42 protein-coding genes, 3 tRNA genes and 1 pseudogene (1 of these 46 only partly in view) are annotated in these 57,671 nt (G+C 65.4%); 9 read left to right on the plus strand and 37 right to left on the minus strand.

Annotated elements, in window-relative coordinates; all coding sequences use genetic code 11:
- Positions 1-1,544 carry the 3' portion of a b(o/a)3-type cytochrome-c oxidase subunit 1 gene (locus tag AAFG16_RS26245; RefSeq protein ID WP_342729984.1) on the plus strand. It extends 79 nt beyond the left edge of the window, so only the last 1,544 of its 1,623 coding nucleotides appear in the window; its start codon lies beyond the left edge, outside the window; the stop codon is at positions 1,542-1,544.
- Complete coding sequence (locus AAFG16_RS26250; RefSeq protein WP_283079282.1) at positions 1,544-2,359, plus strand: c-type cytochrome; 816 nt, start codon at positions 1,544-1,546, stop codon at positions 2,357-2,359. Before AAFG16_RS26245 ends, AAFG16_RS26250 begins: the two co-directional genes overlap by 1 nt.
- Here the strand turns inward: AAFG16_RS26250 and AAFG16_RS26255 are convergent, their stop codons facing one another.
- On the minus strand, positions 2,360-2,842 hold the full coding sequence (locus AAFG16_RS26255) for an SRPBCC family protein (RefSeq protein WP_283079283.1): 483 nt from the start codon (positions 2,840-2,842) through the stop codon (positions 2,360-2,362).
- A 6-nt stretch (positions 2,843-2,848) separates the two neighbouring features.
- A complete protein-coding gene (gene lipA, locus AAFG16_RS26260) occupies positions 2,849-3,805 on the minus strand; it encodes a lipoyl synthase (RefSeq protein ID WP_342729988.1) in 957 nt (318 codons plus the stop codon).
- 130 nt (positions 3,806-3,935) lie between these two features.
- Between lipA and AAFG16_RS26265 the strand changes: the two genes are divergently transcribed.
- Positions 3,936-4,538 carry a DNA-3-methyladenine glycosylase gene (locus AAFG16_RS26265; protein ID WP_342729990.1) on the plus strand — a complete coding sequence of 201 codons (603 nt, stop codon included), beginning with the start codon at positions 3,936-3,938 and terminating at the stop codon, positions 4,536-4,538.
- Positions 4,539-4,673: 135 nt separating this feature from the next.
- Here AAFG16_RS26265 and AAFG16_RS26270 read toward each other — a convergent pair whose 3' ends face one another.
- From AAFG16_RS26270 to AAFG16_RS26345, 16 genes are all read right to left on the minus strand, one after another.
- Positions 4,674-7,550, minus strand: coding sequence for a valine--tRNA ligase (locus tag AAFG16_RS26270; RefSeq protein WP_342729992.1), 2,877 nt, complete (start codon positions 7,548-7,550; stop codon positions 4,674-4,676).
- 141 nt (positions 7,551-7,691) lie between these two features.
- Entirely contained in the window at positions 7,692-8,480 is a 789-nt protein-coding gene (locus tag AAFG16_RS26275; protein ID WP_342729994.1) for a DUF2497 domain-containing protein, read from the minus strand.
- A gap of 303 nt (positions 8,481-8,783) precedes the next feature.
- Entirely contained in the window at positions 8,784-10,169 is a 1,386-nt protein-coding gene (locus tag AAFG16_RS26280) for a TolC family outer membrane protein (RefSeq protein WP_283086974.1), read from the minus strand.
- A 205-nt stretch (positions 10,170-10,374) separates the two neighbouring features.
- Positions 10,375-11,031: a methyltransferase domain-containing protein gene (locus AAFG16_RS26285; RefSeq protein WP_342729996.1), complete on the minus strand. Its 657-nt coding sequence runs from the start codon at positions 11,029-11,031 to the stop codon at positions 10,375-10,377.
- 138 nt (positions 11,032-11,169) lie between these two features.
- A complete protein-coding gene (locus tag AAFG16_RS26290) occupies positions 11,170-11,349 on the minus strand; it encodes a hypothetical protein (RefSeq protein ID WP_342729998.1) in 180 nt (59 codons plus the stop codon).
- 210 nt (positions 11,350-11,559) lie between these two features.
- Positions 11,560-11,634 (minus strand) — tRNA-Asn (locus AAFG16_RS26295).
- A 132-nt stretch (positions 11,635-11,766) separates the two neighbouring features.
- The gene (locus tag AAFG16_RS26300) at positions 11,767-12,135 is read right to left on the minus strand and encodes a hypothetical protein (protein ID WP_283079290.1); all 369 of its coding nucleotides are present in this window, start codon (positions 12,133-12,135) and stop codon (positions 11,767-11,769) included.
- A gap of 207 nt (positions 12,136-12,342) precedes the next feature.
- The gene (locus AAFG16_RS26305; RefSeq protein WP_283079291.1) at positions 12,343-14,043 is read right to left on the minus strand and encodes a flotillin domain-containing protein; all 1,701 of its coding nucleotides are present in this window, start codon (positions 14,041-14,043) and stop codon (positions 12,343-12,345) included.
- Positions 14,044-14,070: 27 nt separating this feature from the next.
- A complete protein-coding gene (locus AAFG16_RS26310; RefSeq protein ID WP_283079292.1) occupies positions 14,071-14,730 on the minus strand; it encodes an OB-fold-containig protein in 660 nt (219 codons plus the stop codon).
- Between the two features lie 10 nt (positions 14,731-14,740).
- Positions 14,741-15,904, minus strand: a complete 1,164-nt coding sequence (locus tag AAFG16_RS26315) for a PspA/IM30 family protein (RefSeq protein WP_342730002.1) — start codon at positions 15,902-15,904, stop codon at positions 14,741-14,743.
- Between the two features lie 295 nt (positions 15,905-16,199).
- Positions 16,200-16,586, minus strand: coding sequence for a RidA family protein (locus AAFG16_RS26320; RefSeq protein ID WP_283079294.1), 387 nt, complete (start codon positions 16,584-16,586; stop codon positions 16,200-16,202).
- A gap of 14 nt (positions 16,587-16,600) precedes the next feature.
- On the minus strand, positions 16,601-18,931 hold the full coding sequence (locus AAFG16_RS26325) for an acetamidase/formamidase family protein (RefSeq protein WP_342740974.1): 2,331 nt from the start codon (positions 18,929-18,931) through the stop codon (positions 16,601-16,603).
- Between the two features lie 134 nt (positions 18,932-19,065).
- The gene (locus AAFG16_RS26330; RefSeq protein ID WP_342730004.1) at positions 19,066-20,307 is read right to left on the minus strand and encodes an acetamidase/formamidase family protein; all 1,242 of its coding nucleotides are present in this window, start codon (positions 20,305-20,307) and stop codon (positions 19,066-19,068) included.
- 43 nt (positions 20,308-20,350) lie between these two features.
- Complete coding sequence (locus tag AAFG16_RS26335) at positions 20,351-21,973, minus strand: amino acid ABC transporter permease/ATP-binding protein (RefSeq protein ID WP_342730006.1); 1,623 nt, start codon at positions 21,971-21,973, stop codon at positions 20,351-20,353.
- Positions 21,973-22,890, minus strand: a complete 918-nt coding sequence (locus AAFG16_RS26340) for an ABC transporter substrate-binding protein (RefSeq protein ID WP_342730008.1) — start codon at positions 22,888-22,890, stop codon at positions 21,973-21,975. The genes AAFG16_RS26335 and AAFG16_RS26340 overlap by 1 nt, the downstream gene beginning before the upstream one ends.
- 429 nt (positions 22,891-23,319) lie before the next feature.
- Positions 23,320-23,580 (minus strand): hypothetical protein, encoded by a 261-nt coding sequence (locus tag AAFG16_RS26345; RefSeq protein ID WP_342730010.1) that lies wholly within the window; start codon positions 23,578-23,580, stop codon positions 23,320-23,322.
- 257 nt (positions 23,581-23,837) lie between these two features.
- Between AAFG16_RS26345 and AAFG16_RS26350 the strand changes: the two genes are divergently transcribed.
- Positions 23,838-24,032, plus strand: a complete 195-nt coding sequence (locus tag AAFG16_RS26350) for a hypothetical protein (protein ID WP_283079299.1) — start codon at positions 23,838-23,840, stop codon at positions 24,030-24,032.
- Between the two features lie 83 nt (positions 24,033-24,115).
- On the opposite strand, the gene AAFG16_RS26355 is transcribed toward AAFG16_RS26350, so the two are convergent.
- From AAFG16_RS26355 to AAFG16_RS26390, 8 genes and pseudogenes are all read right to left on the minus strand, one after another.
- Positions 24,116-24,262 carry a hypothetical protein gene (locus AAFG16_RS26355; protein WP_342730012.1) on the minus strand — a complete coding sequence of 49 codons (147 nt, stop codon included), beginning with the start codon at positions 24,260-24,262 and terminating at the stop codon, positions 24,116-24,118.
- Positions 24,263-24,461: 199 nt separating this feature from the next.
- Positions 24,462-24,535, minus strand: a tRNA-Cys gene (locus AAFG16_RS26360).
- A 56-nt stretch (positions 24,536-24,591) separates the two neighbouring features.
- Positions 24,592-24,841: pseudogene (locus AAFG16_RS26365) on the minus strand (sugar ABC transporter ATP-binding protein); the annotation flags it as partial.
- A 43-nt stretch (positions 24,842-24,884) separates the two neighbouring features.
- Positions 24,885-25,619, minus strand: coding sequence for a tRNA-uridine aminocarboxypropyltransferase (locus AAFG16_RS26370; RefSeq protein ID WP_342730014.1), 735 nt, complete (start codon positions 25,617-25,619; stop codon positions 24,885-24,887).
- 37 nt (positions 25,620-25,656) lie between these two features.
- Entirely contained in the window at positions 25,657-28,761 is a 3,105-nt protein-coding gene (locus AAFG16_RS26375; RefSeq protein ID WP_283079302.1) for an efflux RND transporter permease subunit, read from the minus strand.
- Positions 28,761-31,910 carry an efflux RND transporter permease subunit gene (locus tag AAFG16_RS26380; RefSeq protein WP_342730017.1) on the minus strand — a complete coding sequence of 1,050 codons (3,150 nt, stop codon included), beginning with the start codon at positions 31,908-31,910 and terminating at the stop codon, positions 28,761-28,763. The genes AAFG16_RS26375 and AAFG16_RS26380 overlap by 1 nt, the downstream gene beginning before the upstream one ends.
- Positions 31,911-31,947: 37 nt before the next feature.
- Positions 31,948-33,375 (minus strand): efflux RND transporter periplasmic adaptor subunit, encoded by a 1,428-nt coding sequence (locus AAFG16_RS26385; protein WP_342730019.1) that lies wholly within the window; start codon positions 33,373-33,375, stop codon positions 31,948-31,950.
- On the minus strand, positions 33,365-34,786 hold the full coding sequence (locus tag AAFG16_RS26390) for an efflux transporter outer membrane subunit (RefSeq protein WP_283079305.1): 1,422 nt from the start codon (positions 34,784-34,786) through the stop codon (positions 33,365-33,367). The genes AAFG16_RS26385 and AAFG16_RS26390 overlap by 11 nt, the downstream gene beginning before the upstream one ends.
- Before the next feature lie 607 nt (positions 34,787-35,393).
- Between AAFG16_RS26390 and AAFG16_RS26395 the strand changes: the two genes are divergently transcribed.
- Positions 35,394-36,428, plus strand: a complete 1,035-nt coding sequence (locus AAFG16_RS26395; protein WP_342730021.1) for a cysteine synthase A — start codon at positions 35,394-35,396, stop codon at positions 36,426-36,428.
- 83 nt (positions 36,429-36,511) lie between these two features.
- On the opposite strand, the gene AAFG16_RS26400 is transcribed toward AAFG16_RS26395, so the two are convergent.
- The 5 genes from AAFG16_RS26400 to AAFG16_RS26420 all read right to left on the minus strand — a co-directional run bounded on the left by AAFG16_RS26400 (position 36,512) and on the right by AAFG16_RS26420 (position 41,684).
- Positions 36,512-36,937: a DUF805 domain-containing protein gene (locus AAFG16_RS26400; protein ID WP_342730023.1), complete on the minus strand. Its 426-nt coding sequence runs from the start codon at positions 36,935-36,937 to the stop codon at positions 36,512-36,514.
- Between the two features lie 239 nt (positions 36,938-37,176).
- Positions 37,177-37,914, minus strand: coding sequence for an amino acid ABC transporter ATP-binding protein (locus AAFG16_RS26405; RefSeq protein ID WP_283079308.1), 738 nt, complete (start codon positions 37,912-37,914; stop codon positions 37,177-37,179).
- A gap of 11 nt (positions 37,915-37,925) precedes the next feature.
- On the minus strand, positions 37,926-39,446 hold the full coding sequence (locus AAFG16_RS26410; RefSeq protein ID WP_342730025.1) for an amino acid ABC transporter permease: 1,521 nt from the start codon (positions 39,444-39,446) through the stop codon (positions 37,926-37,928).
- Positions 39,443-40,648, minus strand: a complete 1,206-nt coding sequence (locus AAFG16_RS26415) for an ABC transporter permease subunit (protein WP_342730027.1) — start codon at positions 40,646-40,648, stop codon at positions 39,443-39,445. Before AAFG16_RS26415 ends, AAFG16_RS26410 begins: the two co-directional genes overlap by 4 nt.
- A 19-nt stretch (positions 40,649-40,667) precedes the next feature.
- Positions 40,668-41,684 carry an amino acid ABC transporter substrate-binding protein gene (locus AAFG16_RS26420; RefSeq protein WP_283079311.1) on the minus strand — a complete coding sequence of 339 codons (1,017 nt, stop codon included), beginning with the start codon at positions 41,682-41,684 and terminating at the stop codon, positions 40,668-40,670.
- A gap of 390 nt (positions 41,685-42,074) precedes the next feature.
- Here AAFG16_RS26420 and metC point away from each other — a divergent pair, with 390 nt between their 5' ends.
- Positions 42,075-43,259, plus strand: a complete 1,185-nt coding sequence (gene metC, locus AAFG16_RS26425) for a cystathionine beta-lyase (protein ID WP_342730029.1) — start codon at positions 42,075-42,077, stop codon at positions 43,257-43,259.
- A gap of 134 nt (positions 43,260-43,393) precedes the next feature.
- Positions 43,394-45,085, plus strand: coding sequence for a Na/Pi cotransporter family protein (locus AAFG16_RS26430; RefSeq protein WP_342730031.1), 1,692 nt, complete (start codon positions 43,394-43,396; stop codon positions 45,083-45,085).
- A 19-nt stretch (positions 45,086-45,104) separates the two neighbouring features.
- Here AAFG16_RS26430 and AAFG16_RS26435 read toward each other — a convergent pair whose 3' ends face one another.
- From AAFG16_RS26435 to AAFG16_RS26460, 6 genes are all read right to left on the minus strand, one after another.
- Positions 45,105-45,443: a lipid-A-disaccharide synthase N-terminal domain-containing protein gene (locus tag AAFG16_RS26435; RefSeq protein ID WP_027557997.1), complete on the minus strand. Its 339-nt coding sequence runs from the start codon at positions 45,441-45,443 to the stop codon at positions 45,105-45,107.
- The gene (locus AAFG16_RS26440; RefSeq protein ID WP_342730034.1) at positions 45,440-46,174 is read right to left on the minus strand and encodes a glycosyltransferase family 2 protein; all 735 of its coding nucleotides are present in this window, start codon (positions 46,172-46,174) and stop codon (positions 45,440-45,442) included. The genes AAFG16_RS26435 and AAFG16_RS26440 overlap by 4 nt, the downstream gene beginning before the upstream one ends.
- A 65-nt stretch (positions 46,175-46,239) precedes the next feature.
- A complete protein-coding gene (locus tag AAFG16_RS26445) occupies positions 46,240-47,085 on the minus strand; it encodes a phosphatase PAP2 family protein (protein WP_342730036.1) in 846 nt (281 codons plus the stop codon).
- A 1-nt stretch (position 47,086) separates the two neighbouring features.
- The gene (locus AAFG16_RS26450) at positions 47,087-48,829 is read right to left on the minus strand and encodes a glycosyltransferase family 39 protein (RefSeq protein ID WP_283079316.1); all 1,743 of its coding nucleotides are present in this window, start codon (positions 48,827-48,829) and stop codon (positions 47,087-47,089) included.
- Positions 48,830-48,879: 50 nt separating this feature from the next.
- The gene (gene pbpC / locus AAFG16_RS26455; protein ID WP_342730039.1) at positions 48,880-50,988 is read right to left on the minus strand and encodes a penicillin-binding protein 1C; all 2,109 of its coding nucleotides are present in this window, start codon (positions 50,986-50,988) and stop codon (positions 48,880-48,882) included.
- A gap of 125 nt (positions 50,989-51,113) precedes the next feature.
- On the minus strand, positions 51,114-56,318 hold the full coding sequence (locus tag AAFG16_RS26460) for an alpha-2-macroglobulin (RefSeq protein ID WP_342730041.1): 5,205 nt from the start codon (positions 56,316-56,318) through the stop codon (positions 51,114-51,116).
- A gap of 401 nt (positions 56,319-56,719) precedes the next feature.
- On the opposite strand from AAFG16_RS26460, the gene AAFG16_RS26465 reads away from it, so the two are divergent.
- Together AAFG16_RS26465 and AAFG16_RS26470 are read left to right on the plus strand one after the other, a co-directional pair.
- Positions 56,720-56,796, plus strand: a tRNA-Arg gene (locus tag AAFG16_RS26465).
- A 314-nt stretch (positions 56,797-57,110) separates the two neighbouring features.
- Positions 57,111-57,437: a hypothetical protein gene (locus AAFG16_RS26470; protein WP_342730043.1), complete on the plus strand. Its 327-nt coding sequence runs from the start codon at positions 57,111-57,113 to the stop codon at positions 57,435-57,437.
- Positions 57,438-57,671: the final 234 nt, after the last annotated feature.

A 57,671-nucleotide genomic window follows, 5' to 3' on the forward strand; every position in this document is an offset into this window, starting at 1 on the left:
CCTGGCAGATGTTCATCCGCAGCCCGATCGGCACCTGGCTGTCCAACCCCGAGCTCTATTACCGCTCGCTGACCGCGCACGGCACGGTGATGGGCTATGTGTTCCCGACCCTGGTCGCGATGGGGTTTGGCTATGCCATCAGCGAATCCGCGCTGGAGCAGCGCCTCGTTGGCGTGCGCTGGGCCTGGACCGGCTTCTGGCTGATCGTCATCGGCAGCATCATGGCGGTGATCCCGATCGCGCTTGGCCGCGCCTCGGTGCTCTACACGTTCTATCCGCCGCTGATCGGCAACGTCTTCTACTATCTCGGCGTCGTGCTGGTCGTGGTCGGCTCCTGGATCTGGGTCGCGCTGATGTCGATCAACCTGCGCGTCTGGCGCAAGGCCCATCCCGGCGCGCCGGTGCCGCTGGCGATGTTCGCCAATGTCGCAGGCTCCTATTTGTGGGCCTGGACCGCGGTCGGCGCTGCGCTCGAGCTGCTGCTCCAGATCATTCCGGTCGCGGCGGGGCTGAAGAACACGATCGATGCCGGCCTCGCCCGCGTCTTCTTCTCCTGGACGCTGCACGCTATCGTCTATTTCTGGCTGGTGCCGACCTACATCGCCTATTACACCCTCGTGCCGCGCGCGATCGGCGGCCGGATCTATTCCGACACCATGGCGCGGATCTCCTTCATCCTATTCCTGGTGGTGGCGATGCCGATCGGCATGCACCACACCTTCGCCGATCCGCAGGTCGGCGCCGGCTTCAAGTTCATCCATTCGGCCTTCACGGCGCTGGTCGCGCTTCCGACGCTGCTGACCGTGTTCACGATCTGCGCCTCGATCGAGATCGCGGCGCGCCTGCGCGGCGGCCGCGGGATGTTCGGTTGGATCAGGGCCCTGCCCTGGGACAATCCGATGTTGCTGGCGCTGGCATTCTCCTTCGTCATGCTCGGCTTTGGCGGCGCCGGCGGCCTCATCAACATGAGCTATCAGCTCGACGCCTCCATCCACAACACGCAGTGGATCACGGGCCATTTCCACCTGATCTTCGGCGGCGCCATCGTGATCATGTATTTCGCGATCGCCTATGATCTGTGGCCGCACCTTACGGGCCGCGAGCTGATCGATGTCCGCCTGATCCGCACCCAACTCTGGCTGTGGTTCATCGGCATGATCGTGACGACCTTCCCGTGGCACTGGGTCGGCATCCTCGGCATGCCGCGCCGCATGGCCTATTTCGACTTCGGCGACCCCGCGATCGCGCCGCAGGCGCTGTCCGTAACCTTCTCCGCGATCGGCGGCTTCATCCTGCTCACGTCAGGCATTCTGTTCCTGGTGGTCCTGGCGCGCGGCATGCGGGCGCCGCAGGCCGATGCGGGGCCCTATCGCTTTGCGCTGGCAGTGCATCAGCCGACCATCGTGCCGGTCGCGCTCAACACCTACGCACTCTGGGTGGCACTGATGATCGGTCTCACGCTCACCAATTACGGCTATCCGATCGTGACGCTAGCGCTGACCGAGGGCACGTCGGTGCCGGCCGTCTATGTGGGAGCGCAGTGATGAGCGCGCGCGACCTCTTCACCTTCAGCAACTGGCATTTCACAAGAAGCGTCGGCATCACCGCCGTGATTCTGGTCGTGACGGCGATTGTGGGCTTCATCGTGCTGCCCTTCGCGCAGCCCTGGGTGCAGTTCGCCAACGTCTGGGATGCGATCTGCAGCGCTGCCGGCGTCCCACAGCGCTCGGCTAGTGTCGCAGCGCCCGAGCAGGCAAAGCGCCTGTCGGAGGTCGTGCTGACCTCGCACACGCTGGCGCGCCCGAGCCAGGAGGCGATCGGCCGTGGCGCCACGCTGGCGCAGCGCTGCGCCATTTGTCACGGTCCGACCGGCATCAGCCGCGCGGATTCGCCCAACCTTGCCGGCCAGTATGCGGCCGTGATCTACAAGGAGCTGCACGATTTCCGCTCGGGCGCGCGCACCAATGCCGTGATGTCGCCGTTCGCCGTCAATCTGACGGACCAGGAGATCGCCGATCTCTCGAACTATTATGCGTACCTGCCGCGGCTGCCGGCCTATCACCCGACGCCGCAATTGCCGAAGCCGAACATCGTCATCTACGGCGCGCCGATGCGCGGCATCGCGCCCTGTGGCTCCTGCCACGGCAGCCTCGACAACAAGACCGGAAGCCCGTGGCTCGAGGGACAGTCCGAGGCCTATATGAAGGCCCAGCTCCAGGCCTTCGCCTCCGGCGAGCGCCGCAACGACATCAGCCAGCAGATGCGCAACATCGCCCGCGCCATGACGCCGCAGGAGATCGAGCAGGCTGCGGCGTACTACGCCTCGCAGCCGCCGGATGTGGTGAAGGCGGTGGATTGATCAGGACGACGCCAGCTTCGGCCGGCCGTAGATCGCGTCGGCGCGCTTTTCGAACGCCATCGAAAACCGCGCAAACGCCGCGTCGAACATCGAGCCCATCAGCATCGCCAGCATGCGGCTCTTGAATTCGTAGGAAAGGAAGAAGCCGACGTCGCAGACGTCTTTGCCGTCCTGTTGGCCTTTGGGCTCGAACGTCCAGCGGTTTTCCAGATTACTGAACGGGCCTTGCAGATATTCGACCAGGATCTTCAAGTTCGCGCGGTCGAGCGTAACGCGGCTGGTGAAGGACTCCTTGACCAGCTTGAACGACACCGTCATGTCCGCAATCAGCAACTCGGTGCCATCGGGCTTGGCCATGCGCTGGCGCACCTTCAGCGCGCTGCACAGCGGCACGAATTCCGGATAGCGCTCGACGTCGGCGACCAGATCGAACATCTCGGACGCGCTGTGATTGACACGGCGCTTGCTCGAAAATTTAGGCATGGCGGTTCAGCGGGCGCTAGCTGCCCGTGCGGCCTTTAGTTTGGCAAAGTCCTCGCCGGCGTGATGGGACGAGCGGGTGAGCGGGCTCGCCGACACCATCAGGAAGCCCTTGGTGTAGGCGACCTTCTCGTAGGACACGAACTCGTCCGGCGGCACGTAGCGCATCACGGCGTGGTGCTTGCGGGTCGGCTGGAGATATTGCCCGATGGTCAGGAAGTCGACGTCGGCCGAGCGCAGATCGTCCATCACCTGCTGCACCTCGTGGCGCTCCTCGCCGAGGCCGACCATGATGCCTGATTTGGTGAAGATGGTGGGATCGAGCTCCTTGACCCGTTGCAGCAGCCGGATCGAGTGGAAATAGCGCGCGCCCGGCCGCACCGTGAGATAGCGCGACGGCACGGTCTCGAGATTGTGGTTGAAGACGTCGGGCTTCGCCGCGACGACGACCTCGAGCGCCCCCTCCTTGCGCAGGAAGTCCGGCGTCAGGATCTCGATCGTGGTCGAGGGGCACGCGGCGCGAATCGCGCGAATGGTCTCGGCGAAATGCTGGGCGCCGCCGTCCGTGAGATCGTCGCGGTCGACCGAGGTGATGACGACGTGGGCGAGACCGAGCTTGGCCACGGCCTCGGCGACGTTCTGCGGCTCGGCCGCATCCAGCGCGTTGGGTAGCCCGGTCTTGACGTTGCAGAAGGCGCAGGCCCGGGTGCAGGTGTCACCCATGATCATGAAGGTCGCGTGCTTCTTGTCCCAGCACTCGCCGATGTTCGGGCAGCCCGCCTCCTCGCACACCGTGTGCAGGCCGTTCGCCCGCACGATGTTGCGGGTGTCGGCATAGCCGCGGGTGTTGGGCGCGCGCACGCGGATCCACTCCGGCTTCGGCGGCGAAGCGGAATCAGGGCGATTCACCTTTTCGGGGTGACGTGGGCGCAACGGGTTCGAGATGGTATCGACAATAACGACCATGGGCTGTCCGGTCTGTTCAGGTCCTACCTAGTCGGTCTGGCTGCCTGCCGCAACCCGGCTCGCCCTGCTTCAGGGAACATGGCAGATATGGGCAATATCCTGCTCTGTTCTCTGGCGATTCTGACCTCGAATGGCTCCAGTCTCGAAGACCTCTATCCCACGGCTCGGCAAACCGCTGAAGCGGGCCTTTTTCGACCGCGACGTCCGCGAGGTCGCGCCCGACCTGATCGGCGCGACCATGCTGGTCGACGGCGTCGGCGGGATTATCGTCGAGGTCGAGGCCTATCATCATACCGAGCCGGCAGCGCACTCCTACAACGGCCCGACGCCACGGAACCAGGTGATGTTCGGCCCGCCCGGCTTTGCCTATGTGTACCGCTCCTACGGCATCCACTGGTGCGTCAACTTCGTCTGCGAGGAGGAAGGCTCGGCCAGCGCCGTGCTGATCCGCGCGCTTGAGCCGACCCACGGTCTCGCCGCGATGCGCCGCCGCCGCCATCTCCAGGACGTCCACGCACTGTGCTCGGGCCCGGGCAAGCTGACCGAGGCGCTCGGCATCACCGTCGCGCACAACACCCTGCCGCTGGACCGCCCGCCGATCGCGCTGCATGCGCGGACGGAGGATGTAGAGGTCGCGACCGGCATCCGGATCGGCATCACCAAGGCGGTCGAGCTGCCCTGGCGCTATGGCGTCAGGGGCTCGAAGTTTTTGAGCAAGCCCTTCCCGAAGTGATCATCGTCATTCCGAGGCGATGCGTAGCATCGAACTACGGCGCGCGCTTGCGCACCTGAGAATCTCGAGATTCCCCGGTGCGCAATTGCGCACCTGAGGTCTGGTCCTTCGGACCATCCCGGAATGACAGCGAGGCTACGTCGCCTGCTTCAGCCGCTCCAGCGCCTCCAGCAGCTTGGCCTTGCGGGCCAGCGCCGCCTCGCGCTTCTCGCGTTCCTCCTCGACGACCTCCTCGGCGGCGTTGGCGACGAACTTCTCGTTCGCGAGCTTCGACTCGGCGCGCTTGATGTCGGCGTCGGCCTTGCCGATCTCCTTGTCGAGGCGCGTGCGCTCGGCGGCGACGTCGATGACGCCCTTGAGCGGCAGCGCGGCCACTTCGCCGCGGACGAGAAGCTGAACCGCGCCATCAGGCGCGCGGTCGGCGAAGGAGATGTCCGACAGGCGTGCCATGCGCTTGATAACGTCGGTCCAGCGCGGCGCGCGTTCCCTGGTCTCGGCCGAGGCGCCCGCGAGCACCAGCGCAGTCAGCGTTGCCGGCGGGATGTTCATCTCGGCGCGCACCGAGCGGATCTGCGTGACGAGGTCGATCACCCAGCCGATCTCGGCTTCCGCCTTGGGGTCGGTGAAGTCGGCATGGTCGAAGATCGGCATGACCAGGGCCGGCGAGATCAGCGGATCGGTCGGCCCGGCCGCTGCGGCGAGCATCGCGAGCTGCTCCGGTGTCGGCGCGGCCGGCTTCAGCGGCCACGGCGCCAATGCGAGCAAGCCGTCGCGCTTGGCCGTCACCTCCCAAAGCTCTTCGGTAATGAAGGGCATGAAGGGGTGCAGCAGCTTCAGGATCTCGTCGCGCGCCCAGGCCACCATGGCGCGGGTCTCGTCCTTGGCGGGGCTGTCCGGACCAAGCAACACTGGTTTTGCGAGCTCGACATACCAGTCGCAATAGACGTTCCAGACGAAGCGATAGATGCTGCCTGCGGCATCGTTGAAGCGATAGGCCTCGATCGCCTCGGTCACCTCGCGTGTGGTGTGCGCGCTCTCATGCGCGATCCAGCGGTTCAACGTTTCCTTCGCCTTGGCCGGCTCGAAGCCCTCGGGCACGGCGCAATGGTTCATCTCGGCAAAGCGCGAGGCGTTCCAGAGCTTGGTCGCAAAATTGCGATAGCCTTCGACGCGGCTGGTGGCGAGCTTGATGTCGCGCCCCTGCGCCGCCATCGCCGCCAGCGTAAAGCGCAGCGCGTCCGCGCCATATTCGTCGATCAGGTTGAGGGGATCGATGACGTTGCCCTTCGACTTCGACATCTTGGCGCCCTTCTCGTCGCGGACGAGGGCGTGGATGTAGATGGTCGAGAACGGGATCTCCTTCATGAAGTGAAGGCCCATCATCATCATCCGGGCGACCCAGAAGAAGATGATGTCGAAGCCGGTCACCAACGCGTTGGTCGGATAGTAGCGCTGCACCTCCGGTGCATCCTCGGGCCAGCCGAGCGTCGAGAACGGCCACAGCGCCGAGGAGAACCAGGTGTCGAGCACATCCTCGTCACGCGTGATGAAGCCTTCGCGCTTGTTGCGGTCGAGCGCCATCTCGCGGCCCTGCTCGGCCGTGATGACCTCCTGCTCGACGTAATAGCCGAGCGCGTGGCTGACGGCCTCCTCCTCGGTCTCGGCGACGAACACCTTGCCGTCAGGCCCGTACCAGGCCGGGATCTGATGGCCCCACCAGAGCTGGCGCGAGATGCACCAGGGCTGGATGTTCTCCATCCACTCGTAATAGGTCTTTTCCCAGTTCTTCGGCACGAACGAGGTCTCGCCCGAACGCACCGCCGCGATCGCGGGTTTTGCCAGCGTCTTGGCGTCGACGTACCACTGGTCAGTCAGATACGGCTCGATCACGCTGTTGGACCGATCGCCGTGCGGGACCATGTGGGTGTGCGGCTCGATGCGCTCGACGAAGCCGAACGATTCCAGCCGCTCGACGATGCGCTTGCGCGCGACGAAGCGGTCGACCTTGTTGAACTCCTCGGCGAACTGCGAGGCACCTTCCGGCAGGCCCTTCAGATAATCCTCGTTGTCGAGGAGGTCGAGGGAGCCTTCCTTGTCGAGCACGCTGATACGGCGCAGGCCGTGGCGATTGCCGACCTCGAAATCGTTGAAGTCGTGCGCCGGCGTCACCTTGACCGCGCCCGAGCCCTTTTCCGGATCGGAATACTCATCGGCGACGATCTTGATCTTGCGCCCGACCAGCGGCAGGACGACGTTCTTGCCGATCAGCTTCTGATAGCGCTCATCCTCGGGATGCACGGCCACGCCGGTGTCGCCGAGCATGGTCTCCGGACGTGTCGTGGCGACGACGATGAAGGTCGAGGGATCCTCGGGGCTGAACGTCTTGCCCTCGATCGGATAGCGCAGATACCAGAGGTGGCCCTTCACCTCGGTCTGCTGCACTTCGAGATCGGAGATCGCGGTCAGCAGCTTGGTGTCCCAGTTCACCAGCCGCTTGTCCTTGTAGATCAGGCCGTCGCGGTGCAATTCGACGAACACCTTGACGACGGCCTTCGACAGGCCCTCGTCCATGGTGAAACGCTCGCGCGACCAGTCGCAGGAAGCGCCGAGCCGCTTGAGCTGGTTGATGATGGTGTCGCCGCTCTCGGCCTTCCACTGCCAGACCCGCTCAAGGAACTTCTCGCGGCCCATCTCGCGGCGGCCGGGCTGCTGGCGCTCCATCAGCTGCCGCTCGACCACCATCTGGGTGGCGATGCCGGCATGGTCGGTGCCGGGCTGCCACAGCACGTCGCGGCCGCGCATGCGCTCGAACCGGCACAGGATGTCCTGGAGCGTGTTGTTGAGGGCATGGCCCATATGCAGCGAGCCCGTCACGTTCGGCGGCGGGATCACGATGGTGAAGGGCACGGCATCGCGGCGGTCGGGGCGACCGGCCTTGAAGGCTCGGCTGTCCTCCCACACCACGGACATGCGGGCTTCGATATCGGCGGGCTGGTAATTTTTCTCGATCATGGGGCTGCTAGAAAGCCGCGCGCGGGGGCCAAGTCAACGAAAACAAGTCCAGGGAAGGCCGGGCGGCAACGGGGCTTCCAGGCCGTCGGCAGGCCGAACATGGCGCACAAGCCGGGCTTTATGAGGGCTACGGGCCGGCTGCTACCGGCCGCCGCGCGAGACCCGCTCGATTTCGGCCTTCACGATGCGTTCCACGAGGCCCGGCAAATTGTCATCGAGCCAGGATTTCAGCATCGGACGCAGCATCTCCTTGACCAGGTCCTCCAGTGTCCGCGCATTGCTGCTCAGCACCGTGTGGGCCAGGGAGTTGAAGGCGGACTCGACCGCCGAGACCGTCGATTGCGCCAGGATCGGCTGCTGCGGCGGCAGCGGCTGCGCGTCGAAATCCACCGGCGCGTAGGACGGCGAAGGCGCCGGGCGCGGCGGCGGCGATTCGGCGAATTCGAGATCGTCGCGCGGCTCGACCTTGCGGAAGCTCGGCGGTGGTGGGGGCGGTGTCGCCTCAACCGCCATCTCGTCGGTCAATTCGAGCACGTCGGGCTCAGGCTCGGGCTCCGGCTCCGGCTCCGGCTCCGGAGCACGAACCTCGGGCGCAGGCGTCGCCGCATCGAGCCCCGCCAGCAGCGCGTCGATATCGTCCTGGCTGTTCGGTCCGGCATCCGCTGCGGGCGGGGGGGGCGGCGGCGCTGGAGCCGGCTTCGCAACCGGCGGCGGCGCGGGCTTCTCAGCGGCAGGCTTTGCAGGCGCGACCTTGGATGGCGGAATGTCGTTGATCGCCTGCGGCTTCGGCGGCGTGGCGGGTGCCGCGGCCTTCTCGGGCTTTGCAGCGTCTGCGGGCGGCGGCTTCGCCTCATCGTCGGCAATGATGCGCCGGATCGAGGCCAGAATCTCCTCCATCGAGGGTTCTGTGACCTTTGCAGGCTGCGTCATCTCCGACTCCACATCATCAACGCCCTCGCATGCGTTGTTTTACACCAAGCACGACAGGATTGGCCGGTTCCGGACGAACGCCCCGACATTTTCGTCGCGAGAGCCCGACTTGTCCCCAGTTCACGGCTCAACGTGCGACGGTGCGCCCCTGCCCTCGGCACTCAAGCTTACGCACGCGACATCGGTGCGGGGCGAATCGACCCGCATCTTCTTGGCAAGGCTATGTCAGGGATTTTGATGATTGCAAGCAAAGCGCCGGTCGGCCTCAATTGTTTGCGAGGCCGACCGGATGCTTACGGGAAATCAGCGTCCGTCAGGCGTGCGCACGCCGGACCAGCTGTCGCGGACCTGCTGGTAGTGAACGCTCGGATCGTAGACCGTGGTCGAAAGGCCGAGGACCTGCGGCGCCAGACGGCCGACGGCGTTGAGCACCGAATAGGACGCCACGACGCGGTCATGCTGGGCAGTGACGAGCGCAACGCGCGCGTTCACCAGCGCTTGCTGCGCGTTCAGCACGTCGAGCGTGGTGCGCTGTCCGGCCTTTGCCTCTTCGCGCACGCCGTTCAGCGCGATCTCGGACGCCGTGACCTGCGCCTGCGCGGACTTCACCTGCGCCTTGCCGGCTTCCAGCTGGCCCCAGGCCTGCACGACGTTGGCGCGGGTCTGATCGCGGGTGGTTTCAAGATTCAGGCGCTGCTGCGCCAGGTTCTCTTTCGACTGGCGGATCAGCGAATATTCCGTGCCGCCCTGATAGATCGGCACGGACGCTGTCGCGATGGCGGAAGCCGTATTCGTGCGGAAAACCTGGAGGGTCTGCTGGTAGGCTGTGCTGACCGCAGCCTGAAGCGTGACCGTGGGCAGCAGCGCGCCTTCGTTGATCTTGACCTGGAGAAAGTTGACGTCGATGCCGTACATCGCGGCCGTGACGTTGGGGTTCTCCACCAGGCTGAGATTGACCGCCGAGGCGATTGTCGAGGGCAGGAAACGATCGACCGGGGAGCCCGGGGCAAGATTCGTCGGTTCGTTGCCGATGATGCGGCGGAAGTTCGCGCGCGTCGTCGTGAGATTCGATTCGGCAGTCAGGGCCTGGGTCCTGCCGGCAGCCAGCTGCGCTTCGGATTGCGCGACGTCTGTGCGCGTGACTTCGCCGACATTGAAGCGATCGCGCGTTTGCTTGAGCGTCTGTTCGAGCACACGCACGTTGCTGCGCTGAACCTCGAGCGTTGCCGCGTCACGCAGGTAGTCCATGTAAGTCGTGGCGGCCTGCAGCAGGACCGACTGCTCGAGCACGCGCAACGCCTCGCGCGAGCCCGAGACCTGGCTCTCCGCCGCGCGCGTCCTGTTGGCGGTCTGGTTGCCGTTGTAGAGAGTCTGGTTGACGGTCAGGCTGGCGCTGTTCGGCTGCAGGACGCCATGGAAAGGCTCTCCCCTCTGCGCTGCCTGGGTATCCTGATATTGATAACCGGTGCTGAGGTTGAGCCCGACCCTCGGGCGATAACCCGACAAGGCCTGCGGCACGTTTTCGTCGGTCGAGCGCACCTGGGCGCGTTGTGCGTTGAGCTGCGGATTGTTCTGATAGGCGCGCACCAAGGCGGCCTCGATCGTGTCCGCCAAGGCAGGCGCCGGCCCTGCGAGCGCCAGCAGCAGGACCGAAACCGCAGCTCCGGTGAAGAGCTTCACCCCATGCATCCCAAAAATTCCGTTCATCTTAACGCCCGACTCGTGCCCGCGAGCTGGGTTACCGTCTACCGAGTGGAGTCGTTGCCCCGCCGCAACATAGGACGCGGATTGGCGCAACGGAACTACCTCAAGGCAGTTCCCGGTGGAAACTCTTCACGTGCAGCATCCCGGCCACACTTCTGATTCAGAACGGTATTTTAACGCGCTTGGGCCGTCAGAAGACGAAGCTGGCGGTCCGCTCCAGCCCGGGAAGCACCGGGGCTGCGGCATCGAACAGCGCCCGATGGCCGAATTCACCGTGGGTACGGGTCACGATCATGGCCCGCGGCGGCTTGGACTGGGCCGAAACGCCGAGCAGATGGCCCCCCTCCCTCAGCTGCTCGAGCAGCCCTTCCGGCGTCACTTCGGTGGCACCGTTGAGGATGATGACGTCATAGGGAGCGGCAGACGCATCACCCTCGGTGCAGGCCGCAGCCTTGCAGGTGACATTGGCGAAGCCAGAAAGGGCGTCCTTGGCCTTCGCGGCCAGGGCCGAATCGCATTCCGTCGCGGTGACCTGGCGGGCAAGCTTTGCGGCCAGCGCGGCGAGGTATCCGGTGGCGCAGCCGACGACCAGAACGTTGTCGCCCTCGCCGATCTCGGCGGCCTGGAGCAGCTTGCCGGTCAGCGCGGGCTTGATCAGGAAGCGCTTGGCGTCACCCTCGCTCACGTCGAGATCGACGTCGAGATAAGCCAACGCCTGCCGCGCCGCCGGCACGAACGCTTCGCGTGGAACCGTGAGCATGGCGTCGAGGACGCGGCGATCGGTGACGTCATTGGTGCGCACCTGGCCATCGACCATTTTGAGGCGCGCGGTCGAGAAACCGGACATTTGCGGACCCTGCAATGCGGACGATGCCGCGGACGGAAGTTGGCGGCATCTTTGGAACAGGCTCCGCGAAAACGCAACACGTCCGTGCGCCCGGGCAAGCCGCGGGCTGCGCAAGTCACGGCATGAGCGGACGCTGGACTATTCGATCGTGACTGCGAGCCGGCCGATCAGCGCGGCGACCTCGTCGAGCCGGGCCGAATCGGGCGTCTCGACCGCATGCGCCAGACGGGCAAGGCATTCATCGTCGCTGAGCTCGGGAAGGTCGGCCGGCAGAATCGAGGGGGCCACGTGGGCACGGTCGATCTGGATGTCGGGCATGGGAATCAGCTCCGTATGAGTCCGGCCCTGGGAAACTCGATTTGAATTGAGTCGATTTGGCGCCGCCCCCGTGGCGCGACGGCGAGCGTCCACACAAAAGCTTGAGCGATTCTGCGCCGGATCGAGGCGATCGGTGTTGAGACAGCGCTGAAGCAATGTCGCTCACCGCATCAGGATGCGGATGTAACTTATTGCAAATGCGATGAAATTTGGCTCCCCGGGCTGGATTCGAACCAGCGACCATCCGATTAACAGTCGGATGCTCTACCGCTGAGCTACCGAGGAAAAGGGCGAACCAGTCGTTCGCGCGGGGTGCGTATAACAAAGCCGCTTGCGCTTGCAAAGGACGAATTCGTCGTCATCCGCAACGCGCCCGAGGAAGGGCCGCCGGGGGCCCCTCCTCCGCGGCATGCGAGGTCACTCGGCGACGAACGAGGTCGTCTTGGTGCCGGGGTCGTAGCGCAGCCGCAACGCGGTGAACTTGCAGAGATTGACGTTCTTCCACAGCACCGACTCGTCATAGTTCTGCCAGTCGACGCGGATGTTCCAGACACATCCCTCGTCATCGTCGTCGAACTCGACATAGGTGCTCGCCTGGTTCTGCAAAACCTTGTCGAGCTCGTTGTCCCATTCGTCCAGGCCATCGTCCGGCGCATTGAAGCCCAGGAATTTGATGGCATAGCCGGTCTCGTTGACGACGGTGACGTTGCGGGCGTCGGCCGCGAAGGCCGTCGTGGCGGCAAGCATAAGACCAGCGGCGATCAGTCCAGACAGAAAATGCTTCATATGAAATCCCCCGATCGAAAAAGGCTCCAGTGCCTACGTCGATCGGCGCAGGCGCCGCGGCAACCAATGGCGTTGCCTCAGGAAATTCGTCCGGAGTGCGATCGAAAGGCTCAACACGCGATCGATCCGCACTTCGGCACGTTGCGCGACGCGAGACGCGCAAGGGGTTCATATCTTTTCGAATTCTCCGCAGCAATGAATGAGCATTCATAGATCGGCGTTGTTTGTTTTCTCCGGTGCGGGCGCCGGCACCGCGGCGCCGTTGCTCTTTCCGGTGACCGCGCCGACCAGCGCTTTCACGGGATCGTCCCCCGGCGCAAAGCCGCTCTGGCGCAGGATCTCGTCGATCATCGGCCGCAGCGCGTGCACCTTGAGCAACTCGCCGGCAAGCCCTTCGCCGAAGCCGACGCTGCCGCCGCCCACGCCGCTACCATTGCCGCCAAAGGCGCCGCCGGTATGCAGGATGCGGACGTCCTTGAGGTTGGCGATCGGCTTCACCATCTCGGCCAGCGCCGACGGCATGGTCTCGATCCGCTTCTTGGCGATCTCGAAATCGATGACATTGTTGCCGAGCTTGTTCTGCGCCTCGTTCTTCATGGTGATGACGGCGGCCTCGGCTTCGCCGATGTTGCGAACACCGACCGCCTTGATCTTGTTGGACTCGGCTTCGGCCGTCGCCAGCGTCTTGGTGGCCTCGGCGCGATCAAGCGCGGCCTTCTTCTCGGCTTCGGCCGCGACGATCACCTCGGTCGACTTGCGTTCCGCCTCGGTGCGTGCGGCAAGCACCTGGGTGAGACGGGCGCGATCGGCGACCTCGACCGCGCGCGCAGTGACCACCTTTTCCTCCGCCGAGACGGCCACCGCTTCGGCCGTCTTGGCCTCGGCCACGGCCTCCGAGGTCTGCTTGCTCTTGGCCGCGATCTGGATTTCGTTCTCCTGCGTGGCGATCTGGATCTCGCGCTGCGCATCGGTCCTGCGCTTGTTGATCGCCAGATCCGACTCGATCACCGCGGTCTCCTTGACCTGCTTGGCGCCCGCCTCCTTCTCGGCAACCGCCCTGTCGGTGTCGATGCGGGCATTCTCCTCGGTCAGGCGCGCGGTCTGCGTCGCGGTCGCGACCTCGGCGCGGGTGCTCGCGGTCTTGTTGGCGATGTCGCGCTCCTGCGACAGCTCGGCCTCCTTCTTGGTCCGCTCGATGCCGAGGGTCTGCTGCCGCGCCTCGAGGTCCTTCTGTGCGATCGCGACCTCGTTGTCGCGCACGATGGCGTTGCGGTCCCGGCGGCGGGTCTCGGTGATGGTCTTGAGCTGGGTCAGGCCTTCGGCGTCGAAGAAGTTTTCCGGGTTGAAGAACTTGACGTCGGTCTGGTCCAGTTTGGTCAGTGAGACCGACTCCAGCTCGAGGCCGTTCGATTTCACGTCGGACTCAACGGTCGCCTGCACGTGCTTGACGAAATCCGAGCGCTTTTCCTGGAGCTCCAGGATGGTCATGGTCGCTGCCACCGACCTCAGACCGTCGACGAATTTTGCCTCGACCTGGTTGCGCAGCGCCTCGGCATCGTTGGTCAGTGCACCCAGGGTCTGGCTGGCGAGCGCAATGCTCTCGTCGTCGGGACGGACGCGGACGTAGAATTCGGCGACGATGTCGACGCGCAGGCGGTCCTTGGTGATCAGCGATTCCCGCTCCTTGCGTTCGACGGTGAGCCGCAGCGTCTTCAGATTGACGCTGGCATAAGAGTGGAAGATCGGCAGGATCATGGCGCCGCCGTCGAGCACGACTTTCTTGCCACCTAGGCCGGTGCGCACGAACGCCTCGTCGCGGGTGGCCCGCTTGTAGAGGATGGTGAAGACGATCCCGAGGACGACGATCAGCGCGACGCCGATCATGGCCGGGACTGCGATGTCGAACATGACTTTCTCCGCTAATGAGCTTGCTTGCTAGCTGCTTAGAGTGGATTTGGACGGCTTGAGTTCATCGTCGGCCTTCACCGCCACGAAGCGGGTGCCGTCGCGATCGACCAGCAGGACCATGGTCCCCTGCGGCAATGGTCCCGATGCGGGCGCCGCAACCGCCCAGACGAAGTGCCTGTTGCCGTGAACGTCGGCGACGCTGACGCGGCCGGGCGGTCCCTGGTCGAGCGGACCGATGACGACCTCGCCAACGCGGCCGACGAGATCGCCGAGACCGACGGCATAGCTTTCATCCTTGGGAATGAGGCGCGCGATGGCACCGCTGGCGGCGCGGACCAGCGGCACCGACACCACCACGGCGCCGACTGACGCGACCGTCGCCGGCAAGGGACCGGCGACCATCCGCGCGATGTCCTGGATCAGGAAGCCGGTGATGGAGAAGGCGCCGAGGGCCAGCAGCAGGAAGATCAGCAGCGGCACGCCACCGACATTGACCCACGAGATCGCGTTGATCACGCCATTGTCGCTGGGGTGACTGAAATCGATGCTGGTGCCGAGCATCTCGCTCAGCGAGGCTCCGACCAGCATCGTGACCACTTCGATCGAGCCGACGATAAGGATCATGGCCGCCGCAACCGCGAACGGCCTGACCTCCGGCGCCATGACGTGTTCGAGCAGTGCGCTCATGACACGGCACTCAAGAGCGCGACTTCAGCCGCGCCAGCCTCGCTGCAATCTCCTTGTCGCGATGGAGCGCACTGAGCTCGTCGATGTCGCTCGAATAGGGGATGCTGGCGGGCACGCCGGTGGCCCGCGCCACCGCCCTGCCCGCGCGCAGCGCCTTAGCCGCCGCGGAACTGCCGCCGGATTTGCGCGGCGACGCCGAAGCCTGGTGGCTGGCGTGCGCCTCGCTTTTTTCGAGGTCGGCGCGGCGCTGCTCGGCATCCTGGAGCGCCGACAGCACCGCGCGCAGCGAGGTCACGCATTGCTCGATCTTCTCGTTGTTCTCGTCGATGGCGCGGGAGAGCACCTCGAACTGCGCCTCCAGATCCATCTGCCGCGCGATGCCGGCGCGGGCGAGATCGTCGCGGCTGTCGGCGATCGCCCCCTCGATCTTGGCGGCGAGATCGGTCATCTCGCGCTCGATCTCGGTGCGGCGGGCGTTGAGGCGGTATTCCTCGGCGCGTGCGGAGGCGAGCGCATCGCGCGCCTCGCTCTCGGCGCGCTCGATCTCGCGGATGGCCTGTCCAACCACCTTGATCTTGTTCTTGCCTTCCGCCTGCTCGATCGCGTCGTAAGCGATCCCGGCGATCAGGCGCCCGACCCGGGACAGGAAGTTGTCGGGGGCGGCAGCGATGGTATCCATAGCGTTCTCCTCCTCTGGCAGACTGTTCGGCGTGACGCCGTAGTGAACTTCGAAACCGTCGTCGGTGCGGATCAGGTGCGCGGGCACGCTCTGGCCCCAGCCCTCGGCATAGCCGGCGTAGTCAAAGGGCACGCTGAAGCGCCCTTGCACGGTCGAAATCGAAATGGTGGCGGGCCCCTTGATCTTGGCGAGCTTGTCGTCGAGCGGCAGCCGCCGGCCCTGAGCGGCGCGATAATCGGCGCGGTCGCGCAGGCCGAGCGTCACCAGCCGCGAGGGCAGCGCGGTCTCTTTGCGGATCGGCTCATAGGCATGGGCGTGCAGCAGCACGACGTTGGAGCCGACATTATGGGTCCGGGCGACTTCGTCCAGGATCTCCATCATGCGGTCATAGGCCTGGAATGTCGCCTCAATGGCGGCCTTGGCGGCCGGGTCAGGGGCAAGCCTGTAACGCAGCGCAGACGGCGCGTTTCGGGACGACGGGCTCATGGAAAGCACTAAAGCACCATTTTGGTGCTTTAGGAAGAGGAGGTGCAATCACGTTCCACTGATCCTTATGCGCTCTGTCGATTAGTCGCTGGCCGCCATCGGGGCGTTCAAGGGCGCGGGATCACTCCTAGATCCCTGCCGATCAAGACTTCTTGCACGCGCGGGTTGCAATTTGAGGCGAAATGCAGGGAGCGTTCGGCAACGCTTTGTGCCGTCGTTCCCGTCTCGCCTCCTGGACGCGCAGCAACGGGTGTTTGCTCGTCGGGCAACACAGGACTTGCGGATGGAGCGAAGCGGAATCCGGCTACGACGGCCGCCGGCACACCAGGTCGATCTCGATCAGCGCATCATAGGCCAGGCCGGTAACGCCGACGCAGGTGCGGGCCGGCAGCCGATCTGACGGGAAGAACGTGCGGTAGGTCTCGTTCATCGCAGCGTAGTCTTCCTTGAAGCGCGTCAGATAGATGCGCGTCATCACGACGTGCTCGAGGCCAAGATCGAGGCCGGCGAGAACCACCTTCAAATTCTCCATCACCGCACGGGTCTGCGCGACGATGCCGTCGGGCAGCACGCCCGGCGTCTGCGGCGTGTCCGGCATCTGGCCGGTGACGAAGACAAAGCCATCGGTCTCCACCGCGTGGCTGAAGGGCGCGACCGGCTTCGGTCCGCCGCTGATCATGTGGAATTTCACCTGCGATGTCCTTGTTAAGTCGCGTCCTGAAACAGACGCTTGCTGAGGATAGCGTGCACGCCCCAATTGCCGTCGACGACTTGCGTGACGCCGAAATCGACGGCCGCCGACATCAGCGCGATCGCCTCGTCCTCGCTGAGCCCTTTGACGTTCATCAGGAAGCGCCGCATCTTGCGGAAGGCATCCTTCATGGCGAGGTCGAGAGAGGATTTTGCGTAAACCTCGCTCTGCCCCTGCGCGCCGAACTCGGCGAGGTAGTTGGGGTGGCTGAAGCCGGTCAGCACCCAGTCGGTCGCGGTCTCGATCAGGGGATAGGAGAGATCGGCATAGGGCTGACCGGCGAGATCGGCCTTCTTGTGCAGGATCACCTCGAAGGTGCCAGTCATTGAGCATTCGATCGCGGTACCGCTGAGTTCGCCGTCGCCTTGAGCTGCGTGGGGATCGCCGACCGATAGCAGCGCGCCGGGCACGGAGACCGGAAGATAGACGGTCGCCCCCTTCCCCAGCCGCCAATTGTCGAGATTGCCGCCGAAATAGGACGGCGGCACCGAATCGACGAAATCGACCTCGCGCGGCGCCACCGCGATGACGCCGAAATGCGGCCGCAGCGGAATGCGGATGCCGTCGAGCACGGCATGTCGGCGCTTGATCGTGCCCGAGATGACGGGAACGCCGGGATAGTCGTAGGTGGTGTGGACGACGCCGAACGGATCGGTCTGCGGTTCCCAGCGGTAAGAATAGAGCGCGCGAGCGTGCGGCGCTTTCGCGTCGTCGAATATCTCGTAGATCGTGACGGCTTCGCGCGGCTTGGGGCCGCCGAGAAACTCGTTGTAGTGATAGCCCCACCATGCCGCGACGGAGGAGCCGAACACTCGACCGGCGTGGCCGGGATTGCGGCTCGCGCGCGGTACGATGTCCAGGATACGCACCTCCAGCACATCGCCGGGCTGGGCGTCCTTCACCGCAACGGGCCCAGTGCAGATGTGCACGCCAAACCCCTCGCCGGCACCGCGGCCGAACACGCTGGCATCCATTGGCCCGGCGCCGCGGCGATCGACGTTCTTCCTGTCGCGGGTCCAGCCGAACACGCTTTCGGCGCCGGCATCGCCTGCGATCATCATGTCGGGAGCGTCGGAGGCATGCTGCGTCAGCGTCTCGATGGTGATGGTATCGCCGGAAGCAATCTCGATCTGCGGCGGCAGCGAGCGGCTGAAATAACCCCAATGAACACGGCTGGCCTCGACCGGGAGATGGTGGTGCTTGCGCTCAGTGGTCGTCCGTTCTTCGGTGCCGGGACGCGCAACGCTACTTCGGGCCTCCACGCTCTGATGCGCGCGCAATTGTGCCAGCGCCTGCTGCGGCCAGCCGCGCTGTCCCGCCGCGCCATGCTGTGAGGTCGCCCGCTCCGCCTCCTGCTGGCGGAACTCGCGCGGCGGAAGGCCGAAACGATGGCGAAAGGCTCGGCTGAAATGCGCGGAATCGCCAAAGCCGTAAGCGTAAGCGATCTCCGAGATCGAGCGATGGGCCTCGGTCGGGTTGGACAGGTCCGCCCAGGCCCGCTGGAGCCTGCGCTCGCGGACATAGTGGGTAAAATTGTCGCCAACCGTCTCGAACAGTTTTTGCAAGTACCGCTCGGAAATCCCCTCGGCCTGCGCCACGCGTGCCGGCACCAGATCGGGATCGTCGAGCCGGCGCTCGATGGTCTGGCAGATCCGGTGCAGCAGCGCAGCCTGGGTCGCGCTCGATCCGGCGTCGGAGGCCGAGGCCGCGAGTTGATGCGCGAGTGTCAGCAGGAGATCGACGAGGGACTGCGCGACCGAATTCCATTCGGCATCGCTTAACGCGTCGAGCGTGCGCGCGGTGGCGTCCAACAGGCGTGAGAACACATCGGCAAAGCCGCTGGGCGAGACGACGCGGGGCTCGCCGAGCCGCGGCTTGCCCGAGAGCCGTCCGTGCAGTGCTTCTGAGGTCACCGACAGCACGACCGCGCGCATGTCACGCTGGAACACGATGCTCCAGTCGCCGCTGCGCGGCAGCAGCACGAGATGGCCGACGGGAACGATGCGATGGCCGCCAGCGCTCTTCAGCACCATGCCGTCCTCGACCGGCATCAGCGCGATCGGAAGGTCTTCATTCGCTTGCACGAGCGGCGCGACGCTCTGCGCGCCCGCGGCCATGCGCGTCAGCGCGACGCCGGCGGCGTGACGATGCGAGGCGGTCGCGTGTCCGTCATAAAAGGAATGGCTGCCCGCCGGTTGCAGCCCGACCGCCGCCAGCACGTCCCGCCAGGCTTCGGGGCGGTCGTCTTGCGCGTAGGACTCGCTCGTGAACGGGCGGAAGCTCATCGGATCGACCCAGATTGCGGTCGATCGAAGCAACCTCCGTGCCAGCCGCACGCGATCATCCGTCGCCGTGACGGGCCACAGACGGGGCTTGTCCTTCACGCGTTCATTCCAAAATCCGAATGTGTGTCAATGCATTAGTCGCACCGAAAAATGTTCTTGCGGATCGTGCCGTGGACGCCCCAATTGGCGTCGACGACCTGGGTGACGCCGAAATCGGCGCCGACCGACATCAGCGAGATCGCCTCGTCCTCGCTGAGGCGATGCACCGTCATCAGGAATCTCCGGAGCTTGCGGAACGCATCGCGCATCGCGCGGTCGAGGCTCGAATGATTGGCGATCTCGGTTTGCGCATCGGCACCGAGCGCGGCGAGATAGTTCGGATAGGTGAAGCCGTAGAACGACCAGGCGTGATCGGTCTCGAGCATGGGATGGTCGAGACCTTCGAGATGGGTGCCGGCCAGATCAGCTTTCTTGTGCAGGATGAACTCGAAATCGCCGGTGAGCGAGGTCTCGATTGCGGTGCCGCCGAGCTCGCTGTCACCTTGGGCCGCATGGGGATCGCCGACCGAGAAATAGGCGCCTGGCACCGCGACCGGATAGAACATCCGCGCGCCCTTGCCGATCCGCCAGTCGTCGATGTTGCCGCCGGTGTAGCTCGGCGGGATCGAGCTGACGAAATCGGCTTCCGACGGCGCGAGGCCCATGGTGCCGAAATGCAGCCGCGCGGGCACCTTCACGCTGGAGAGGATGTTCTCGCGCTTTTTGATGGTGCCGTGGTCGACGCGCACGCCGGGATAGTCGATGGTCGGGTGCACGATGCCGTCGGGGTCGGTCTGCGGCGTCCAGACGTAATTGTAGACGGCCTTTGCGTAGGGCTCGCCCGAGGTGTCGAGCTCGAAGATGGTCACGACCTCGCGCGGCTTCGGCTCTTCGATCAGGTCGTGATAGTGAAAGCCCCAGTTCGCCGCGACATTGGAGCCGAAGCAGCGGCCGGCGTGGCAGGCGCTGCAACTCGGCCGCGGCCGGACGTCGAGGATGCGCACCTCCAGAATGTCGCCGGGTTCGGCGCCCTCGATTGCGACCGGGCCGGTGAGGAGATGCACGCCGATGCCCTCGCCCGCGCCGCGGATGAACGGGCCTTGTGTCGGGCCGGAGCCGCGGCGCGCCACCGCTTTATGCTCGCGGGTCCACTGGAATACGCTTTCGGCGCCGGGATCGCCCTGGATCATGCGGTCGTAATCGTCATTGGCATGATGCGTCAGCGTCTCGATGGTGGCGCGATCTCCCGAGCGTAGCGTCAGAGCCGGCGCGACCTTCTTGGAGAAATAGCCCCAGTGGACGGTCTTGGGCGAAACCGGCAGCGTCACATGCTTCATGAGGTGGCCTCTTCGGGGGGCTTGAACATGGTGGAGAGAGCGCTCATCGCGCTGCCTCCGGAGTCTTGTCGGCTTCCATCACGCTGAGGAAACGCGCCGTCAGCGGATTGCGGGGATTGGAGAGCACCTCGTGCGCAGGTCCCTCCTCGATGATCGCGCCGCCGCTCAAGAACGCGACACGGTCGGCGACCTCGTCGGCAAAGCGGATCTGGTGCGTCGAGATGATCATGGTGAGGCCGTCATCGATGGCCAGGCGGCGGATCACCTCCAGCACCTCGTTGACGAGTTCGGGATCGAGCGCCGAGGTCGGCTCGTCCAAGAGCAGCACACTTGGGTTCGGTGCCAGCGCCCGCGCGATGGCGACGCGCTGCTGCTGGCCGCCGGACAGATGTCGCGGCAACGCATCGGCGCGATGCGAGAGCCCGACACGGTCGAGCAACTCGGTGGCGCGGCGTTCGGCATCGATGCGGGTCATGCCGTGGACCCAGCGCAAGGGACCGGCGATGTTCTCCTTGGCCGAGAGATGGGCGAACAGATTGAACTGCTGGAACACCATGCCGACGCCGACGCTGGCGCGCTCATTGGCAATGGCGCGCGGCGACAGCGGCTTGCCATCCTCGCCAAAGCCGAGGCGGCGGCCGCCGACGCGGACGGTGCCAGCGTCCCAATTCTCGAGATGGTTGATACAGCGGAGCAGCGTGCTCTTGCCGGAGCCGCTGGGCCCGAGCAGCGCGACGACCTCGCCGACGCGCACCGTGAGGTCGAGGCCATCGAGCACCCTGTGCGGGCCGTAGCTCTTGGTGAGGTCCTTGGCTTCGACCGCGATATTGTTGCGCGCGATCGTCGCGGCGCGGCGGGCGCGTTCCTCGCGGGTCAGGGCCAGCGGCGGGGTGTCGGCCAGCTCTGCCGGCGCGGCCTCGGGATCGGCGCCAGCCGCATCGGCAAGGTCGAGCTTGGTAGCGAGTTCAACGCGGCGCCAGGGGAGATAGTCGGCGAGCTTGCGCTCGCGGCGCGTGGTGCGGTCGAGGTCGAGCAGCCACTCGGCGAAGAGCTGGATGCCGCTGATGGTGGCTGTCAGCACGAGATACAGCAGTCCCGAGGCAAAGAAGATCGAGAAGAAGTCGAAGGTCGAAGACGCCAGCTGGGTCGAGCGCAAGGTCAGCTCCTGCACCGCGACGACGGACGCGAGCGAGGAGTTTTTCAGCGCGCTGACGGCCTCGTTGCCGAAGGCCGGGATCATGGTGCGGATCGCCTGCGGCGCGATCACCCGGCGCATCAGGATGGACGGCGTCATGCCGAGCGCCTGGCCGGCCGTCAACTGTCCACGATCGACGCCGAGCACGCCGGCACGCAGCATTTCCGCGATGAACGGCGCCTCGTTGCAGGCGAGCGCAAGGCCGGCGGCCAGCACCGCTGGCAGCTTGATGCCGATATGCGGCAGCGCGTCGTAGGCGAACACCATCTGGAGGATCAGCGGCGTGCCGCGGAAGATCACGGTGTAGCCCCGGGCGATCGCCGCCAGGGGCCAGAAGCGCGAGAGCTGCATGCCGGCGAGGATCAATCCAAGGATCAATCCGCCGCCGAGCCCGAGGGCGGTCACCTCGAGGGTGAGCTCGATGCCCTCGAGCAGATACGGCATGCTCAGGTAATGGAGGAACAGCGACATCAGTCAGCCGTCAGAATGTCCGGCTCCTTGAAGTTGTTCACGTCTAACCCATGCTTCTTCAGAAGCTCCATATGCGTACCGGCCTTCTGCACTTCGATCAGCGCGGCGAGCACGGCGTCGCGGAATTTCGGCTTGTCCTTGGGCACGGCGATGCCGACCGAATACGGGATCGTCACCGCGATCGCCTTCTCCAGATTGTCGGGATAGGCCTTCACGGCGCTGTCGACGGTGTTGACGTCGTTGACATAGGTGTCGGCGCGGCCGGCGAGGATCGCCTGGATGCAGTTGGCGTTGTTGTCGTAGAGCTGGATCGTCGGCTCGGGCTTGCCGGCCTTCTTGCATTCCGGGATCAAGGCCTGGATCAGGGGCACCTCGACATAGCCGGTGTTTTCGGCAGCAGCGGCGCCGCACATCGACATGTTGATGCCGTTGATGCCCTTTGGATTGCCCTTGGCGACCAGCACGCCGTCGAACACTTTCGAATAGGTGATGAAGTCGGCAGCCTTCGCGCGTTCCTTGGTGGCATAGATGTCGGAGATGACGATGTCGGCCTGGCCGGCGGCGAGCGTCGTCAGCAGCGCTGCGAACACCACGGGCTTGTAGGTCAGCTTGAAGCCGAGACATTCCCCGATGGCTTCGCCGAGATCGATGTCGAAGCCGATATATTTGCTGGGGTCCTTTGGATCGATGGTCTCGTAGTCCGGTGTGTGCGGGTTGATGGCGTTGACGAGTGTCTTGCCTTTCCAGTCCGGATATTTCTCCTGGAGCGCGGCGCAGGCGGCCGGTGCAGCAGCTTGCGCGCTCAGCGGCGTTGCGACGACCACGCCGAAAGCGAGCACGGCACCAAGCGCGGCCTTGCGCCACGGCTGCGATGCGCGCGCGATCCCCCGCGCATGGGGCAATAGCCGTCTCTCCATCTCCTGCTCCTTCGAATTGTCATGGCACTGGCCATGTTCCAGATCCCGGAAGGAAGCCTAGGTGGAGTGGACGGGGAAAAGCTTGTCCGCGGCCGTACAAAAAATTGGATGAACGGGGCCCGCGATTTGGGCAAGCGGCTGCACAAAAACTGTTCGTGCGCGATGCACGCTAGAGCACGCAATTCCGAATTCGGGCGACCCACATTATCCTGAATGGCGCATCAATTGGCGCGACCCGAGAATCAGATGATGAAGTTATTTGACATAGATATGACGGCGGACGACAGGAACGCGGCGTGCGGCCGACACATCTATGTCTGTATCCACAGTACTCCACAGGCTGTCCGCAGCATATCCACAGGCTGATCATGCCGGATTCGCGAGCTCGCGCAGGCCACTTGCTGCGCACAAAACCACAGGTCAGCTATGTCAGCCGCCAGCCTGATCGAACACGCTGCGGCAAGCCTCGCTCAAGCTTGACCGGTTACGGCGCAGGCAGGCCGTGATGGCGCGGACATTGGGGATTTCGCCGGCGCAGAGCCGGTAGACGTCGGGCGTGCAGGCCCGGCGCTGCTCGGGTGTCCCCTGCGCCTGGGCGGCGGAGGCAAACAGTGTCAGGAACCGTCCGACGGTCGAGGCGCGACGCGCCCGGCTCTTCACACCCGCAAACCGCAAGAACCTCGCCTTCATGACCGGTCTCCCGCTCTGCCCTGCCCGACCGGCCTGCGTTGGCCGGTGTGTGAAGGGGTAGGAGAAATAAACCGCCGAGAATGTGATCTCTTTCACACTGGCGACGAGCCCCGGCTGCCTAGATTTGCGCGGGGATTTTTCAGGAATCGCTAACCAATCGGGCCGTGATCGTCGGATCGTTAAAATTCGAACGATCGGCTCAATTTGGAAACAAACCGGCTTTGCGACATTCGCCCTTCGAATTGCCGGAGGGTGCGATGAGCGAAGCCGAATTCAACTTGCTGCTGGATGCCGTCCGGGACGCCATGGTCCATCAGGATTTTGCGCCCGCGCCGGAGGAGGAATTCGTGCCCCGCTCGTGGAGCTTCAACGCGATGCCCAAGGCCGCGAATGACAATGAGGGCGCCTGGCCCCTGCTGCCGTTTCCGGACGGCTGGTACGCGGCCGGCTGAGGCCACTTTCATCATGAGCCAATGCGCCCGCGATTAGCGGGCGTTTTGCTTTTGGCCATGCGCCGAGCCCGGCGCGGCCGCGATCAGGTCTTGACGCGCTCCTCGCCGTCCTGCGGCACCCTGTCGGGCACAGCCGGCGGGAAGATGCTGTCATAGATCGCGCGGGCCTCGCGAATGAGACGGGCCCGCTCCAGCTCGGATTTCGGGACAAATCGGACGATGTCGCCCACGGCTGCTCCAGCGCTCGGGTGATGGGAATGCATCACTTCGCAGATGCGAAGTCTATGCCATCGGGCCTGAATCGCTGGTGTTCGCCAAGCCCCGGGCGAATCCGGTGGCGCAGCCCTGCCCGCCCGGCGGGGCCTACACGCGCGGCAGGCGGAACCCGCGCCGAAATGCATTTTATGCTGGAAGATCAGAAGCTTGTGATGGAGGCCACGACCAGAATTGAACTGGTGTACACGGTTTTGCAGACCGTTGCGTAACCACTCCGCCACGTGGCCCCGTAAGGGCGGACCAATATAGGGGATCAATGGCTTAGGCAACCCCGACCGGGTGCCTACGTCCTGGCCCCGCCGAGATAGCAGCCAAGAATCTCCTCGGCCGCGCCGGAAGCCGCGATCCGCCCCTCCTCCAGCAGATTCGCGCAATTGCAGGTCGCCTTGATGAGATCGACATCATGCGAGGCCAGCACCAACCGCGGTTGCGACCGCGAAGATCAGGCGCAGCATCATGCCACTGGAATAGGTGCGCAGCGGCAGGTCGAGCCGGTCGCCGAGCTCGGTGAACTCGGCGATCTCCGCTCCCCGCCTGGCACGGTGCAATCAATCGTACGGTGGATGTGAGCTGGAGTCAGGCTCGTTTGCGACGCCTGAAGTCGCGCCGGCGGCCCTTTGGTGCAGGCTTGGGCGCCAGTTCCGGCATCTCGGCCTGGACCTCGCGGTAGCGCGTTAACAGCCGCTCAAAACTCGCGTGCAGGGTCTCGGCGATATCGGGACGCCGCTCGATGCCGGCCAGGATCGTCGCCGCGGCCTCGATGGTCGACAGGCCATCGCTGCGCGGCTCGCGGCGCAGACGCCCGTAGCGCGAGGGATGTGCCGGGTTGAGGATCACGCGCTGGCATTTGAGCATCCAGGGATTGCGCCACCACAGCGCCTTGGCCTGGCTCCAGGTGCCGTCGAGCAGCACCACGCCTTCGAGCTTGCCAAGGATGGCACGCTGATTTTCGGCGACCTCGCCCTTGCGGTTGAGCGCCACGATCTCGCCCTCGGCGTCGAGATCGGCGGCGCGGGCCGAGCCGAGATAGAGCACGGCCCAGCGCGCGGCGTTCTCGACCGGCCGGCCCAGCGCCTTGGACAGGCTGGGCCAGGACAGGCCGACGCGCACGGTGGCATCGGCAAAATGCTTCGCCAGCAGGCGCGCGGTGCCGAGCGCCCTGTCCTGCTCCTGCGGATGCTGGAGGATCAGGAGTGAGAGCCGGTTCTCAATCGGCGTGACGCTGTCGCAGATGCACAGCGGCATCGGCTTCTGGCAATGCGGGCATTCGGGGATCGGCTCGGCCGGGGCTGCGGCTGTAGGGTTCGACATGAGCGCCGCTATACGCTCCGCGCGGCGCTTCAACAACCTATTCCGCCGGCGCAGGCAGCGGGCGCGGCTCGGAGCGGCGGCGCAGGCGGTCGATCAGGAGATAGATCACCGGCGTGGTGTAGAGCGTCAGGATCTGCGAGACGAACAGGCCGCCGATGATGGTGATGCCGAGCGGACGGCGCAGCTCGGTGCCCGGGCCGGTCGCGACAACAAGCGGAATGCCGGCGAACAGCGCCGCCATCGTCGTCATCAGGATCGGACGGAAGCGCGCCTGGCAGGCCTCGAAGATTGCTTCTGCCGAGGACAGCCCGCGCTGGCGCTCGGCATCCAACGCGAAGTCGACCATCATGATGCCGTTCTTCTTGACGATGCCGATCAGGAGGATGATGCCGACGAAGGCAATCACCGTCAGCGGCGTGTTGGTGATCTGCAAGGCCAGCAGCGCGCCGAGGCCAGCCGAGGGCAGCGTCGAGATGATCGTCAGCGGATGGGCGAGACTCTCGTAGAGCACGCCCAGCACGATATACATCGCGACCAGCGCGCCGAGGATCAGAAGTGGCTGGCGGCCGCTGGTCCTGGCGAAGTCGCCGGCATTGCCGTCGAAGCTGCCGCGGATGCCCTCCGGCATGTGCAGCTCCTCGACGGCGCGCTGGATGTTCTGCGTCGCGCCCTGGAGCGGCACATTGGGCAAGAGGTTGAACGACACTGTGGTCGAGGGGAACGACTGCGAATGATAGACCGCGAGCGCAGCGAGCCCGCGCGTCGCATGCACCACCGCCGAGAGCGGCACCTGAGCGTCACCCGCGCCGGCGACGTAGATGCGGTCGAGGTTGGACGGATCGACCTGGAATTTGGGGTCGATCTCCAGCACCACCATGTACTGGTTGCGCTGGGTGTAGATGATCGAGATCTGCCGCTGCGAGAAGGCGTTGTTCAGGGCATTGTCGATGTCCTGGACGCGGACGCCGAGCGCCGAGGCTTTTTGCCGGTCGATCGACAAGGTGAGCTGAAGCCCGCCGGGATCGCGGTCGCTGGAGATGTCGGTGATGCCCTCGACGCTCTCCATGCGCTTGGCGACGATCGGCGCCCATTTCTGCAGCAGGCCGAGATCGGTGCTGCTCAGCGTGTACTGGTAGTCGGAATCGCTCTGCCGCCCGCCGGCGCGTACGTCCTGGGCGGCGAACATGAAGAGGCGGATGCCGGGCACGGGAAACAGAGCGCGCCTGAGGCGATCGATCACGACCTCGGTCGAGACGTGGTTGCGTTCCTCCGGCGGCTTCAGGCTGATGAACATGGTGCCGCGGTTCGAGGTCGCAGCACCCGGCCCCCCTCCGCTACCGACGGTCGAGCCGATGCCGGCGACCGCCGGATCCTGCATCACGATGTCGGCGAGCCGCTGCTGCAGGCTGAGCATCGATTGGAACGAGATGTCGGCCGAGGCGCGCGTCGCGCCGATGACGAAGCCGGAATCGTCGGTCGGGAAATAGCCCTTGGGGACCTTGATGTAGAGCGTCACCGTCAGCGCGATGGTGGCGAAGAACACCAGCAACGTCAGCAGCGGGAATTCCAGCACCGTGCGCAAGGTGCGGGCATAGAAGGCGACGATGCGCGACAGCGAGCCCTCGATCAGCCGGTCGAACAGCGTCGCGGTACCGGAGGTGGTCTGCCGGATGTAATGGGCGCAGATCATCGGCGTCACCGTCAGCGACACCAGCGTCGAGACTAGGATGGCGAAGGTCAGCGTCAGCGAGAATTCGCGCAGGAGACGGCCGACGATACCGTCCATGAAGATCAGCGGGGTGAAGGCGGCGATCAGCGACAGGCTGATCGAGACCACGGTGAAGCCGATCTGCTTCGCGCCCTCCAGCGCCGCCTGCATCGGCCGCATGCCGTGCTCGAGGTTGCGGAACATGTTCTCGATCATGACAATGGCGTCGTCGACGACGAAGCCGACCGAAATCGCGAGCGCCATCAGCGACAGATTGTCGATCGAGAAGCCCGCGACCCACATGCCGGCGCAGGTGCCGGCCAGCGCCAGCGGCACCGAGATGCCGGCGGCGATCGTCGGCGTCAGCCGGCGCAGGAACACGAACACCACGACCATCACGAGGATGGCGGTCGCGAGCAACGTCCACTGCATGTCCAGCACGCTGGCCCGGATCGTGCTGGTGCGGTCGACCAGCGTGGAGATGTCGACGCCGGCCGGGATCCATTGCTTCAGCTCGGGGATCAGCGCCTTTACCCGGTCGACGGTGTCGATGACGTTGGCATCACCCTGCTTGGTGATCTGGATCAGCACCGCCGGCTGCTTGTTGAACCAGGCGATGGAGCGAGCGTTGCGGACGGAATCCTCGATGTCGGCGACGTCGGAGAGCCGGACGAAATTGCCGTTCGAGCTCTTGATGACGATGTCGCGGAACTCCTTCGCCGTGCGCATCTGCTTGTTCAGCGACAGCGTCTCGCTCTGACGCTCGCCGTTGAAGATGCCGACCGGGCCAAGCGGATTGGCGTTGATGATCGCGGTCCGCACGTCGTCAGTGGCGATGCCGGCATTCGACAGCGCCACGGGGTTGAGCTGCACCCGGACCGCCGGCTGGTCGGCGCCCGACACGGTCACGTCGCCGACGCCGGGCACCTGCGAGATGCGCTGCGCCAGCACCGTGTCGGCGACGTCGTAGATGGCGCTGGCCGACAGCGTCTTCGAGGTCAGCGCCAGAACGAACACGGGCGCGCCGGCCGTGTTGGCTTTGCGGAAGCGCGGCAGCGTCGGCAGGTCGCTCGGCAGGTCGACCAGCGCGGCGTTGATCGCCGCCTGCACGTCGCGGGCCGCCTTGTCGATGTTGCGGCCGATGTCGAACTGGAGCTGGATGTTGGTGACGCCGAGCGACGACGTCGAGGTGATCTGGTTGATGCCGGCGATCTCGCCCAGCCGCCGCTCCAGCGGCGAGGCCACCGTCGCCGCCATCACCGACGGATCGGCGCCCGGCCGACTGGCCGAGACGAAGATGGCGGGAAAATCGACGTTCGGGACCGAGGCGACGGGAAGGAACTCGTAGGCGACGACACCCAGCAGGAACAACCCGATCGACAGCAGCGTGGTCGCGACCGGGCGGCGGATGAAGGGCTCCGAGATCGATGCCATCACTGCATCCCCTCGGTGGCGCCTGCGACCGGCGGCCCGCCGGATTCGGCCGGCGGCAGCGCCTGCTCGAGGCGGCGGTTGATGCGGTCGAGCGCGAGGTAGATCACCGGCGTGGTGTAGAGCGTGAGCAACTGGCTCAGCAGCAGGCCGCCGATGATGGAGATGCCGAGCGGGAAGCGCAGCTCGGCGCCGGTGCCGCTCTCGATGGCGAGCGGCAGCGCGCCGAACAGGGCTGCCAGTGTCGTCATCATGATCGGCCGGAAGCGCAGCAGGCACGCCTGCACGATGGCCTCGTTGGGCGACATCCCCTGCCCGCGCTCGGCTTCGAGCGCGAAGTCGATCATCATGATCGCATTCTTCTTGACGATGCCCATCAGGAGGATGATGCCGATCAGGCCGATCACCGAGAGATCCTGCCCGCACAAGATCAGCGCCAGGATGGCGCCGACGCCGGCCGAGGGCAGCGTCGACAGGATGGTGATCGGATGGATGTAGCTCTCATAGAGCACGCCGAGCACGATGTAGATCGTGATCACCGCCGCAAGCAGCAGCCAGGGTTGGCCGGCGAGTGCCTTGGAGAATTCGGCGGCATCGCCGGCATAGACGCCGACGATGCTGTTGGGCATGCCGATCCGGGTCTCGATCGTCGTCACCGCCTCGACCGCATCGCCGAGCGCCGCGCCCGGGGCGAGGTTGAAGCTGAGCGAGATCGACGGGAATTGCGCCTGGTGCGAGATCGCGAGCGGTGCCGTGGTGCGCTTCAGTGTCGCCACCGCCGACAGCGGCACCTGGGCGTTGGGCGCGCCGGCGATCGCGCTCGCCGCGCCTGGCAGATACAGCTTCGACAGGATCGAGGGATCGCGCTGGTACATCGGCAGCGCCTCCAGCACCACGCGGTACTGGTTGGCCTGGCCGTAGATGGTCGAGATCTGCCTTTGTGCAAAGGCATCGTTCAGTGTGTCGGTGATGCCTTGCAGGCTCACGCCCAGCTGGCCGGCGCGGGTGCGGTCGACATCGAGCTGCGCGCGCAGACCGCCCTCCTGCGCCTCGGAGGAGACGTCGCGGAACAAGGGATCGCGCCGCATCTCCGTAACGAGCTTGCGCGCCCATTCCGACACCAGCGCCGCATCGGTGCCGGTCAGCGTGTACTGGTATTGCGAGCGGCTCGACTGGGTCGAGATCTGCACGTCCTGCACCGGCTGGAAATAGACCGTCATGCCAGGGATGGCGGAGACCCGCTCCTTCAGCCGGTTCACGACCACGCTGACATCGTCGCGCCGCTCGCCGCGCGGCTTCAAGGTCATGACGAGCCGTCCGACATTGGTGGTCGGGTTGACCGAGCCCGCGCCGATCACCGAGACGACGCCGACCACGTCAGGGTCGGCCTTGATGGCGTCGGCGGCTTCAGCCTGCCGCTTCTGCATCTCCGCGAACGACACGTCCGGCCCCGCCTCCGTCACCGCCGTGATCGAGGCGGTGTCCTGGAGCGGCAAAAAGCCCTTTGGCGCGACGATGTAGAGAACGAGGGTTGCGGCCAGCGTCGCGAAGGTCACGACCAGCGTGGCGCGCTGGCGCTCCAGCACCCAGAGCAGCGTGCGGTGATAGAACTCGACCGTGCGGTCGATGAAGCGGCTGATCGCGGCGAGGCCCGGCACCGCGAGCTCCTCATGCGCATGCCGCAGCAGCCGCGAGCACATCATCGGCGTCAGCGTCAGCGAGACCACGGCCGAGGTTACCACCGCGATGGTCAGCGTCAGCGCGAACTCGCGGAACATGCGGCCCACCAGGCCCGACATGAACAGCAGCGGGATGAACACCGCGATCAGCGACACCGTCAGCGAGATCACCGTGAAGCCGATCTCGCTGGCGCCCTTCAGTGAGGCCTCCATCGCGCTCTCGCCGTTCTCCATGTGGCGGACGATGTTCTCGATCATGACGATGGCGTCGTCGACGACGAAGCCGGTGCCGATCGTCAGCGCCATCAGCGACAGATTGTCGAGGCTGAACCCGGCGAAATACATGATGCCGAAGCTCGTGATCAGCGACAGCGGCAGCGCGACGCCGGCGATCAGCGTGGCCCGCAGCGAGCGCAGGAACAGCAGCACGACGAGCGTCACCAGCACGACGCTGAGGATCAGCGTGAACTGCACATCGCGCACAGAGGCGCGGATGGTGACGGTACGGTCGGAGACAATGGTGAGGTTCACACCGGCCGGGATCGCGCGCTGCACCTTGGGGATCTCGGCGCGGATCTGGCTGACCACGTCGATGACGTTGGCGCCGGGCTGGCGCTGGATGTCGATGATGACGGCCGGCGAGCCCTGGTACCAGCCGCCGGTGCGGTCGTTTTCGAGCCCGTCGACGATCTGCGCAACGTCGGCGATCGTGACCGGCGAGCCGTTGCGATAGGCGATGATGACAGGCTTGTAGGCTTCGGCAGCGGCGATCTGGTCGTTGGCGGCGATGATGTAGGATTGCTGCGCGCCGTCGAGCGAGCCCTTCGGCCCGGAGACGTTGGCATTGGCGATCGCGGTGCGCAAATCCTCCATGGCGATGCCATAGGCGGCAAGCCGAGCCAGATCAGCCTGGATGCGCACGGCCGGCTTCAGCCCGCCGAGCACGGAGACGCGCCCGACGCCAGAGATCTGGCTCAGCCGCTGCGCCAGCAGCGTATCGGCGATGTCGCTCATCGCCCGCAGCGAGATGGTGTCCGAGCGCAGCGCCAGGGTCATCACCGGCGCATCCGCCGGGTTCACCTTGGCGTAGGTCGGCGGGTAAGGCAGCGTCTTGGGCAGCACGCCGGCGGCCGCGTTGATCGCGGCCTGCACGTCCTGGGTGGCGCCGTCGATGTCGCGGTTGAGATCGAACTGGAGCGAGATCTGGCTGACGCCGAACGAGCTCGTCGAGTTCATCGCCGACAACGATGGGATCTGGCCGAGCTGTCGCTCCAGGGGCGCCGTGATCAGCGAGGCGATCACGTCGGGGCTCGCGCCCGGCAGCTGCGTCGTCACCTGCACGGTCGGGAAATCGACCTGCGGCAGCGCGGAGACCGGCAGCGCGAAATAGCCGAGGGCGCCGCCGATCAGGAGCGCGATGCCGAGCAGCGAGGTCGCGATCGGACGTCGGATGAAGGGTTCGGAGACACCCATGGGTTACGCCTGCCGCTTCACGCGGCTGTTGTCGGGATCATGGCTGCTTGGCTCCAGCTCCCGATGAGGCCCCCGGCCCCGGTGCAGGTCCTGTCTGGCCCTTCTGGTCGCCTTCGCTGCTCTTGCGCTTGGCGTGGAACTCGCCGTCCTTGGCTTGTCCGTCCTTTTGCGAGTCCTTCTGACCGTCGGTCTGGCTGTTCTTGGCACCGTCTTTCTTCTGCGCATCGCCCTGCGGCCCGCGCGAGCGCTTGCGCGGAGCGAGATCGGCCGACGGGGTCTGGTCGTCGCGGCCGATGACGACCTTGGAGCCGTCGGACAGATTGGCAAAGCCTGTCGTGACGACCTTATCGGTCGGCGACAGGCCGCTCGCGATCACGGCGTCATGCTCGTTCTGCTGCGTCACCGTCACGGGCTTGGCCGAGACCACATTGTCCTCGCCGATGACGTAGCTGAAGGTGCCGATCGGGCCGCGCTGCACCGCCGAGGTCGGCACCACGAGCGCTTGCATCAAGGTCTCGACCTTGAGGCGGACATTGACGAACTGGCCTGGCCAGAGCTGGTAGTTGGCGTTGGGGAACTCAGCCTTGAGCCTCAGTGTGCCGGTGGTCTGGTCGACCTGGTTGTCGATGCCGGTGAGTTTGCCGGTGTCGATCACGGTGACGCCGTCATTGCCGAACACGTCGACAGCGAGCGTGCCCTTTGCGGCGGCCGCGTTGACGCGCATGATCTGCTGCTGCGGAAGGCTGAACCACACCGCGATCGGCTGCAACTGCGTGATCACCACGAGGCCCGTGGTGTCGGCGGCGTGGATGATGTTGCCCTGGTCGACCTGGCGCAGGCCGGCGCGGCCCGACAGTGGCGCCACGATCTTGGTGTAGCTCAGCGTCGCCGCAGCGTTGTCGATCGCTGCCTGGTCCGCCTTGACCAGCGCCTCTGTCTGCGCGACCAGCGCGCGCTGGGTGTCTGCCTGCTGCTTGGAGCCGGCATTGGAGGCAGCGAGCTGCTCGTAGCGCGTCAGGTCGATGCGCTGGTTGGCGAGCTGGGCCTGGTCCTGCGCCTTCTTGGCAACCGCCTGGTCGTAGGTCGCCTGATAGAGCGCGGGATCGATCTCGCCGAGCACGTCGCCCTTCTTGACGTCCTGGCCTTCGGTGAAATTGACCGCGATCAGCTTGCCGTCGACCTGCGAGCGCACGGTCACGGTGTTGAGTGCGCGGATCGCGCCGACGCCGTCGAGAAAGACCGGGACGTCCTGGATACGTGGGGTCGCAGCCAATACCGGCACGGGCAGATCGGGCCGCTGGTTGCGGTTGTTCGCCTGCTGCTGCTGGTGCATCGCGCTCCAGCCGATATAGCCAAGGCCGCCAAGGATCGCGAGCGTGACCAGGGTCATGACGAAGCCGCGGCCGCGCGACTTTTTCGCCGTCCCCTCTTTCGCGCTTTCCTTCTTATCCGGCTTAAAGAGCATTGACCGGTTTCTCCATGCGCGGCTCCCAGCCGCCGCCGAGCGCCTGATATAGGCTGACGATGGCAAGAAGCCGTGCGAGTTGGGCCTGCCACAGCGCGTCTTCCGCCTGAAATAGTGTCTGCTGGACGTTCAGCACGGTCACGATGTCGGCGGTGCCGGCGCGCAATTGCTGCTCGGCGAGATCGAAGGCGCGCCGGGACGAGGTGACGACATCGCGCTGCAATTGCAGCTTGATCGTGGTCTGCTTGATCGAGTACAGCGCATTGTCCACGTCGGCAAAAGACTGGACGATGGTCTTGCGGTAGGTCTGGAGCAATTCATCCTGCCGCGCCTTCGCGAATTCGAAATTGCCGAGGATCTTGCCACCGTCGAAGATCGGCTGCGTCGCGCTGCCGACGAGCTGGAAGAACGCCGCATGCGGCTGGAACAGCGACACCAGCGCCGAGCTCTGATAGCCGCCATTGCCGGTGAGCTGGATGGTCGGAAAGAACTGCGCGCGGGCATTGCCGATGTTCGCGGTGGCAGATGCAAGCTGCGCCTCCTGCCGGCGGATGTCCGGCCGCTGCGTCAAAATCTCCGACGGCAGGCCCGGCGTGACCTTGGGGATGCCGATGTTGTTCAGCGAGCCGCCGCGCACGCGCACGCTCTCCGGCGGCCGCGACACCAGCACGGCGAGCGCATTCACATTCTGGTCGAGCGTCTGGCGCAGCGGCGGCACCGACGCCTTCTGGTTGCCCAGCACGCTCTCCTGCTGCGCGACGTCCAGATCGGTGCTGGTGCCGGCCTTGCGGCGCTCCTTGATGGCATCGAGGATGCGCTGTGCGCTCGCAATGTTGTTCTGCGCGGTCCGCAGGCGGTCCTGCGAGGCCAGCACCTGGAAATAGGCGTTGGCGACGGCTGCAAGCGTCGTCAGCGCGACGACGTCACGATCGAAGCGGTTGGCGTTCGCCGTCTCTTCCGCCGTCTGCAGCGCATCGCGATTCTGGCCCCAGAAATCGAGCTGATAGCTGGCGCTGAGGGAGGCCGAATAGTTGACGACTTCGCGCCCGCCGATGGACAGGCCCGAGGCGCTCGAGCCCGAGGTGCGCGAATAGGTCTCCTGCCCGGTGCCGGACAGGCTCGGCAGCAGTGCCGCACCCGCCTGCCGCGCCTGGGCATCCGCCTGGACGATACGCGCGACGGCGGCGGCGATGTCGAGGTTGACGGTCTGCGCCTCCTCCATCAGTTGCGTGAGCTCGGTGGAGCGGAAGCCGCGCCACCAATCCAGTGACGGCGGCGCATCGCCCTTGCCCGCATATTTGTACTGCGTGGGAACGTCGAGCGCGGGATCCGGGAGATCCTGGGTCAGCACGCAAGCCCCGGAACTGGCGGCGAGGCACAGCACCGCAAGCCAGCGCGCGGCATGCCGCATCCGGGGTGCAGACTCTGGGGACCGCCGCACGGCGATCGCAGAAACATCCTGTGTCACATCCACCCCCCGCCGGGCAGATCGAACCGCCACCGCCGAGCCGGATTAACCGATTCGCGGCGGAACAGTCGGGGGGCGTTGGATAACTCGCTCACAGGTGATGCTTCCTCGGAACCGTGGGATTCATACTAGCCGGGTGCGGAACACCGGGACAGTCCCGCAGGTGCGAGATGGTTGGCCGAGCCCATCGATATTGGAGCTGCGAAAATGCAAGATATGCCTGTCTTGCACAGACTTTTTGTATTTTCGAGCCGCAGCAAAGCGTGCTCAAGCTTACTAAGATTTCATGTGATATTGGCGCCACACCTGCGCGGAAGCCGTTTGATCCGGCTGCACCAGCAACAACCTGCAACATGCTGCTTTGGCTCCGTCTCAAGCGCGCATGGGCGGTTCTCGCAAGGCCATCGATGATCGCAACTGAACGCGTCGCTGCCGCACATGTAGGTCCTCCGTCCTCCGCGCGCCGCAGCGCAAAAGCCTTCCCCTTTGGCCTCCCAAGCACTAGGTTCTGGCCAACCAGATCAACCCCTTGCCAGTGATTTCCCCCGATATGACCACTCGAAACGACGTTGTCGAAGCCATCGGCAACACCCCGCTGATCAAGCTCAAGCGCGCCTCGGAGTTGACCGGCTGCACCATCCTCGGCAAGGCCGAGTTCATGAATCCCGGGCAGTCGGTGAAGGACCGCGCAGGCAAATGGATGATTCTGGAGGCCGAGAAGCGCGGCGAGCTCAAGCCGGGCGGTCTCGTGGTGGAAGCGACCGCCGGCAACACCGGCATCGGCCTTGCGGTCGTGGCGAGCGCGCGCGGCTACCGCACGCTGATCGTGATCCCGGAGACGCAGAGCCAGGAGAAGAAGGATTTTCTGAAGCTCTGCGGCGCCGAGCTGATCGAGGTGCCGGCCCTGCCCTATGCCAATCCCAACAACTACCAGCATGTCGGCCGCAGGCTGGCCGACGAGCTGCGCAAGACCGAGCCCAATGGCGTGCTGTTCGCCGACCAGTGGAACAATCTCGACAATGCCAAGGCGCATTACGAGTCCACCGGACCGGAGATCTGGGAGCAGACCGGCGGCAAGGTCGACGGCTTCGTCTGCTCGGTCGGCAGCGGCGGCACGCTCGCCGGCGTCAGCCGCTATCTGAAAGAGAAGAACAAGGACGTCCGCATCGCCTGCGCCGATCCGCACGGCGCCGGCATGTACGAATATTTCCGGACCGGCGATGCCAAGGCGACGTCCGGCGGCTCGATCACCGAGGGCATCGGCCTCAACCGCGCGACCGCGATCGTCGAGACCGCGAAGGTCGATGACGCCTATCTCATTCCCGATACCGAGGCGGTCACCGTCATCTATGAGCTGCTCCAGCACGAGGGGCTCTGCCTCGGCGGCTCGACCGGCATCAACATCGCCGGCGCGATGCGGCTCGCAAAACAGCTCGGACCCTGCAAAACGATCGTGACCGTGCTGTGCGATTCCGGCAGCCGCTATCAGTCCAAGTTGTTCAACGCGGACTTCATGCGCGCCAAGAACCTGCCCGTGCCGGAGTGGCTCGAGAAGCGCAGCAACATCAAGCCGCCGTTCGTCTAGGGGCCGCTGGTTGCGGCCGCCGGCGTTGTTGTTTTGAGCATGATCTCTTCGGAAAACCGCTTCACGCTTTTCCGGATCATGCTCTAAGCGTGGCGGTCGCCAGGCCAGAACAGCAGCACCAGTGTCAGCGCGAGATTGACGATGCCGCCGACGACCGTGCCAATATGCTCGGCGCCGACCGCATAAGCCGGAAATTTTAGCGCGACGACGTAATCTACGGCCATTAGCGCGAACCAGGCCGGGACCACGCAGACCGGATCCCAGCCGATATCGCGGAAGCGCATCGAGTACAGCGTGATGGTCGCCAGCACGAAGACCACGATCGCCGCGATCATTCCTGGGCCCTTCAGGAGATCTTCCGTGCGAACACTCGCCGGGCTGACATTGCGCAGCGCCGATGTCGCGACCGCAAAGCAGAGCGCAGCCATCACGACCGCGAGCGCGAGCGTGGCGAGGAAGAACTTCAACCGTCCCAGGCGGGTATTGAAGCCAAATACGAGGTCGAGCACAGGCGCCCCCTTTTTGCGCCATAGGCGCAGAAAGAGCTTTCGAACGGGTGAAGTGGCCGAGGTGCAACCTTGGATATGGTTGCGGGGAGGTTATGGGACCCGGGACAAGTTGAGCCGAGCCGCGGTGCCATAGGGTGGGCAAAGCGCAAGCGTGCCCACCCTTTGTTGCGGCCGCGAGAGATGGTGGGCGCGGCGCAAGGGCGCCTTTGCCCACCCTACGGCGGCTACGGCAGCGCGCTTCACCGCAAGATCTGGCTCAAAAACAGCTTCGTCCTGGCATGCTGCGGGGCCGCAAAAAACTCGTTCGGCGTGTTGGCCTCGATGATCTGGCCGGCGTCCATGAACACGACGCGGTTGGCGACCTCGCGGGCAAAGCCCATCTCGTGGGTGACTACCAGCATGGTCATGCCTTCCTCGGCGAGGTCGACCATGGTGTCGAGCACCTCCTTCACCATTTCAGGATCGAGGGCCGAAGTCGGCTCGTCGAACAGCATCACCTTCGGATTCATGGTCAGCGCGCGGGCGATGGCGACGCGTTGCTGCTGGCCGCCGGACATCTGGCCCGGAAACTTGTTGGCCTGGTGCGGGATCTTGACCCGCTCCAGGAATTTCATCGCGGTCGCCTCGGCGTCCCTCTTGGGAATGTTGCGCACCCAGATCGGCGCCAGCGTGCAATTGTCCAGCACAGTCAGATGCGGGAACAGATTGAAGCTCTGGAACACCATGCCGACCTCGCGGCGCACGGCGTCGATGTGCTTGAGGTTCGGCCCGAGCTCGATGCCGTCGACGACGATCTCGCCCTCCTGGAACTCCTCCAGCGCGTTGATGCAGCGGATCAGGGTCGACTTGCCCGAGCCCGAGGGCCCGCAGATCACGATGCGCTCGCCCTTTTGGACCTCGAGGTCGATGTCACGCAGCACGTGGAAGTCGCCGTACCATTTGTTCAGGCCGGAAATCTTGACGATGGGCTCGGACATGGTGACCTCGATCAGTTGCGACGGTGGGCGTTGAGACGGTGCTCGACGAAGAGCGAGTAGCGCGACATTCCAAAGCAGAACAGGAAATAGATGATACCGGCGAAGGCAAAGCCGGTGAACAAGGTCGACGGCGTCGACCACTTCGGATCCGCGAACGAAGCGCGCAGCGACCCCAGCAGATCGAACAGCGCGACGATGGAGACCAGCGAGGTATCCTTGAACAGCGAGATGAAGCTGTTGACGAGGTTCGGGATGACGTGGCGCAGCGCCTGCGGCAGCACGATCAGCGACGTCGTCTTCCACCAGGACAGCCCGAGCGCCGCCGCCGCCTCGCCCTGCCCGCGCGGGATCGCGGCGAGGCCCCCGCGGACGTTCTCGGCCTGGTAGGCGCCCGTGAACAGCGCGATCCCGATCAGCGCACGGACGAGGCCGTCGACGGTGAAATTGCCCGGCAGGAACAGCGGCAGCATGTAGGTGGCGAAGAACAGCACGGTGATCAGCGGCACGCCGCGCCAGAACTCGATGAAGGCGATCGAGAAGATCCGGATCAGCGGAATGCTGGACCGGCGGCCGAGCGCCAGCGCAATGCCGATCGGCAATGACGTGACGATGCCGGCGACGGAGACCACCAGCGTCACCAGCAGACCGCCCCAGAGCCTCGTCTGCACGACCGCCAGTCCGCCGTGATCGAGCCCCATCAGCTTGATCACGATGGCGACGGCGATGAACGTCACGATGCTCCACGCCAGGGGGCGCCATCCCGTCCGCACGCCGCCGCCGAGGACAAAGGCGATCAGCGAGACGACGGCCGTGGTGATCGCAAAATCGGTCCAGACCGATTGGCCCGAACCCTCGAGCTGGTCACGCAGCGAGGTCAGTGGAAAGATCAGCCAGTAGATTGCCTTGCCGACCAGCAGGATGAGGTTGCCGACGGCCCACAACAGCGGGGCGATGGCCGAGGTCTTGCTGAGATTGAGCAGGACCTGCCCGGCGCCGATGATGCTGTCGTCGAACAATTGCAGCAGGCCCGCCGTCCAGCTCACGCCGAAGCCCGAGATGCCGCCGCCATGCAGCAGGAAGAATGCGACGACGGGAAAGGCGAAGAAGAACAGGCTGGCGTTCACCCCCTTCGCTGGCAGGCGCGGAACGAGCATCGGCACCAGCAGGACCGCCGCCAGGGCAAAGGTGAGGTTGACGCGCCAGCGCTCGGCCTCGGGATAGAAGCCATAGATCAATTGCGGCAGCTTGGCCTGGATGTACGGCCAGCAGGCGCCGACCACAAACCCCGCGTTCTCGGTCAGGCACGCCGCGCGGTCACTGCCGGTCCAGACCGCGTCGACGAACAGGAATCTCACTGAGGGAACGATGGTGAACCAGAGCAACAGGGCACTGATGATGGTAATCAGGATGTTGGTCGGCGAGTTGAGCAGGCGCGTGCGCACGAGGCCAATGAAGCCTGTCGTCTTCATCGGGGCAGGACGCTCGGTGAGCAGATCCTGCCGGACATAGGCGGATGAGGTGATATCGGTCATGCGCCGAGGCTCCGGCTGACGCGCCAACCGTAGACGCTCATGATAGCGCTGGTGAGCAGCGAGATCAGAAGATAGACACCCATCGTCATGGCGATGATCTCGATCGCCTGCCCGGTCTGGCTCAGCGACGTGCCGGCCCATACCGAGACGAGGTCAGGATAGCCGATCGCGACGGCAAGCGAGGAATTTTTGGTGAGATTGAGATACTGGTTGGTCAGGGGCGGAACGATCACGCGCATCGCCTGCGGCACGACGATCAGCCGCAGCGTGGCGCCGCGGCTGAGGCCGAGCGAGGACCCCGCCTCCATCTGGCCCTTGTGGACGGACAGGATGCCGGCGCGGACGATCTCGGCGATGAAGGCGGCGGTATAGGTCGACAGCGCCAGCGTCAGCGCCACGAACTCCGGAATGATGCGCGAGCCACCGGCGAAATTGAACCCCTTGAGCTGCGGCAGCTCGACGGTGAAAGGCAAACCGAACACCAGTATGGTGGCAAGCGGCAGGCCGAACAGCAGGCCCAGCACATAGGGCCAGATGCGGATCACCTGTCCGCGTTGGAACAGGGCGCGCCGCGCGTGGATGCGCAAGGCCAGCGACGCGACGATGCCGAGGGCCAGCACCGCAAGGAACGGGACCAGGCCGCTTCCGCCGATCGGTGATGGAATGACGAGGCCACGATTGCTGATGAAGGCGATGCCCAGCAGCGAAATGCTTTGCCTGGGATTGGGCAGCGCCGCGAGCACCGCCAGGTACCAGAACAGGATCTGGAACAGCAGCGGCAGGTTCCGGATGATCTCGACGTAGATCTCGCCGACGCGCGACAAGAGCCAGTTCGGCGACAGCCGGCACAGCGCGACGATGAAGCCGATCACGGTGGCGAAGAAGATGCCAACCACCGAGACCACGAGCGTGTTGAGGAGCCCGACCACGAACACGCGCAGGAACGTGTCCGAGCCGGTGTAGGAGATCAGGGTCTGGTTGACGTCGAAGCCGGCATTGTTGCGGAGGAAGCCGAAGCCGGCGGCGATGTGCTGGTTCTCGAGGTTGGCGCGGGTGTTGGAGACGATCTCGTAGCCGATCCAGCCCAGGATCGCCGCGAAGGCAAACTGGACGACGACGCCGTTCCAGCCTGCCTTGCCGCCCAGAATGCGCCTGATCTTCAGCGCGATCTGGGCCGGCGGTTTTCGAGCCTCGGTGCTCATCGCCGCGGATCAGGCGGGATCAGCGGATCGGCGGCGCGTACTGGAGACCCCCCTTGTTCCAGAGATTGTTGAGACCGCGATTGATGGCGAGCGGCGAGCCCGAGCCGACATTGCGGTCGAACACCTCGCCGTAATTGCCGACCGCCTTCACGATCCGGACCACCCAGTCCTTGGTGAGGCCGAGCTGTTCGCCAAAATTGCCGTCGGTGCCGAGCACGCGCTTCAGCTCCGGATTTTCCATCTTGGCCTTCTCGTCGACGTTCTTCGAGGTGATGCCGAGCTCTTCGGCGGTGACCATCGCGAACAGCGTCCACTTCACGATGTCGAACCACTGGTCGTCGCCGTGGCGCACCATCGGTCCGAGCGGCTCCTTCGAGATGATCTCGGGCAGCACCATGTGGTCGTTGGGATTGGCGAGCTTGAGGCGGTTGGCGTAGAGGCCCGACTGGTCGGTGGTGAAGACGTCGCAGCGACCGGCCTCATAGGCCTTGACCGTCTCGTCGTTGGTGCCGAACGCGATCACCTCGTACTTCATGTTGTTGGCCTTGAAGTAGTCGGCGAGATTCTGCTCGGTCGTGGTGCCGGTCTGCACGCAGACCGAGGCGCTGTTCAGTTCCAGTGCGGAATTCACTTTGAGCGACTTCTTCACCATGAAGCCCTGCCCGTCATAATAGGTCACGCCGGTGAAGTTGGCGCCGAGCGAGGTGTCGCGCGAGATGGTCCAGGTGGTGTTGCGCGAGAGCACGTCGATCTCGCCGGATTGCAGTGCCGTGAAGCGATCCTTGGCGGACAGCGGCACGAACTTGATCTTGGTCGGATCGTTGAAGATGGCGGCGGCGACGGCCCGGCAGAGGTCGACGTCGATCCCCGTCCAGTTGCCCTTGTCGTCGGGCGAGGAGAAGCCCGGCAGGCCCTGGCTGACACCACAGGACAGCGTGCCACGGTCCTTGACGGTCTTGAGCGTTTGCGCACCGGCGGTCTGGGCAGTCAGGCCGGCGGCGAGAGCGAGAGTGAGAGCCAGGGTTACGCGTTTCATGGGCTGAAGGCCTTTCAAGGTCGTCTCAAGGAACATTGTCTCAGGAATCGTCTCTGCCAGGACTAGGCGTCGCAGGACTAGCCCTGCAAGAGTCATGCTGGAAAAGCTTGCCGAACACCCACCCATCCCGAGAGGCCATAACCTAATCCCCGCCGCAGGCGCCCGCCTTTGTGGCTGTGGCGCAAGGTCCGGTCAGACGATGGATCGAAGGTCGCGGCTGCCCCTCAACATGCGGCGACTGAATAGCACCTGCGCATAGGAGAGCGGCTGGCGGGCCGGGTCAAGGGGTTGACGGGACTCTTCTGTGTTCTGTTATTAACGACAGCGGCCTTTCGGCCAGCCCGCAGGCGCGACGCGCGCCAGCGGAAACGCTTTTTTGAAAGCAGACGCATGGATTCCTCGCATCCCCTTCAGCAGCAGGCCGAGACCCGGCTGGTGACCTCCGGCCGCGACACCAAGGCGCAGAAGGGCTTCGTCAATCCGCCGGTGTTCCACGGCTCGACCGTGCTCTATCCGACCGCCGAGGATCTGCACGCCCATCGCGGCGAGTTCACCTATGGCCGCCACGGCTCGCCCACCACCAAGGCGTTCCAGGAGACGCTGATGGCGCTGGAGGGGCCGCAATGTGCCGGCGTCGGCATCGTTCCGTCGGGACTGTCGGCGATCTCCACCACCCTGCTCTCGGTGCTGAAGACCGGCGACCACATCCTGGTCTGCGACAACGTCTATCGGCCCTCGCGCAATTTCTGCAACGGCATGCTGACCCGATACGGCGTCGAGACCACCTATTTCGATCCGCTGATCGGCGCCGGCATCGAAAAGCTGTTCAAGCCGAACACGCGCGCGGTGTTGGTCGAGGCGCCGGGCTCGCAGTCGTTCGAGATGCCGGACATTCGCGCCATCGCCGAGGTCGCGCATGCCAAGAGCGCGCTCGTCATCGACGACAACACGTGGGCGACGCCGCTCTATCACTGTTCGCTCGAGCAGGGCGTCGACATCAGCATGCAGGCGGCCACCAAATATATCGGCGGCCATTCCGACATCATGTTCGGCACCATCTCGGCCAATGCCAAGGCGTGGCCGATAGTTTCAGAAGGAATCCGCCTGCTCGGCGTCTGCGCCGGTCCGGATGACGTCTTCCTCGCGCTGCGCGGCCTGCGCACGCTGTCGGTGCGGCTCGCGCAGCATCATCGTTCCGGGCTCGATATGGCACGCTGGCTCGCTGATCGGCCCGAGGTCGCGCGCGTGCTGCATCCGGGGCTGGAGACCGATCCCGGTCACGCGATCTGGAGGCGTGACTTCACCGGCGCCTCGGGCCTGTTCAGCATCGTCCTGAAGCCGGCCCCTCAGAAGGCCGTCGACACCATGCTCAACACGCTAAAACTGTTCGGCATGGGTTTTTCCTGGGGCGGCTTCGAGAGCCTTGCGATTCCCTTCGACTGCGACGCCTATCGCACCGCCACCAAGTGGGCGCCGGGCGGCCCGACTCTCCGTCTCCACATCGGGCTCGAGAGCACCGACGATCTCAAGGCCGATCTCGATCGCGGCTTCGCTGCCCTCAAAGCGGCAATGTGAGCCTCGTCACAAGGCATCGCGCCGCGGGAACGAGCAACCTACGCAGGTGTTAACGCCGATGCGCCAACAAATGGTTTGAACCTCAAGCGTTTGGCGCTAGCCTCACCAATCGACTCTCGATCCGGACACGGAGAATGGGAACGTTGGTTCTGCTCGATCTGATGGGCGGCGTTGCGCTGCTGCTGTGGGGCCTGCACATGGTCCACAGCGGGATCCTGCGCGCGTTCGGCCCGGACCTGCGGCGGCTGCTCGGCAAGGCGCTCGGCAACCGCTTCAACGCGTTTGCCGCCGGCCTCGGGCTCACCGCACTGCTCCAGAGCAGCACGGCGACCGCGCTGATCACGAGCTCTTTCGCGGCCGAAGGGCTCGTCAGCCTCGCCGCAGCGCTCGCCATCATGTTAGGGGCCAATGTCGGCACGACGCTGATCGTGCAGGTGCTTTCGTTCAATATCGCGGCGGTCGCGCCGGTGCTGTTCGTGCTGGGGCTCGTCGCCTTCCGCTCGGGCCCACGCTCGCGGATCAAGGACATCGGCCGTGTCTGCATCGGCCTCGGCTTGATGCTGCTGTCGCTGCATATCCTGCTCGACACGTTGGCGCCGGCGGAGAACGCGCCCGGCATGCGCGTCATGATGTCGGCCATCACGGGCGATCCCGTCCTGTGCATCGTCATCGCCGCACTCATCACTTGGGCGGTGCATTCGAGCGTCGCCAGCGTGCTCTTGATCATGTCGCTGGCCTATTCGCAGTTCATCACGCCTGACGCGGCGCTCGCACTCGTGCTCGGGGCCAATCTCGGTAGTGCCATCAATCCGGTGTTCGAAGGCGCGAGGCGCGACGATCCCGCGAGCTACCGCCTGCCGGTCGGCAATCTTATCAATCGCATCGCCGGAATCGCGCTCGCCCTGCCATTCCTGAACGTGATCGCCGGGCACATGCATGCCTGGCAGCCCGATCTCGCCAAAATGACGGCGGCCTTCCATGTTGCCTTCAACGCCGGTACGGCCGTCATCTTCATCGGGCTGCTCGATGTCATGTCGCGCGTCCTGACCCGGCTCTTGCCTGATCGCATCCAGGAGGCCGACCCGGCCCGGCCGCGCTATCTGGACGAGAGCGCGCTGGAGACGCCCTCACTGGCGCTCGCCGACGCCGCCCGCGAAACCCTGCGCATGGGCGACCTCGTCGAGGTCATGCTGCGCAAGGTGATGGCCGCGATGATGACGGGCGACCGGGCGCTGGTCGACCAGGTGACGAAGACCGACAATGCCGTCGACGGCCTCGACGAGGCGATCAAGCTCTACTTGACGAAACTGACGCGCGGCAGCCTCGACGAGAGCGAGGGCCGGCGCGCAATGGAGATCATCTCCTTCGCCATCAACCTCGAGCATATCGGCGACATCATCGACAAGAATTTGAGCGAGCTTGCCACCAAGAAGATCAAGCGGCGCCTGCAATTCTCGGTCGAGGGCGCCGAGGAGCTCGCCGCCTTCCACAAGCGCACGATGGACTCGCTGCGCATCGCCTTCGGCGTGTTCATGTCGGGCGACGCCAACGAGGCGCGCAAGCTGCTGGTGGAGAAGACCACGCTTAGGAACACCGAGCTCGCCGCCGTCGAACGCCATCTCGACCGCCTGCGCGAAGGCCGCCCCGAGACCATCGAGACCACCTCGCTGCATCTGGACGTGTTGCGCGATCTGCGCCGGATCCATTCGCATATCTGCTCGGTCGCCTATCCCGTGCTGGAGGCGGCCGGCGAGCCCTATCGCCGGACCGACGCGGAAGCCGCCGCCCTGCCCGCCTCAGGCGCGGCTTCGGCATTGCCGCGCTAGGACCTCGGAGATGCTCGGATCAGCGATCCAGCGTCTTTGACGCGCGGCCGCGGTTCTTGATGATCAGCATGATGTTGCGGACATAGATGATGGTCGCGAGCGCCTGGCCGAGGATGATCACGGGTTCGCGCTTCACGACGCCGTAGACCAGCGTCATCAAGCCGCCGCCCATCGAGCAGAACCAGAACGCCATCGGCACCACGCTGTTGCCGGCGCGCTCGCTCGCGATCCACTGCACCAGGAATCGCGCGGTGAAGAACAGCTGCGCGACGAGGCCGAACGCCAGCCAGAAGTCGAACTTGGCGACGAAGACGTCGTAGAGATAATTGCTCAGCGCCTGACCGTATTGAATGATCATGCGTTCACCTCAGTCACATCTGGTGTCGGCTTCTTGCGGCGGATCAGCCACCACACGCCGGCGAGATCCATGATGCCGATCCACAGCCGGTCGAAGAAACCATAGTTCGACACGCCGGAGTGGCGCGGCCGGTCGATCACGTCGACATAGGCAATATCAAAGCCTTCGCGGCGGACCAGCGCCGGCAGGAAGCGATGCAGCCCGTCGAAATAAGGCATCATCAGGAAGATCTCGCGCCGAAACGCCTTCAAGCCGCAGCCGGTATCACGCGTGCCGTCCTTGAGGATCGCGTTGCGGACGCCATTGGCGACGCGCGACTGGAGTTTCTTGAAGCCGGTGTCCTTGCGGCCGACGCGTTGTCCCGCGGCGAGCCCGACCTTGCTGTCCTTTTCGACCGCCGCGATCAGATCCGGCAGGAACGCCGGGTTGTTCTGGCCGTCGCCGTCGAGCGTCGCCACGATCGACCCGCGCGCCGCGCGGACGCCGCTGCGCACCGCCGCCGACTGGCCGCCCGACCTGGCGTGGCGGAGCTGTCGCAGATTGTCCCGCTGCTTCATCATCGCCATCAGGCGCTCGCCGGTGGCGTCCGTCGAGCCGTCATTGACGTAGATGATCTCATAGGCCCAGCGGCCATCGAGCGCCGTGCCGATCTCGGCGATCAGCGGCGCGATGTTGTCGGCTTCGTTGCGCACGGGAACGACGATGGAAACCGAAGGCTGGGACGTCGACAAAGGAGGCTCGTGGTTGGAATGGGGCCTGCCCTCAAGGAACCTGCGGTCCCAGGAAGCAGCCGCTTTTATGGGGCGGATGCCCCGCGGGCAACCCTTTTGAGACGGCCCGAATCTGCCCCGGGAAGAGGCACAATGGTGCCGTCGGCCCGAATGGCGAAGGCGAGCCTGCGGGCCGCGAACCAGTAGCGGACCGCCATGGCGCCGACCATGCCCAGCAGGGCCCCGGCCGTGACGTCGCTCGGGTGGTGCGCGAGCAGCACGAGACGCGTCAGCAGGATCACGATTGCGTAGGTGAACATGAACACGCGCAGCCGTGGCCACAGTGCCGAGACCGCAAACGCCAGCGCAAATGCCGTGATCGCGTGCCCGGACGGTAGACTGGCATGAGCCCCCGTTCCCTCGAACGGGACGAAATTGAACGGATCGGCCGTGCCACCGACGAATGGGCGCCCCCGGCCGATGATGTATTTCAGAACCTCCCCGGCGAACACGGACAGGGCAACAGACAGAAACAGGAACTGGAGCCGCGTGCCAAAGCCGAGCAGCAGCGCGCGGCGTGTTCCGTGAAGCCCGGCCGCAACGAGCGCCACGCCCACCAGCGCAGCGCCGAGCACCGAGAGCACATACTCGTCCTTGCCGAAATCGGTGAGGATGCGGATCGACCAAAGGCTTGGCGTGCCGCGCGCCGGCATCAGCAGGATTTCGGTCCGGTCGAACGCGACCATCAGCACGACGATCAAGGCCGCGCCCACCGCGCTCAGCCACAGCGAATGCCGCGCCAGTTTGCGTGCGGCAGCGGCGCGGCGCGAATGCGAGGGGGTTCGCACGAGCTGCGCCAGCGCGCGCCCGGAGACGGCGAGCAATTGCGCCGGATAGCCCGCACGCGGCGCGATGTCGGTCGTCCCAGGCATCCTACTCAGTGCCTTCCGAGCGGAAGATCGAGATCGAAATCGGCCGCCCTTGCGAGAAATTATAACCGTCGATGCGCGCGCCGACCTTGTAGCGCAGCCCGATCGCCTCGGCGCGCTGCACAAAGCTGCGCTCCGAGCGCTGCTCGATCAGCGCGAAGCGGCAGCTCCCCTGCCGCAGGAAATCCGCCGCCCCCGAGCCGTCGGTGAGCAGCGTCTGCGTGCCCGTGAGGAACACGAGGCTCGGCTCGTGATAGCCGGCAGCCGCCGCCTTCGGCCCGACACAGCTGACGTTGCGCAGCGCGCGCGCCACCTCGATGCTCGGAAACAGCGGGGTCAGCGATGGCAGCACGATGCCCCAGACCACGACTGCCAGCATCAGGGCGGCGACCAGCGCATTGAGCACCGAGCGCTCGGCGCGATTGGCGTCGAACAGCCACCAGGCGAACAGGCCGAAGATCAGCGAGGCCGCGATGAACGGCCAGGCGACAAAGGCCGGCTGCCGCGTCAGCATGACCGCACCGACCACCGCGATGATCGAGCCGGCCACGGGGATCGCGAACCACCAGGCCGAGCCGCGCGCGAGCCAGGAGCGCGACAGCACGTTCCGCTCCAGCGCGCCGACGGTGAGGATCGCGATCGCGGGATACAGCGGCAGCACGTAATGCGGCAGCTTGGTCAGCACCGCCTCGAACACGATCCATGACGGGATCAACCAGGCCAGCAGGAACTGCGCGCCGGGCTCGCGCCGCGCCCGCCACACCGCAGGCGCCGCCATCGCCGCGAGTGGCGCGCCCGGCCAGAACGTGATCCAGAACAGCGCGAGGTAAAGCCCGGGCGGCGCGCCATGGGATTCCTGGGCGCCGATCTTGCTCAACATGTCGCCGCCGACGGAGTCCGCAAAGAAGGCCTCGCCCGCGCGCCAGAAGATCGCGATGAACCAGGGCAGCACCAGCACCAGCATCCACATCAGCCCCCAGACGGGGCGCAAGCGCCACAGCCAGGAGGAATCGCGGTCCAGGATCGCGAGCGCGACGATGGTCAGGCCGGCGAACATCAGGATCAGCGGGCCCTTGATCAGGATGCCGACCGCAAGCGCGGTCCAGAAGATCGCGGGCCAGCTCCACGGCGGATGCGTCTGGTCCTCGGCGCGCTGCCAGGACAGATAGGCGCGCGACATCGCGCCCATCGCGGCGGTCACGCACAACAGCAGCATCGCGTCGGTCTTCGCCAGCCGCGCCTCGACGCCGAGCAGCACGGAGGCGCACAACAACAGCGCAGCGAGCACCGCGGCGCGCCGCGTGACGAAGCCGAGCGCCGCCCAATAGGTCATGAGCACCGCGCCGATCGCGCCCAACAGCGAAGGAATGCGGTAGACCCAGATCCGCAACTCGGCCTTCGGCAATTTGAGTGCCGTGGCAATTTCAACCGCGGCCGATTGCAACCAGTAGATGCCGACCGGCTTCTTGTAGCGGACGTCCTCCTGGAAGCGGATGTCGACATAGTCGCCGCTCTCGACCATCTGCTTGGTCGCTTGGGCAAAGCGCGCTTCGTCGCGATCGACCGGCGGGATGGTGAAGAAGCCCGGCAGGAACAGCAGCAGCGCGCACAGCACCAGGAAGCCGGCCGCGCGGGCATGGCTGGACGTGACGACGTCGAGCATCGACACCAGCCGGCTGCCCGGATTGACGGGCGTTTTCGGCTCGCGGGGCGCTCCAAAACGGGGAGTTGGATAGGTCTCGGCCATTGGTTCCGCTTACGCTGAAACCGCCATCGCTACAACCGCTTAAGCCAGGGTCATTGAATTCGAATGACAACTGTGTCCGCGGCGCCCGTGGCATCGATCACAGTGAGCCGTGCAAAGCCCGGGCCGGGCGGATCGATCAGGCGCTGGCGGCGGCCGTCGATCTCGCCGCGCCAGGTTCCGTTCACCATCACCGTCATGGGCAGGACACCGCCGGCGACCTTTACGGGCATGGCGGCGGCCTCCGAACCGCCGGAACGATCGACATCGATGCGCGAGCCGTTCAGCGGAAACTGGATGTGCAGCGCCTGCTCGCCGCCGGTGCGAACGAGTTCCCCGATCGGGCGGAACCGCCGCAGCGGCAGCGGCAACTTGGCGTTGCTGGCCACCAGGGTTCCCTTGGGCGGCTTCGGCAGCGGGGTCAGCGTCTTGCCGGTGCGGGCGAAAGCGTCGAACAGGATCGGCGCGGCGGCGACGCGCCCGATCAGCCCGGGAACCGGAGCGCCGTCGGGCCGGCCGACCCAGACGCCGATGGTCATGCGCCCGTCGAAGCCGACCGACCAGGCATCGCGATAGCCGTAGGAGGTGCCGGTCTTGAACGCGATGCGGTTGTGGGCGGCATTCTCAGGCGGCGGCGTGCCGAGCAGCACGTTGCCGACCTGCCAGGCCGCGGCCTGGTCCAACAGTCGCATCGGCTCGCGGTCGTCCTTGGCCGCGATGACCTCGCGCAGCGGCTTGGTGGTGCCAAGCCGGGCGAAACCGGTGTAGAGCTGGGCAAGGTCCTGGAGCGTCACGCCGACGCCGCCGAGGCCCATCGCTAGTCCCGGCGCCTCGTCCTTGGGCAGAACGAGATTGCCGCCGGCCTGGCGCAGCCGCGAGGCCAGCCGGCTCGCGCCGACGCGATCGAGCAGCACGATCGCCGGGACGTTCAGCGACAATTGCAGCGCCTTCTTCACCGGCACCGTGCCCTGGAACGTCATGTCGAAATTTTCCGGCGCGTAGGAGCCGAAGCGAACCGGACGGTCGTCGATCAGGCTGTCGGGATGAACAAAGCCGTCTTCGAAGGCGAGGCCATAGATGAACGGTTTCAGCGTCGAGCCCGGCGAGCGGACGGCGCGGGTTATGTCGACCTGCCCTGCCCGGCTGTCGTCGAAATAATCGGCTGATCCAACTCGCGCGAGCACGTCGCCGCTCTCATTGTCGACCACGATGATACCGACCGAGATGTTCGGTCCCAGCGCAATGGCGCGGTCGCGCGCCAGCGGCTCCAGCACCTTCTGCAAGCTCGCATCCAGCGTCAGCTTGATGATCGGCGTGTCCTTGACGGTCGCGAGCGCGGAGTCGGAGGCGTGCGGCGCCAGGATCGGCATCGGCTTGCGCAGTTTTGGCACGGGCGCGGCCTTGGCTTGCGCCGCGTCCTCGGAGCTGACGACATGCTCCGCGACCATGCGATCGAGCACCCGATCGCGCGCCTTGCGCGCGGCCTCGGGATAGCGGTCGAGCCGGCGCGTCTCCGGCGATTGCGGCAGCGCGACCAGCAGCGCAGCTTCGGCGAGCGAGAGCCGCTTTGGCTCCTTGCCGAGATAGGCGATCGAGGCGGCGCGGATGCCTTCGAGATTGCCGCCGTAAGGCGCCAGCGCGAGATAGAGGTCGAGGATCTCAGCCTTGCTCATGCTGCGCTCGATCTCGATCGCGCGCACGATCTGGCGAAGCTTGGCATAGAGCGAGCGCTGCCGCCGCGGCTCCATCAGGCGGGCGAGCTGCATCGAGATGGTCGAGCCGCCGGACACGATTTGGCCGCGCGTTCCCAGCTGCAACGCGGCGCGGCCGAGAGCGAGCGGGTCGAGGCCGTTATGGGCGTAGAAGCGCTGGTCCTCATAGGCGAACAGCAGTTTCAGGTAGGTCGGATCGACGTTCGTTTTGGCATCGACCGGCAGCCGCCAACGGCCGTCGGTCATGGCGTAAGCGCGCAGCAATTTTCCATTGCGATCAACGACCGTGGTGGAGACCTGCCGCGCTTCGTCGAGCGGCAGTGGGCCAAGGGAATAGACCCATGCGACGAACGCACCGATGCAGAGGATGAGCGTGAGCGCGAGCGCAGAGAGGATACGAAGGCCCCAACCCCTCGCTCCGTCATGGCCGGGCTTGTCCCGGCCATCCACGTGCTTGCCCGTGCTCCCAAAGTCCGTGGATGCCCGGGACGTCTGCGCGAAGACGCGCTTCGCGCTCTTGCCCGGGCATGACGACGGAGTTTGAGGCCGGTTCGGAGCGTCAGTCATCCCACCACTCACTTCGCCGCTCGCACCTCAACCGTTCCCGTGCCCGTCCGGCCGTAGCGCGAGGGGTTGTACATGTCCTCGACATAGGCCTGCGGCAGCACGTATTTGCCCGGCGAGACCGCGCGCACGACATAGGCGACCGTGAACACCGCCTTGGAATCCGAGGCGCGGTCCACCGCCGCGGTGAAGCGGTCGTCGCGGAACTCGGTATCCTCGGGCTCCTCGCCGTCCTCGATCCAGTCCAGCGTGCCGCTGTCGCCCGACGACACGAGCTTCGGATTGTCGATCTCGAGACCCGCCGGCAGATAGTCGGACACCATGATGTGGCCGTACTCTGGCTTCGCTTCCGTGATCTTCAACACCACGGCGAAGCGATCGTTCTGCTTGACCTTGCTGATATCGGCGGGCTTGCCGTCGAGGGTGAAGTAGTTGCGCTCGATCTTGAACCCGGCCGAGGCGGCCGGCTCCGGCGTGACCGGCGAGCCCGACACCGAGACCACCGCCTGCACCGGTGCGTCGCCGGTGTTGGTGATCTTCAGCGGCTTGCCGCTCAGCGTGTCCGCCTTGTAGCTGCGATACAGCGCGGTCTTGACCGGCTGGCCGTCGACCTCGATAGACAGGTTCTCCTTGGCAAGCGCCCTCGCCGCCAGCACCAGCCACGCATTCTCCTGCGTGGAGGTGTACGGCGTCAGCCCGCGCGCGGTCTCGACCCGCGACACCGCCTGCGTCAGCGTCGCCTTCGGCGCGTTGCCTTCGCTCGCGAGCGAGACAAGAGCCGCGGCATCGCGGAGCTGCGAGCCGTAGTCGGTGCGGCCGAATTCGAGCACCGGCTTCGGCGCCAACGAGTCCAGAGCCGCGCCATACACCCGCTCCGCGCGGTTGCGGTCGCCGACCAGCGCCAGCGCTGCCGCGAGCTGCGACTTCGCGATCGGCGTTGCGAGATTGGAGAGCTTGGCGTCGGCGAGATAGCGGAGATCGCCGATGGGCGCTGCGCCATTGCGGGCGAGCACGTAGAGGCCATAGGCGAGATCGCGGCCGCCGTCCTTCTCCGGCTCGTTGCCGTTGACGACCGAGTTGCGGATACGGTCGAGCGCGTTCTTGAACAGCACATCCGGCACCACAAACCCCTTCTCGCGGGCACGGGTGAGGAAGTCCGTCACGTACGCATCGAGCCAGGCATCGTCGCCGCCCGCCGACCACAGGCCGAACGAGCCGTTGGAGCCCTGGCGGGCCAGCAGCCGCTCGATGGCGTCGCGGATGCGCTGGTCGACCTCGGTGTCCATGGCGAGATGCGCGCCGGCCGCGAGCTCGTTGACGTAAAGCAGCGGCATGGCACGGCTCGTGATCTGCTCCGAGCAGCCATAGGGATAGCGATCGAGCGCTTTCAGGATCGTTGCCGCATCGAGTGCGGTCGACAGGCTGGCCGAGACCGAGACGCTGCCGGTACCCGGCACGAGGTCGGAGAACATGTCCGAGGTCAGCGTCAGGCTCTCGCCCTTCGCCAGCGTACGGATCGAGCGCCGTGCCAGCACCTGCGTCGCTGCCTTGACATCGAACGCATAGTGGCGCGCCAGCGCAAGGCCGTTCGGTCCCTTGATGTCGACGTCGAGCGTCGCCTGCCCCGCCGCGGTCGCATCGAGCGCGAGCGAGAACGAGTTGCGCTGCTTGGCGGCGAGTTTCACCGTAGTCGCGGGATTGCCGGTCATCTTCACCGGGCCGCCGGTCTTGACGTTGATGACGTAGTCACCGGCCTGGCCCTCGACATTGTCGATCTCGAGGTTGACCGTCCCGTGGTCGCCATTGAGCAGGAAGCGCGGAAGGGTCGTGGTCAGCACCACGGGATCGCGGATCACGACGTCGGTGTTGGCGCGGCCGAGTTTGGTCGCGGTCCACGCCACCGCCATGACGCGCGCGGTACCGGCGAACTCCGGAATGTCGAAGCTTACCTCCGCAGTGCCGTCGGCGCCGACCGTCACGATGCCCGAATAGAGCGCCAGCGGCTTCTGCGCAGGCGGCGAGCCCTGGAGCTCGGCGGCCCCGGCATCGCCGCCGGATTTGATCTGGCCGCGCGTGCCCGACATGCCGTCGATCAGCTGCCCATAGAGATCGCGGATCTCCGCGGTCAGGCGGCGCTGGCCGAGATAGTAATCGTCCGGTGCCGGCGGCTTGTAATTGGTGAGGTTGAGGATGCCGACATCGACCGCTGATATCACCACCTTGGCATCCTCGCCGGGATTGAGTCCGTCGAGCCTGACCGGGATCTTCAGCGTCGCATTGGGGCGGATCAGCGCCGGCGGCGTCAGCTTCACCTGCAGCGTGCGGGTCTGCTTGTCGATGCCGAACCATTTCAGGCCGATCGCGCGGCCCGGCATGCGCTGGGCCGCCGCATCGAGCGGACGGCGCAGCGTTGCCACCACATAGGCGCCGGTGCCCCAGTCCTTGCCGACCGGGAGCTTCACCTGCGCGGTGCCTTCCCTAACGTCGATGGTCTGCGTCGTCAGCAGGCGGTCGCCGAGCACGTTGACGGTGAGCTTGCCGGCGGAGCGGACATTGACCGAGACCGTCATGGTGTCGCCGGAAGCGTATTGCGGCTTGTCGATCGAGGTCTCCAAAAGGTCCGGCGTGTCGGCGCTGCCGTCGGAATACCAGCCGACGTCGAACTGCACCGAGGTCACCGGGCCGTCGGTGTCGTTCGACTTCACATCCAGCCGATAGCGACCGGGCTGCGGGCTGAGCGAGATCCGCGCCGGCTTGTCAGCTGCGATGATCACGTCACCGTCGGCGACGCGCGAGGTCGACTTGACCGGCTCATACTCCCAGTAATTGTTCTGGCGATACCATTGGTAGCGCGACTCCATCTTCAAGAGCTCGTAGCGCAGGCCGTCGCGGCGCAGCCTCTCGCCCTCGGGCGAGACGAACACGACGTCGAACTCGGCCTTGTCGCCCTCGGCGACGTTCTTGTCTGCGAATAGCGGCTTGATGCCGATCTGCGCGGCGGTGGGCGCGACCGGCAGTACCAGCTTGCGCTCGACGGCGCGGCCCCCCGTCTCAACCATGCGGACGAAGATCTGCGCCTCCTGCGGACGCGTCGAGGCCGGTTGCTTGTCCAGCGTCACCGGGAAGGTGGCGACGCCGTTGCCGTCGGCCTCGGGCAGGTTCTCCAGCGGCGTGCGCTCGTTCGAGGTGGTCTCCTCGTCGGCGACGCCGAACTGGTAGCCCGCGAAGCCCGGACGCTCGCTCGCGGGCGCGATCAGCATGTCGCCCTCGAGCGCAAGGCCCGAGGCCGGCGCGCCATAGAGGAAATGACCGTTCGCCTTAAGCTCCACCGGAGCGTTAGCTTTGATCAGTTTGTCCTTGGCGGACAAGTCGAATTCGATCCGGTCAGGGACGTAATCCTCGACCATGAAGGTGGTCTCGCCGACCGACGAGCCCTTCGGATCGGTGAAAGCGCGCACGCGCCAGGTCCCGGTCGGCACGGCCGAGTTGAGCGGCACGGACAGCGTGCGCCCACCGGCGCCCTGGTCGGCCAGCACGGCGCGGCGGTATTCGACGCCGTCGGGGCGCTCGATCACCAGGGTCAGCGGCCCGCCGCTGACGGCATTGCCCTGCCCGTCGCGCAGCAGCGCTGTCAGGAACACGGTCTCGCTGGAGCGGTAGACGCCGCGCTCGGCATAGACGAAGGCGTCGGCGCCAACGGGCACCGCGCGGCCCGCAACGCCGCGATCGGACAGGTCGAAGGCCGAGGTCTTCAGGCTCAGGAAGGCATAGTCCGCCTTCTCGCCGGTGACGGTGAGCAGCGCAGGCGACAGACCGCCCTCGCCGCGCGCGAGGCCCGCCTCGAACAGCACATGGCCGGAATCGTCGGTCTTGCGGGTCGCCAGGATCTCGTTGTTGCGCGCGACCAGCCGCACCTCGGCCCTGCCGACCGGATCGGTCGAGGCCAGCGAGTTCACGAAGACATGGATGCCGTCATTGCCGGAATAGGCTGTCACCCCGAGATCGGAGACGATGAACCATTGCGTGGCGAGCTGGTACTCGTCATCCGAGCCCGGGCCCTTGGCCGCAGCCGTCATCACATAGACGCCCGGCTGGAGCTCGCCGAGGGCCTGGTCGACCGGGAATGCGGTGGTGACGTCCTGGTTCAAGGTCATCGCGGTGGCGAGCTCGCCGGACCAGACCTTGACGCCGCGTTCGTCGCCGAGGTCGCCGAGCTGATATTTGGTCAGCGTCTTCTGGAAATCGCTGTCCACCACCGTGTTGATCAGGTTGCGGTCGCCGATCCGGAACACGTTGATGTTGACCGCGGGCGTGTTGACGCTGACCACGGGAATGCCGCGCTGGCCGGTCCTGGGCAGTACATAAGCGCGGCTGGTGAAGCGCACGAACGGCTTGCGGTCGCGCACATAGATGTTGAACTCGGCCGATTTCGGCAGGCCTTCCTTGACGGTGGACGGCAGGCCGGCGCGCAGATTGACGTTGTAACGCTCGCCGTGCTTGAGCCCGTCGACGCAGAGCTGCTTGCCCTCGGCCGACAGCGCCGGCTTGTCCTGCCCCGCCAGCGCCAGGAACGGCGCGAAATCAGTGCGTTTTGCCAATTCCTCCGAGAACTGGAAGCAGGCGCGCGGGCTCGCCGAATCCGAGTCCACGGTGTAGTCGAGCAGCCGGAATCCGTGCTCGTCGCGCAGCTTCTCATACTGGCCGCGGACATCGGCGACCTCGCGCGCCTCGAGCGACAGCCGCAGCGCATCCAGCGCCGGCCGCCACAGCTTGCGTTCGGCGAGCGACTTGCCGAGCACGGCGAGCGCATCGGCCTCCTCGCCCGGATTGCCGGCGCGCTGGTAGGCGATGTAGGCGGCGGTCGAGGCGCGCTCCAAAAGGAACGTCTGCTCGCTCGAGTTCTTGGGCCAGATCTGGGGGATCACCTTGGCGAGCCGCAGCCAGTTGCCGGCATCTTCCGGCGAGGTTGCGGCGATCTGGCCGAGGACCGACAGACCGGTGCGGTAGTCATTGCGGCGGAAGGCGGCGTCGGCGTCCGTCTTGAGCGTCGCATTGGTCTTGGCGACCGGCCCTGCCTCGCTCTTGATCTGGGCCTCCAGCTTGATGGCGGAATCGGCGAGATCGTCGCGTTTGAACGCCTTGTCGGCGGCCTGCGCGGCCGAAAGGCCGAGCGCCAGCGTGGCGCAAAGTGTGACGGCGCGAACAAGACCGATCATGATGGACTCCCGGAAAGCGCGGACGAACGCCGCGGCAAATGAAATGCGCGGAAAGGTGACGGACTCAAGGCGATGGAACCGAAGGTGCAAATCGTCGCATTCGCCATGACAAGGCAGGCCCAGAGGAGACCGGCCGCGATATCGCCGCACACGCCGTCCTGATGGCGCAGCAACACCTAGCCAGTCGACCGGCAGCCGTGTCCCGGAAGCTCCTCAGCGCTTCCCGGCGATGTGAACCATCGTCCGTTGCGCTGCCGCTCAACCCGGCACCCTGACACCCCGCCGTTCCGCTTTGTCGCGGCTCGGGGGAAATCGGTTCGGTTCAGACTTGGCGAAACACCAGATTTTTCATATTGGCATGTTAGATGAACAGCCGGCCCCGAACCGGGGCGGCTCGAGACGGTCCCGTAGCTCAACTGGATAGAGTAGCGGATTTCTACTCCGCGGGTTGCAGGTTCGAGTCCTGCCGGGATCGCCAGTCTTTCCACAATCCACACGCCACGATGCGCGCTCGTTGTTGCAGGTCGCAAAAAAACGGCCCCAGCACGAATTGCCGGAGCCGCTGGAGGCCTCGACGGTAATGGGGGCCGCCAAGGCGCACGCAGGTCTAGGATGATTCGCTCATAGGGTCTGTATACCTTTGGAGATAAGCGGCACAATTGTCCCGCTGTCTGAGTGACCGAAACGCACCTTGGCTTTTTCACACCTACGACAGGAAGTAGCTCGCCATCGTTTGGCGCCGCTAGGAATCGATAATTTGCGGGTTGCTGGCAATGTCGCTTTGATCACGGCATGCCCCGCCCGATCAGACGACACACACCGACGCACGCCGACGGCCGGCCACTCAAGATCACGTTCGGCGAGATGCGCGAGATGGGCTTGTGCGGTGTCCTGGTCTACTGCCATTGCGGGCACCACGTTGAACTGGATGCGGGCCGCTGGCCGGACGAAATGCGGCTGTCCGACCTCGAGCTGCGGCTTGTGTGTCAGGGCTGCGGATCACGCGGCGCCGACGTGCGGCCGGACTTCGAGCGGGGTGATAGCCGGCTGGCCATCATTGGCCCATCGATCTCGATAGAGCCTGGGAGGCCGCCAATTGTAAGGCGACCTTACTGTTAGAGGTCGATCTTTAGTTTCACCATCGCAAAGGCAAACAGCCCTTCAAAACTCACGAAGGCAGCAACGATCAAGGCAGCGAAAAAAATCTGATTCATGGTGGGTCTTCCCCCAAGGTGGCACGGATCCTAAGGATTTATGGTTAACGAAGCCTTGAGCTCGCAACCGGAGCCAATCTTCCCTGCAAGACCCGAATTCCCGGAACGTCGTCCCTAAGCTGAAGCAACAAGCGAGGAC

The organism is Bradyrhizobium sp. B117, from assembly GCF_038969555.1.
Taxonomy (GTDB): domain Bacteria; phylum Pseudomonadota; class Alphaproteobacteria; order Rhizobiales; family Xanthobacteraceae; genus Bradyrhizobium.

Bases quoted from the DNA above. Each gene is read 5' to 3' on its own strand.
- AAFG16_RS26300 (WP_283079290.1), bottom strand. From the start codon at position 12,135: ATGAAGCATTTTCTGTCTGGACTGATCGCCGCTGGTCTTATGCTTGCC.
- AAFG16_RS26395 (WP_342730021.1), top strand. From the start codon at position 35,394: ATGACCACTCGAAACGACGTTGTCGAAGCCATCGGCAACACCCCGCTG.
- AAFG16_RS26445 (WP_342730036.1), bottom strand. From the start codon at position 47,085: ATGCCTGGGACGACCGACATCGCGCCGCGTGCGGGCTATCCGGCGCAA.
- AAFG16_RS26380 (WP_342730017.1), bottom strand. From the start codon at position 31,910: ATGGGTGTCTCCGAACCCTTCATCCGACGTCCGATCGCGACCTCGCTG.
- AAFG16_RS26420 (WP_283079311.1), bottom strand. From the start codon at position 41,684: ATGAAACGCGTAACCCTGGCTCTCACTCTCGCTCTCGCCGCCGGCCTG.
- AAFG16_RS26265 (WP_342729990.1), top strand. From the start codon at position 3,936: ATGGCTCCAGTCTCGAAGACCTCTATCCCACGGCTCGGCAAACCGCTG.
- AAFG16_RS26325 (WP_342740974.1), bottom strand. From the start codon at position 18,931: ATGAGCTTCCGCCCGTTCACGAGCGAGTCCTACGCGCAAGACGACCGC.
- AAFG16_RS26340 (WP_342730008.1), bottom strand. From the start codon at position 22,890: ATGGAGAGACGGCTATTGCCCCATGCGCGGGGGATCGCGCGCGCATCG.
- AAFG16_RS26385 (WP_342730019.1), bottom strand. From the start codon at position 33,375: ATGCTCTTTAAGCCGGATAAGAAGGAAAGCGCGAAAGAGGGGACGGCG.
- lipA (WP_342729988.1), bottom strand. From the start codon at position 3,805: ATGGTCGTTATTGTCGATACCATCTCGAACCCGTTGCGCCCACGTCAC.
- AAFG16_RS26290 (WP_342729998.1), bottom strand. From the start codon at position 11,349: ATGCCCGACATCCAGATCGACCGTGCCCACGTGGCCCCCTCGATTCTG.
- AAFG16_RS26410 (WP_342730025.1), bottom strand. From the start codon at position 39,446: ATGACCGATATCACCTCATCCGCCTATGTCCGGCAGGATCTGCTCACC.
- AAFG16_RS26310 (WP_283079292.1), bottom strand. From the start codon at position 14,730: ATGAGCGCACTGCTCGAACACGTCATGGCGCCGGAGGTCAGGCCGTTC.
- AAFG16_RS26335 (WP_342730006.1), bottom strand. From the start codon at position 21,973: ATGTCGCTGTTCCTCCATTACCTGAGCATGCCGTATCTGCTCGAGGGC.
- AAFG16_RS26450 (WP_283079316.1), bottom strand. From the start codon at position 48,829: ATGGCCGAGACCTATCCAACTCCCCGTTTTGGAGCGCCCCGCGAGCCG.
- AAFG16_RS26250 (WP_283079282.1), top strand. From the start codon at position 1,544: ATGAGCGCGCGCGACCTCTTCACCTTCAGCAACTGGCATTTCACAAGA.
- AAFG16_RS26270 (WP_342729992.1), bottom strand. From the start codon at position 7,550: ATGATCGAGAAAAATTACCAGCCCGCCGATATCGAAGCCCGCATGTCC.
- AAFG16_RS26255 (WP_283079283.1), bottom strand. From the start codon at position 2,842: ATGCCTAAATTTTCGAGCAAGCGCCGTGTCAATCACAGCGCGTCCGAG.
- AAFG16_RS26470 (WP_342730043.1), top strand. From the start codon at position 57,111: ATGCCCCGCCCGATCAGACGACACACACCGACGCACGCCGACGGCCGG.
- AAFG16_RS26305 (WP_283079291.1), bottom strand. From the start codon at position 14,043: ATGTTCGACATCGCAGTCCCGGCCATGATCGGCGTCGCGCTGATCGTC.
- AAFG16_RS26375 (WP_283079302.1), bottom strand. From the start codon at position 28,761: ATGGCATCGATCTCGGAGCCCTTCATCCGCCGCCCGGTCGCGACCACG.
- AAFG16_RS26275 (WP_342729994.1), bottom strand. From the start codon at position 8,480: ATGACGCAGCCTGCAAAGGTCACAGAACCCTCGATGGAGGAGATTCTG.
- AAFG16_RS26435 (WP_027557997.1), bottom strand. From the start codon at position 45,443: ATGATCATTCAATACGGTCAGGCGCTGAGCAATTATCTCTACGACGTC.
- AAFG16_RS26415 (WP_342730027.1), bottom strand. From the start codon at position 40,648: ATGAGCACCGAGGCTCGAAAACCGCCGGCCCAGATCGCGCTGAAGATC.
- AAFG16_RS26460 (WP_342730041.1), bottom strand. From the start codon at position 56,318: ATGATCGGTCTTGTTCGCGCCGTCACACTTTGCGCCACGCTGGCGCTC.
- metC (WP_342730029.1), top strand. From the start codon at position 42,075: ATGGATTCCTCGCATCCCCTTCAGCAGCAGGCCGAGACCCGGCTGGTG.
- AAFG16_RS26350 (WP_283079299.1), top strand. From the start codon at position 23,838: ATGAGCGAAGCCGAATTCAACTTGCTGCTGGATGCCGTCCGGGACGCC.
- AAFG16_RS26345 (WP_342730010.1), bottom strand. From the start codon at position 23,580: ATGAAGGCGAGGTTCTTGCGGTTTGCGGGTGTGAAGAGCCGGGCGCGT.
- AAFG16_RS26430 (WP_342730031.1), top strand. From the start codon at position 43,394: ATGGGAACGTTGGTTCTGCTCGATCTGATGGGCGGCGTTGCGCTGCTG.
- AAFG16_RS26285 (WP_342729996.1), bottom strand. From the start codon at position 11,031: ATGTCCGGTTTCTCGACCGCGCGCCTCAAAATGGTCGATGGCCAGGTG.
- AAFG16_RS26390 (WP_283079305.1), bottom strand. From the start codon at position 34,786: ATGCGGCATGCCGCGCGCTGGCTTGCGGTGCTGTGCCTCGCCGCCAGT.
- AAFG16_RS26280 (WP_283086974.1), bottom strand. From the start codon at position 10,169: ATGCATGGGGTGAAGCTCTTCACCGGAGCTGCGGTTTCGGTCCTGCTG.
- AAFG16_RS26405 (WP_283079308.1), bottom strand. From the start codon at position 37,914: ATGTCCGAGCCCATCGTCAAGATTTCCGGCCTGAACAAATGGTACGGC.
- AAFG16_RS26370 (WP_342730014.1), bottom strand. From the start codon at position 25,619: ATGTCGAACCCTACAGCCGCAGCCCCGGCCGAGCCGATCCCCGAATGC.
- AAFG16_RS26330 (WP_342730004.1), bottom strand. From the start codon at position 20,307: ATGAAGCATGTGACGCTGCCGGTTTCGCCCAAGACCGTCCACTGGGGC.